The organism is Trinickia sp. (assembly GCF_035492435.1).
GTDB lineage: Bacteria > Pseudomonadota > Gammaproteobacteria > Burkholderiales > Burkholderiaceae > Trinickia.
Genome location: NZ_DATJJF010000011.1, coordinates 1 through 41,394, shown reverse-complemented (window position 1 = coordinate 41,394; position 41,394 = coordinate 1). Strand labels below are relative to the sequence as shown.

At 61.9% G+C, this 41,394-nt stretch carries 43 protein-coding genes, 1 tRNA gene and 1 riboswitch; of the genes, 41 read left to right on the top strand and 3 right to left on the bottom strand.

The features are described 5' to 3' along the window. Positions 1-119 precede the first annotated feature (119 nt). From VL598_RS00765 to thpR, 3 genes are all read left to right on the top strand, one after another. On the top strand, positions 120-4,820 hold the full coding sequence (locus tag VL598_RS00765; RefSeq protein WP_325324787.1) for a glutamate synthase-related protein: 4,701 nt from the start codon (positions 120-122) through the stop codon (positions 4,818-4,820). A 187-nt stretch (positions 4,821-5,007) separates the two neighbouring features. Beyond that, the gene (locus VL598_RS00760; RefSeq protein ID WP_325324786.1) at positions 5,008-6,474 is read left to right on the top strand and encodes a glutamate synthase subunit beta; all 1,467 of its coding nucleotides are present in this window, start codon (positions 5,008-5,010) and stop codon (positions 6,472-6,474) included. A gap of 8 nt (positions 6,475-6,482) precedes the next feature. Beyond that, a complete protein-coding gene (thpR, locus tag VL598_RS00755; protein ID WP_325324785.1) occupies positions 6,483-7,064 on the top strand; it encodes an RNA 2',3'-cyclic phosphodiesterase in 582 nt (193 codons plus the stop codon). On the opposite strand, the gene VL598_RS00750 is transcribed toward thpR, so the two are convergent. Further along, entirely contained in the window at positions 7,025-8,341 is a 1,317-nt protein-coding gene (locus tag VL598_RS00750; protein ID WP_325324784.1) for an ATP-binding protein, read from the bottom strand. The genes thpR and VL598_RS00750 overlap by 40 nt on opposite strands. A 72-nt stretch (positions 8,342-8,413) precedes the next feature. Next, positions 8,414-10,177: an ABC transporter ATP-binding protein/permease gene (locus VL598_RS00745; RefSeq protein ID WP_325324783.1), complete on the bottom strand. Its 1,764-nt coding sequence runs from the start codon at positions 10,175-10,177 to the stop codon at positions 8,414-8,416. 257 nt (positions 10,178-10,434) lie between these two features. After that, positions 10,435-10,557, top strand: a riboswitch (TPP riboswitch). A gap of 140 nt (positions 10,558-10,697) precedes the next feature. Between VL598_RS00745 and VL598_RS00740 the strand changes: the two genes are divergently transcribed. The 29 genes from VL598_RS00740 (at position 10,698) to tatC (ending at position 33,061) form a co-directional block, all read left to right on the top strand. Continuing rightward, positions 10,698-11,903: an FAD-dependent oxidoreductase gene (locus VL598_RS00740; protein WP_325324782.1), complete on the top strand. Its 1,206-nt coding sequence runs from the start codon at positions 10,698-10,700 to the stop codon at positions 11,901-11,903. 72 nt (positions 11,904-11,975) lie between these two features. Next, positions 11,976-12,173, top strand: coding sequence for a sulfur carrier protein ThiS (gene thiS / locus VL598_RS00735; RefSeq protein WP_325324781.1), 198 nt, complete (start codon positions 11,976-11,978; stop codon positions 12,171-12,173). 85 nt (positions 12,174-12,258) lie between these two features. After that, positions 12,259-13,068 (top strand): thiazole synthase, encoded by an 810-nt coding sequence (locus VL598_RS00730; RefSeq protein WP_325324780.1) that lies wholly within the window; start codon positions 12,259-12,261, stop codon positions 13,066-13,068. 11 nt (positions 13,069-13,079) lie between these two features. Next, the gene (gene thiE, locus VL598_RS00725) at positions 13,080-14,189 is read left to right on the top strand and encodes a thiamine phosphate synthase (protein ID WP_325324779.1); all 1,110 of its coding nucleotides are present in this window, start codon (positions 13,080-13,082) and stop codon (positions 14,187-14,189) included. A gap of 92 nt (positions 14,190-14,281) precedes the next feature. Next, positions 14,282-15,109, top strand: a complete 828-nt coding sequence (locus VL598_RS00720; RefSeq protein WP_325324778.1) for an ABC transporter ATP-binding protein — start codon at positions 14,282-14,284, stop codon at positions 15,107-15,109. After that, positions 15,106-15,882, top strand: a complete 777-nt coding sequence (gene mlaE, locus VL598_RS00715) for a lipid asymmetry maintenance ABC transporter permease subunit MlaE (RefSeq protein WP_325324777.1) — start codon at positions 15,106-15,108, stop codon at positions 15,880-15,882. The genes VL598_RS00720 and mlaE overlap by 4 nt, the downstream gene beginning before the upstream one ends. Positions 15,883-15,962: 80 nt before the next feature. After that, a complete protein-coding gene (mlaD, locus tag VL598_RS00710; protein ID WP_325324776.1) occupies positions 15,963-16,559 on the top strand; it encodes an outer membrane lipid asymmetry maintenance protein MlaD in 597 nt (198 codons plus the stop codon). Positions 16,560-16,720: 161 nt separating this feature from the next. Then, positions 16,721-17,530, top strand: a complete 810-nt coding sequence (locus VL598_RS00705) for a VacJ family lipoprotein (protein WP_325324775.1) — start codon at positions 16,721-16,723, stop codon at positions 17,528-17,530. Positions 17,531-17,712: 182 nt separating this feature from the next. Continuing rightward, positions 17,713-18,363 (top strand): ABC transporter substrate-binding protein, encoded by a 651-nt coding sequence (locus VL598_RS00700; protein ID WP_325324791.1) that lies wholly within the window; start codon positions 17,713-17,715, stop codon positions 18,361-18,363. Between the two features lie 8 nt (positions 18,364-18,371). Next, on the top strand, positions 18,372-18,674 hold the full coding sequence (locus VL598_RS00695; protein ID WP_325324774.1) for an STAS domain-containing protein: 303 nt from the start codon (positions 18,372-18,374) through the stop codon (positions 18,672-18,674). A 209-nt stretch (positions 18,675-18,883) separates the two neighbouring features. Further along, a complete protein-coding gene (locus tag VL598_RS00690; protein ID WP_325324773.1) occupies positions 18,884-19,810 on the top strand; it encodes an ABC transporter ATP-binding protein in 927 nt (308 codons plus the stop codon). Further along, positions 19,807-20,562: an ABC transporter permease gene (locus VL598_RS00685; protein WP_325324772.1), complete on the top strand. Its 756-nt coding sequence runs from the start codon at positions 19,807-19,809 to the stop codon at positions 20,560-20,562. Before VL598_RS00690 ends, VL598_RS00685 begins: the two co-directional genes overlap by 4 nt. Positions 20,563-20,593: 31 nt before the next feature. Continuing rightward, a complete protein-coding gene (locus VL598_RS00680) occupies positions 20,594-20,833 on the top strand; it encodes a BolA family protein (protein ID WP_325324771.1) in 240 nt (79 codons plus the stop codon). 103 nt (positions 20,834-20,936) lie between these two features. Continuing rightward, on the top strand, positions 20,937-22,223 hold the full coding sequence (gene murA / locus VL598_RS00675) for a UDP-N-acetylglucosamine 1-carboxyvinyltransferase (RefSeq protein ID WP_325324790.1): 1,287 nt from the start codon (positions 20,937-20,939) through the stop codon (positions 22,221-22,223). Beyond that, positions 22,220-22,885 carry an ATP phosphoribosyltransferase gene (gene hisG, locus VL598_RS00670; protein WP_325324770.1) on the top strand — a complete coding sequence of 222 codons (666 nt, stop codon included), beginning with the start codon at positions 22,220-22,222 and terminating at the stop codon, positions 22,883-22,885. Before murA ends, hisG begins: the two co-directional genes overlap by 4 nt. 55 nt (positions 22,886-22,940) lie before the next feature. After that, on the top strand, positions 22,941-24,263 hold the full coding sequence (gene hisD, locus VL598_RS00665) for a histidinol dehydrogenase (RefSeq protein ID WP_325324769.1): 1,323 nt from the start codon (positions 22,941-22,943) through the stop codon (positions 24,261-24,263). A 57-nt stretch (positions 24,264-24,320) separates the two neighbouring features. After that, positions 24,321-25,394 carry a histidinol-phosphate transaminase gene (gene hisC / locus VL598_RS00660; protein ID WP_325324768.1) on the top strand — a complete coding sequence of 358 codons (1,074 nt, stop codon included), beginning with the start codon at positions 24,321-24,323 and terminating at the stop codon, positions 25,392-25,394. A gap of 98 nt (positions 25,395-25,492) precedes the next feature. Then, positions 25,493-26,080: an imidazoleglycerol-phosphate dehydratase HisB gene (gene hisB, locus VL598_RS00655; RefSeq protein WP_325324767.1), complete on the top strand. Its 588-nt coding sequence runs from the start codon at positions 25,493-25,495 to the stop codon at positions 26,078-26,080. A 43-nt stretch (positions 26,081-26,123) separates the two neighbouring features. Beyond that, positions 26,124-26,744 carry a YchE family NAAT transporter gene (locus VL598_RS00650; protein WP_325324766.1) on the top strand — a complete coding sequence of 207 codons (621 nt, stop codon included), beginning with the start codon at positions 26,124-26,126 and terminating at the stop codon, positions 26,742-26,744. Beyond that, the gene (gene hisH / locus VL598_RS00645) at positions 26,741-27,379 is read left to right on the top strand and encodes an imidazole glycerol phosphate synthase subunit HisH (RefSeq protein ID WP_325324765.1); all 639 of its coding nucleotides are present in this window, start codon (positions 26,741-26,743) and stop codon (positions 27,377-27,379) included. Before VL598_RS00650 ends, hisH begins: the two co-directional genes overlap by 4 nt. A gap of 160 nt (positions 27,380-27,539) precedes the next feature. Further along, the gene (gene hisA / locus VL598_RS00640) at positions 27,540-28,292 is read left to right on the top strand and encodes a 1-(5-phosphoribosyl)-5-[(5-phosphoribosylamino)methylideneamino]imidazole-4-carboxamide isomerase (protein WP_325324764.1); all 753 of its coding nucleotides are present in this window, start codon (positions 27,540-27,542) and stop codon (positions 28,290-28,292) included. A gap of 184 nt (positions 28,293-28,476) precedes the next feature. Then, positions 28,477-29,250 carry an imidazole glycerol phosphate synthase subunit HisF gene (hisF, locus tag VL598_RS00635; protein WP_325324763.1) on the top strand — a complete coding sequence of 258 codons (774 nt, stop codon included), beginning with the start codon at positions 28,477-28,479 and terminating at the stop codon, positions 29,248-29,250. A gap of 70 nt (positions 29,251-29,320) precedes the next feature. Next, entirely contained in the window at positions 29,321-29,728 is a 408-nt protein-coding gene (gene hisI, locus VL598_RS00630; protein WP_325324762.1) for a phosphoribosyl-AMP cyclohydrolase, read from the top strand. An 89-nt stretch (positions 29,729-29,817) separates the two neighbouring features. Then, on the top strand, positions 29,818-30,183 hold the full coding sequence (locus VL598_RS00625; protein WP_325324789.1) for a phosphoribosyl-ATP diphosphatase: 366 nt from the start codon (positions 29,818-29,820) through the stop codon (positions 30,181-30,183). Between the two features lie 141 nt (positions 30,184-30,324). Continuing rightward, on the top strand, positions 30,325-30,717 hold the full coding sequence (locus VL598_RS00620) for a hypothetical protein (protein WP_325324761.1): 393 nt from the start codon (positions 30,325-30,327) through the stop codon (positions 30,715-30,717). 30 nt (positions 30,718-30,747) lie between these two features. Beyond that, positions 30,748-31,110, top strand: coding sequence for a histidine triad nucleotide-binding protein (locus tag VL598_RS00615; RefSeq protein ID WP_325324760.1), 363 nt, complete (start codon positions 30,748-30,750; stop codon positions 31,108-31,110). Positions 31,111-31,318: 208 nt separating this feature from the next. Next, positions 31,319-31,570, top strand: coding sequence for a Sec-independent protein translocase subunit TatA (gene tatA / locus VL598_RS00610; protein WP_325324759.1), 252 nt, complete (start codon positions 31,319-31,321; stop codon positions 31,568-31,570). Positions 31,571-31,605: 35 nt separating this feature from the next. Beyond that, positions 31,606-32,184, top strand: a complete 579-nt coding sequence (gene tatB / locus VL598_RS00605; protein ID WP_325324758.1) for a Sec-independent protein translocase protein TatB — start codon at positions 31,606-31,608, stop codon at positions 32,182-32,184. Between the two features lie 91 nt (positions 32,185-32,275). Then, the gene (tatC, locus tag VL598_RS00600; RefSeq protein ID WP_325324788.1) at positions 32,276-33,061 is read left to right on the top strand and encodes a twin-arginine translocase subunit TatC; all 786 of its coding nucleotides are present in this window, start codon (positions 32,276-32,278) and stop codon (positions 33,059-33,061) included. Between the two features lie 49 nt (positions 33,062-33,110). Here tatC and VL598_RS00595 read toward each other — a convergent pair whose 3' ends face one another. After that, entirely contained in the window at positions 33,111-34,316 is a 1,206-nt protein-coding gene (locus tag VL598_RS00595) for a S1C family serine protease (RefSeq protein WP_325324757.1), read from the bottom strand. 19 nt (positions 34,317-34,335) lie between these two features. On the opposite strand from VL598_RS00595, the gene VL598_RS00590 reads away from it, so the two are divergent. From VL598_RS00590 to VL598_RS00550, 9 genes are all read left to right on the top strand, one after another. Further along, a complete protein-coding gene (locus tag VL598_RS00590) occupies positions 34,336-35,082 on the top strand; it encodes a Nif3-like dinuclear metal center hexameric protein (protein ID WP_325324756.1) in 747 nt (248 codons plus the stop codon). Between the two features lie 225 nt (positions 35,083-35,307). Then, complete coding sequence (gene petA, locus VL598_RS00585; RefSeq protein WP_325324755.1) at positions 35,308-35,928, top strand: ubiquinol-cytochrome c reductase iron-sulfur subunit; 621 nt, start codon at positions 35,308-35,310, stop codon at positions 35,926-35,928. Further along, positions 35,928-37,331, top strand: coding sequence for a cytochrome bc complex cytochrome b subunit (locus tag VL598_RS00580; protein WP_325324754.1), 1,404 nt, complete (start codon positions 35,928-35,930; stop codon positions 37,329-37,331). The genes petA and VL598_RS00580 overlap by 1 nt, the downstream gene beginning before the upstream one ends. Before the next feature lie 22 nt (positions 37,332-37,353). Further along, complete coding sequence (locus VL598_RS00575) at positions 37,354-38,124, top strand: cytochrome c1 (protein ID WP_325324753.1); 771 nt, start codon at positions 37,354-37,356, stop codon at positions 38,122-38,124. Between the two features lie 72 nt (positions 38,125-38,196). After that, complete coding sequence (locus VL598_RS00570; protein WP_325324752.1) at positions 38,197-38,808, top strand: glutathione S-transferase N-terminal domain-containing protein; 612 nt, start codon at positions 38,197-38,199, stop codon at positions 38,806-38,808. Between the two features lie 101 nt (positions 38,809-38,909). Then, positions 38,910-39,380, top strand: coding sequence for a ClpXP protease specificity-enhancing factor (locus VL598_RS00565; protein ID WP_325324751.1), 471 nt, complete (start codon positions 38,910-38,912; stop codon positions 39,378-39,380). A gap of 19 nt (positions 39,381-39,399) precedes the next feature. Beyond that, positions 39,400-39,475: transfer RNA gene (locus VL598_RS00560), tRNA-Thr, on the top strand. Positions 39,476-39,777: 302 nt separating this feature from the next. Continuing rightward, positions 39,778-40,011 carry a Na+/H+ antiporter NhaA gene (locus VL598_RS16960; protein WP_414718635.1) on the top strand — a complete coding sequence of 78 codons (234 nt, stop codon included), beginning with the start codon at positions 39,778-39,780 and terminating at the stop codon, positions 40,009-40,011. 269 nt (positions 40,012-40,280) lie between these two features. Beyond that, positions 40,281-41,394: acyltransferase (locus VL598_RS00550; RefSeq protein WP_325324750.1), on the top strand; the 1,114-nt coding region annotated here is incomplete at its 3' end.

Genomic DNA, 41,394 nt, shown 5'->3' with positions numbered 1-41,394 from the left:
ACCCACGCGAGCGTCGGCCAGCCCTTCGATCCGATCGGAATCGGCCGACTTTTCCGGAAACCCCCGGCGTAGCCCCTATGCGAACGGCCCCTGAGGCCTCCCTACTGATGGTGTCCCCCATGAACGACCAGCAACCGATTTCCTCGGTCCCCGCCGCGCAAGGTCTTTACGACCCGCAAAACGAGCATGACGCCTGTGGCGTCGGCTTTGTGGCGCATATCAAAGGCCGTAAGAGCCACGACATCATTCAGCAGGGCCTCAAGATTCTGGAGAATATCGATCACCGGGGCGCAGTCGGTGCCGACCCGCTGATGGGGGACGGCGCGGGCATCCTGATTCAAATTCCGGACGCCTTCTATCGCGAAGAAATGGCTCGCCAGGGCGTGGCGTTGCCGCCTGCCGGGGAATACGGCGTCGGCATGATCTTCCTGCCGAAGGAGCACGCGTCGCGGCTCGCCTGCGAACAGGAACTCGAGCGGACTGTGAAGGCTGAAGGTCAGGTCGTGCTCGGCTGGCGCGATGTGCCCGTCGATCACGCCATGCCGATTTCGCCGACAGTCAAGGCCTCGGAGCCTGTCATTCGCCAGATCTTCATCGGTCGCGGCCGCGACATCATGGTGACCGATGCGCTCGAGCGTAAGCTCTACGTCATTCGCAAGACGGCGAGCCACCGCATCCAAGCACTCAAGCTCAAGCACGGCAAGGAATACTTCGTGCCGTCGATGTCGGCTCGCACGGTCGTCTACAAGGGTCTGCTGCTCGCGGGCCAAGTCGGTCTCTACTACCTCGACCTGCAGGACCAGCGTGCCGTCTCGGCGCTTGCGCTCGTGCACCAGCGCTTCTCGACGAACACGTTCCCGGCTTGGGAGCTCGCCCACCCATACCGGATGATTGCGCACAACGGCGAAATCAACACGGTGAAGGGCAACGTCAACTGGTTGAACGCACGTACCGGCGCGATCGCGAGCGCCGTGCTCGGCGACGATCTGCCGAAGCTGTGGCCGCTCATCTATCCGGGGCAGTCGGACACGGCGTCGTTCGACAACTGCCTCGAACTGCTCGTAATGGCGGGCTACCCGCTCGTGCACGCGATGATGATGATGATTCCGGAAGCGTGGGAGCAACACACGCTGATGGATGAAAACCGTCGCGCCTTCTACGAATACCACGCAGCCATGATGGAGCCGTGGGACGGCCCGGCCGCGATCGCCTTCACCGATGGCCGTCAGATCGGCGCGACGCTCGACCGTAACGGCTTGCGCCCGGCACGCTATGTCATCACCGACGACGATCTGGTGATCATGGCTTCGGAATCGGGCGTGCTGCCGATCCCCGAATCGAAGATCGTCAAGAAGTGGCGCCTGCAGCCGGGCAAGATGTTCCTGATCGATATGGAGCACGGCCGCATCATCGACGACAAAGAGCTCAAGGACAACCTCGCCAACGCGAAGCCCTACAAGAGCTGGATCGACGCCGTACGCATCAAGCTCGACGAGATCGAGCCGAAGGCCGAGGGTCCCTTCACGGCGGGGCGCGAAGACGCGGCGCTGCTCGACCTCCAGCAGGCGTTCGGCTATTCGCAGGAAGACCTCAAGTTCCTCATGGCGCCGATGGCGCAGCAGGGCGAGGAGGCGACCGGCTCGATGGGCAACGACTCGCCGCTCGCGGTGATGTCGAATAAAAACAAGACGCTTTATCACTACTTCAAGCAGCTGTTCGCCCAGGTGACGAACCCGCCGATCGATCCGATCCGCGAGAACATGGTGATGTCGCTCGTCTCGTTCATCGGCCCGAAGCCGAACCTGCTCGACACGAACAACATCAACCCGCCGATGCGTCTTGAAGTGTCGCAGCCAGTGCTCGACTTCAAGGACATCGCGAAGATCCGCGCGATCGATCAATACACGGGCGGCAAATTCCGCTCGTACGAGCTCAACGTCTGCTATCCGATCGCGTGGGGGAAGGCCGGCATCGAGGCGCGACTCGCGTCGCTGTGCGCCGAGGCCGCCGACGCAGTGAAGTCGGGCTACAACATTCTGGTCGTGTCGGATCGCAACACCGACTGCGACAACGTCGCGATCCCGGCGCTGCTTGCCACCGCCGCGATCCATATGCATCTCGTCTCGCAGGGGCTGCGCACGAGCACGGGCCTTGTCGTCGAGACGGGGTCGGCGCGCGAGGTCCATCACTTCGCGCTGCTCGCGGGCTATGGCGCGGAAGCCGTCCATCCGTACCTCGCGATGGAAACGCTCGCGCAGATGGCACAGGGTATGAAGGGGGACCTCTCGCCCGAAAAAGCCATCTATAACTTTACGAAGGCGATCGGCAAGGGCCTGCAAAAGGTCATGTCGAAGATGGGCATCTCGACGTACATGTCCTATACGGGCGCGCAGATCTTCGAGGCGATCGGCCTCGCGAGCGATCTCGTCGAGAAGTATTTCCAGGGCACGACATCGAAGGTTGGCGGCATCGGCCTCTTCGAAGTGGCGGAGGAAACGATTCGCCTGCACCGCGAGGCGTTCGGCGATAACCCCGTGCTCGCGAACATGCTCGATGCGGGCGGCGAATACGCCTATCGCGTGCGCGGCGAAGACCACATGTGGACGCCCGACGCAATCGCCAAGCTCCAACATTCGACGCGCAGCAACTCCTACCAGACGTACAAGGAGTACGCACACCTCATCAACGACCAGACGCGCCGTCACATGACGTTCCGCGGCCTCTTCGAGTTCAAGGTCGATCCGGCGAAAGCCATCGCGATCGATGAAGTCGAGCCGGTCAAGGAAATCGTCAAGCGCTTTGCAACGGGCGCTATGTCGCTCGGCTCGATCAGCACGGAAGCGCATGCCACGCTCGCCATCGCGATGAACCGCATCGGCGGCAAGTCCAACACGGGCGAAGGCGGGGAAGACGAGAACCGCTATCGCAACGAATTGCGCGGCATTCCGATCAAGAGCGGTGAGACGCTTGCCTCGGTGATTGGCCCTGAAGTGGTGCGCGACATTCCGCTCAAGGACGGTGACTCGCTGCGCTCGAAGATCAAGCAGGTGGCGTCGGGCCGTTTTGGCGTCACGGCCGAGTATCTCGCGTCCGCCGACCAGATCCAGATCAAGATGGCGCAAGGCGCAAAGCCTGGCGAGGGCGGTCAGCTGCCGGGCCACAAGGTGTCCGAGTACATCGGGAAGCTGCGCTACTCGGTGCCGGGCGTGGGTCTCATCTCGCCGCCGCCGCACCATGACATCTATTCGATCGAAGACCTCGCGCAACTGATCCACGATCTGAAGAACGTGAATCCGTCGTCGAGCATCTCGGTCAAGCTCGTCTCCGAAGTGGGCGTGGGCACCGTGGCCACGGGCGTCGCGAAGGCGAAGGCCGACCACGTCGTGATTGCCGGCCATGATGGCGGCACGGGTGCGTCGCCGCTGTCGTCGGTCAAGCACGCAGGCACGCCGTGGGAGCTGGGTCTTGCTGAAACGCAGCAGACGCTCGTGCTCAACCGGCTGCGCGGACGCATCCGCGTGCAAGCCGACGGCCAGATGAAGACGGGTCGCGATGTCGTGATCGGCGCGTTGCTCGGCGCCGATGAGTTCGGCTTCGCGACGGCGCCGCTCGTCGTGGAAGGCTGCATCATGATGCGCAAGTGTCACCTGAACACGTGCCCGGTCGGCGTCGCCACGCAAGATCCGGTGCTGCGCGCGAAGTTCCAGGGCCAGCCTGAGCATGTCGTCAACTACTTCTTCTTCGTCGCCGAGGAAGTGCGCGAGATCATGGCGCAGCTTGGCGTGCGCAAGTTCGACGACCTGATCGGCCGTGCGGACCTGCTCGACACGAAGAAGGGCATCGAGCACTGGAAGGCCAAGGGGCTCGACTTCTCGAACGTCTTCTATCTGCCCGCGATGCCGGCTGACGTCGGGCGCCGGCATGTCGACGAGCAGGACCACGGTCTGTCGCGCGGGCTCGATCACACGCTCATCGAGAAGTCACGCGCGGCGATCGAAAAGGGGGAGCACGTCTCGTTCATTCAGCCGGTGCGCAACGTCAACCGTACGGTCGGCGCGATGCTCTCTGGCGTGATCGCCAAGAAATATGGCCATGACGGTCTGCCCGACGACACGATCCACATCCAGTTGAAGGGCACGGCGGGTCAGAGCTTCGGTGCATTCCTTGCACGCGGCGTCACGCTTGACCTCGTCGGCGACGGCAACGATTACGTCGGCAAAGGCTTGTCGGGGGGGCGCATCATCATCCGCCCGACGAACGATTTCCGCGGCAAGTCCGAGGAAAACATCATCTGCGGTAACACGGTGATGTACGGTGCGATCGAAGGCGAATCGTACTTCCGCGGTGTCGCGGGCGAGCGCTTTTGCGTACGTAACTCGGGCGCGAGCGCTGTCGTCGAGGGCACGGGAGACCACGGTTGCGAGTACATGACGGGCGGCACTGTCGTCGTGCTCGGCGAAACGGGTCGCAACTTCGCGGCGGGGATGTCGGGCGGCATTGCCTACGTCTATGACCCGGAGGGCCTCTTCTCGGCGAAGTGCAACAAGGCGATGGTCGCACTCGATCCGGTGTTGCAGCAGGCCGAACAGGAGCGCACGGTCGAGCGCGCGCTCTGGCATACGGGCGTCACCGATGAGGCGTTGCTCAAGGGGCTCATCGAACGGCATTTCCAGTTCACGGGCTCGCCGCGCGCTAAAGCGTTGCTCGAGAATTGGGACACGTCGCGCCGACACTTCGTCAAGGTCTTCCCGACCGAGTACAAGCGCGCACTCGGCGAGCTTGGCGCGAAAAAGGCCGCCAAGGAGGCGCTTGCCGCATAAGCCGCCGGACGCACGCCGATCGATGAAATGAATGGATCGGCTTCCAGCGCGCGAGGAGAGCAGCCCGTCGCGCGCTGAAAAGCCGGACAAGACACGACGCCATCGAGGCCTGCCGCTCATGATTGAAGCATGAGCGCGGCGCTTCGCGGGCTCCCCGCTACCGAAGATTTGGATCACAGAGAACCCCATGGGCAAGGCAACCGGTTTTCTCGAATATGAACGTCGCCACGAGGCGTACGAAGCGCCGCTCGCGCGCGTGAAGCATTACAAGGAGTTCGTGCTCGCGCTGACGGACGAGGACGCGAAGATTCAGGGCGCGCGCTGTATGGACTGCGGCATTCCGTTTTGCAACAACGGCTGCCCGGTCAACAACATCATCCCGGACTTCAACGATCTCGTTTATCGCCAGGACTGGCAAAACGCGATCGAGGTGCTCCACTCGACGAACAACTTCCCGGAATTCACGGGGCGTATCTGCCCCGCGCCGTGCGAGGCCGCATGTACGCTCGGGATCAACGCCGAGCCTGTCGGCATCAAGTCGATCGAGCACGCGATCATCGACAAGGCCTGGGCATCCGGCTGGGTCGTACCGCAGCCGCCGAAACAGAAGACGGGCAAGAAGGTGGCCGTCGTCGGTTCGGGCCCCGCTGGGCTCGCTGCCGCACAGCAGCTTGCACGCGCGGGCCACGACGTGACGGTCTTCGAAAAGAACGACCGCGTTGGTGGGCTTCTGCGCTACGGCATCCCCGACTTCAAGCTCGAAAAATGGCTCATCGATCGGCGCATGCGCCAGATGGAGGCCGAGGGCGTCACGTTCCTCACTAACGTCTTCGTCGGCAAGGAGCCCTTGCCGGCGTACATCGGCAACACCGCCAAGGAGACGGTCACGCCCGATGAGCTCAAGGAGAAGTTCGACGCGGTCGTGATCGCGGGCGGCTCCGAGACGCCGCGTGATCTCCCGGTGCCGGGGCGCGAGCTCGCGGGCGTCCATTACGCCATGGATTTCTTGCCCCAGCAGAACAAGGTCAATGCCGGAGACAAGCTGTCCGAGCAGATCCTGGCGAAGGGCAAGCATGTCGTCGTGATCGGTGGCGGCGATACGGGTTCCGACTGCGTTGGTACGTCGAACCGGCACGGGGCGAAGAGCGTTACGCAGTTCGAGTTGCTGCCGCAGCCGCCCGAAGAGGAGATGAAGCCGCTCGTCTGGCCTTATTGGCCGGTGAAGCTGCGCACGTCGTCGTCGCACGAAGAAGGGTGCAGCCGCGACTGGTCGGTGGCGACGAAGCGCTTCGAAGGCAAGAACGGCAAGGTCGAGAAGCTGATTGCGGCGCGCGTTGAATGGAAGGACGGCAAGATGCAGGAAGTGCCGGACTCCGAATTCGAGATGAAGGCCGATCTTGTATTCCTCGCAATGGGCTTCACGCAACCGGCTTCGCCCGTGCTCGAGGCCTTCGGCGTCGACAAGGATGCGCGCGGCAACGTGCGCGCGGCGACCGAGGGTGAGCGCGCCTACTACACGTCTGTCGACAAGGTGTTCGCAGCGGGCGATATGCGCCGCGGGCAATCGCTTGTCGTCTGGGCGATCCGCGAAGGCCGTCAATGTGCGCGCGCCGTCGATGCCTACCTGATGGGCAGCTCGGAGCTGCCGCGCTAACGGCGTCAATGGCGGCGGCCGAGTGGCATCGCACGTTTGTCGCGTTGGTGCCCGACGCGGCGACGCGCGATGCGTTCGCCGCGTTGCCGCTAGGCGTTGGGGGGCGGCGCGTGCCCCTCGATCAATTGCATCTGACGCTCGCTTTCCTCGGCTCGGTCAGCGAGGAGAAGGGCGCGATGCTCGTCGCAGCCCTGCCATCCCTAGTCGTGCCGTTGCCGCCGCTTCGCGTCGCGCGGCTCGAGTACTGGCCGAGCCGCGTGCACCCGCGGCTCGCGGTTGTCGCGTTTGAGGCATCCGCCGAGCTGGCCGAGCTCGAGATGCGCGTGCGCACGATGGTCCGCCAGCTGGAGCTGCCGATCGATGATCATCGCCCGTTTCGCCCCCACGTCACGCTCGCGCGTTTGCCGCGCGATGGGAAATCGGACGCGCCCGACCTGCGCTGCGGCACACCCTTGAACCCGGGCGGTGATGCGGCCCGCGAGGCAACCGATTTATCGCGCTTCGATACGCTGACGCTTTACTCCAGTACCTTGGCGCGGCATGGCGCGCGTTATCGCGCGTTGGCCTCGGCGTACGTGCCGGCCGGTTGATGCTCACGCGTTGCCGGTAGCGCAATGCGCACGCGCAGCCCGCCACGCGGATCGTTGCCGATCTCGCAGCGGCCGCCGAAATCCCGCGAGAGCCGGGCCACGATCGCGAGCCCGAGACCGCAATGCCCTGCGCTGCCACGTGAAAGATCAAGCCTGACGAACGGCTTCATGGCCGCGGCCATCCGATCCTCGGGAATGCCTGGACCATGATCGCGAACCTCGATCACCCAATGACGCTCATCGCGAAATGTCCCGATTTCGATGGGCGGCTCGCCATGTTCGAAGGCGTTGTCGACGATATTGGTGAGGAGCCGGTCGAGCAGTGTGCGCGGGACATCGAAGTGCGGGCCGGCACGCAAATCGAGCACGAAAAGCGCAGCATCGGGCGACGTCTCTTGCGGATTGCAGAACTGCTTGCGAATGAACGCGTCGACTTCGACGGGCGAGCCCATATCGGGTGTCTGGCCTGCGAACTCGAGAAACTGCTCGACGATGCTCGTGAGCGAATCGATGTCCGCGAGTAGGCCTTCCTGATGTTCAACGGCTACGAGCACGCTCGCGCGCAGTTTCGTCCGCGTGAGCGGTGCCTTGAGGTCATGGGCCACGCCCGCGAGCATCATGGCTTGGTCGTCGCCGGCTTCGTTGAGCCGGCGCATCATGTCGTTGAACGACGCAATCAGCTCGCGGAACTCGCGCGGGCCACTTTCGGCTACGGCATCGGGCCGCTGGCCCGCACCGAATGCCCCGGCTGCTCGCGCGACGCGCGCAAGCGGGCGCTGCATCTGCCAAGCGGCAGCGAGCGATAGAAACAGCGCGGCCGCCAGCATGAAAAGGCTTTCGACGAAGAACCTCGACCGCGGCGGGACGTCGACGGGTACGGTGATCCACATCGCCTCGCCCGGAAACCGAACCCACAGGCGGGGTGCTTGCGTGTCGTCAGTGGCGAACGTGGTGCCCGGCGGCAGACTGGGACGCAGGCGCTCGGTCAACTCGGCGAGCGGCCAGCTAAACGGTGGGTGCAGGTGGGTTGTGGCCGGCACGTCGTTCGTTGGCACAACGTGCACGCGCGGGCGCCCGCTCAGCTCGGTGTTGTCGTCCTTACCGGCGTTGACGGTGGTGACCGCTTGGAGCGAAACCAGCACGCCGCGCGCAAAGCCGTCAATCTCATGATGCGGTTGCCTCTCCATCAGCATGAACCAGCCCGCCTGAACCGCGAACAAGACCGTCGTCGACAGAAGCGCCATCCGGCCGAAGAGGGTATTGAGCGGATTCTTCATCGGTGCTTACCTGCCCGGTGGCAGTTCGTCGGCGAAGCGGTCGTTTCTCCCGCCAGACCGCGACGGCGACGATTACACTACCACGCTCTCATCGGCGCGTTCGATGTCGAGCGTATGCGGGTGGAACGCCGCGAGCGACTCGCGGTGCGCGACGCTGACGATCGCCGTGTTCGGCAGCCGTTCATCGAGCAGCCGATAAGCATGCGCTTCGTTAGCCGGATCGAGTGCGCTCGTGGCCTCGTCGAGGAAGACGAAGTCGGGCTTATGCAGCAAGACCCGCGCGACGGCTAGCCGCTGCTGTTCGCCGGGCGAGAGGATGCGCGTCCAGTGCGCCGATTCTGCGAGCCGTTGGGCATAGCTTTGAAGTCGGCAGGCGGCAAGCACCTCTTTGCAGTCTTCGTCGCTGAATGTGTCTGCCGAGGCCGGATACGCGAGCGCGGCCTTGAGCGTGCCGATTGGCAAATAGCTTTGCTGCGGCACGAACATCGTGTGAGCGCCGACGGGGGCGTCGATAGCGCCCTCACCGAACGGCCACAGGCCTGCAAAAGCGCGCAAGAGCGTGCTCTTGCCGCAGCCGGATGGGCCGCGCACGAGCCAGCGTGAGCGCGGTTCGATGACGATATCGCCAATCGTTGCGAGCGGGGTGCCGTTCGGCAGTGCGAGCTTGAGGCCTCGCGTCGAGAGCCTGGGCGAATCGACGTAGTGCAGGTTGATCCCGCCATGCTCGGTGGCAGGCAGCACTGACTCTTTCAAATGCGTTGAGCGCATGACACGCTTGAACTCGCGCAGACGGTTGACGGTGGCGCGCCATTCGACGAGCGAGCTGTAACTGTTGATGAACCAGGAGAAGCAGTCGCTCACGGTGCCGAACGCCTGGGAAATCTGCATCAGCACGCCAATCGTATAAGCCCCCGCGAAGTAGCGCGGTGCGGCAACGGCAAGCGGAAAAATATTGGCGATCTGACCGTAGAAGACGAGCACGAAGTTCATTCGCTTCGTGTACTTCATGATGAGCCACCAGTTGTCGCGGATGCGGGTGAAGACGCTTCTCGCGGCTTTGTTTTCGGTGTCGGTGCCGTCGTAGAGCGCGATCTGCTCAGCGTTCTCGCGCACGCGGATGAGGCCGAAGCGGAAATCGGCCTCGACACGCTGCTGCTGATAGTTCACTGAAACGAGCGGGTGCCCGACCTTCTTGATGAGAAGTGAGCCGCCAAGGGCATAGAGCGCGGCGGCCCAGACCATGTAGCCGGGGACGACCATCGGGGTGCCGCCGAGCGTGATCGTCAGTGCGCCCGCGATAGTCCAAAGGATCGTGACGAATGAGATCAGCGTGACAACCGTCGAGAGAAAATCGAGCGAAAGCTCCAGCGTGGTGTTGGCGAAAGACTGGAGGTCGTCGCTGATCCGTTGGTCGGGGTTGTCGGCAAGCCGGTCGCGCTCGATGCGGTAAAACGCCAGATCGCCGAACCAGTCATTGAGGAATCGCGTGGTGATCCATTGGCGCCAGCGGAACGAAAGCATCTGCCGCAAATAAGAGCGGTAGACCGCGATGATGATGTAGATGAACGCGAGCACCGAGAACACAAGGATGAGGTGCGGAAAATGCGCCACATCCTTTTGCTGTAACGCATTGTAGAACTGCGCGTTCCAGCTGTTGAGCCGCACGTTGATATAGACCATCGACAGATTCATTGCGATGATCGCGACGAGCAGCCCCCAGGCGAATTTCCATTCCTCGGAAACCCAGTAAGGCTTGATGAGGCTCCAGGCCGAAACGGAATCGGTGTCTTGCGGCGCATTGCCGCGCGCTGAGAGCGCAACCTTGGGTGACGTCATAAGTTTCTCGATGGAATACCGGCTCGTAAAGCGGACCCTAACCTATACAAATGCCGCGGCATTGTTTCCTGAGCCTCTTAAGCGGGGCTTAAGTTCACTGACACCCGCACCGTCGGCCCCGGCCCTAAAACGACAACGGGCGCCAGAAAACCGCGGCGGGAACATTGTGCCAGACGACCACGTACGGTACGCCAATGCGCGGCACCCGAGGCGTTCTATCGTTTGCGGCGGTTTCACGTTTTGTGGTCTAATGGCCGTCGACGAAACAGGGGTGCTTCGTGCAGTCGAGTGCGGCGTGGGCCGCGCCGAGGCGAGGCTGAGAGAGACCCTTTGCACCCGATCCGGGTAATACCGGCGCGGGAAGTTTCTTCCGGAAAGCTTGTGTGGGACCTTCCGAGTTCGGATTGCCCCTTTTCCCCGGGCCACCGCGTTCGCTTGGCGACGCTTTCCCGCCCGGTCGGCCTTACCACCGGTTTCGTCCTTTGTACGCGTAGTGAGCCGTACGGAAAGGATCGATCCGATGACCGTTCAATCTTCAGTTGTTTCCTCCGAGTGCCCGGATTTCGCCATCCTGGGCGGTGGGCTTTGCGGCCGGCTTGTGGCTTGGCAGCTTGCGGGCGCAGGGCATCGTGTCGCGCTATACGAGCGCGGCGACGCTGCCGGCTCCAATGCGGCAGCGTGGATCGCGGCCGCAATGCTTGCGCCTGTCGCCGAAGCCGCGAGCGCCGAGCCGCTGCTCGTCGAGCTCGGGGCCGCCTCGCTCGAGGTCTGGCCGGGCCTCGTCGCACAGTTGCCGGAGCCGGTCTTCTATCAGCGTAATGGCACACTTGTCGTCTGGCACAGCGCCGATCGCTCCGAGGCGTCGCTTTTCGAGCGGCGGGTCCGCGCGAATGCGCCGGCTTTGGTCGCCGATGGAGGCCTGACGACGCTCGACGGTGTTCAACTTGCCGCCGCGGAGCCAGCGCTTGCCGGGCGCTTTAACAGGGGCCTCCTGCTGCCGCGGGAGGGTCAGCTCGATAATCGCCAAGTGCTCACCGCGCTCGCGGCCGGTCTCGCGCAACGTGGCGTCGCCACGCATTGGAATACCCCCGTCTCGGACGGGGCGCTGCCGGCGGCGCGCGTCACGATCGATTGCCGAGGTCTTGGCGCAAAACCGGTGCTGCCGGCGCTGCGCGGCATTCGCGGTGAAGTGGCGCGCGTGCACGCACCGGGAATCGCACTGACTCGGCCAGTCCGCCTGCTGCATCCGCGCTATCCGATTTACATTGCGCCGAAGGAAAACGGCCTGTTCGTCATCGGCGCAACTGAGATCGAGGGCGAAGACATGTCGCCCGTCAGCGTGCGCTCGGCGCTCGAGCTGTTGAGCGCGGCTTTCGCCGTACATCCGGCGTTCGGCGAGGCCCGCATCCTCGAGCTCAATTCGCAATGTCGGCCGACGCTGCCCGATCATCGCCCGGCCATCTTCTGGGACGGCGGTGCGACACTGACTGTCAACGGTCTGTACCGTCACGGCTACATGATTTCGCCCGAGGTCGCCAGGACGGCCGCCCAGTTGGCCGCTGCCGTACTCGCGCGCGAGATCGCCGACGCGGACGGCTTTCGTCAATGGCGATCCGAGTCGCGCTGGGCGCAGATGCTGCACCTCGCGGGCGAGCAGGCCGAGCATGAACCGAGGGCAACCCAAGGCGCGGGCGTTGCAGTCCACCCCGTCTCAGTCCAATCTTAAGCTCCGCGTCAAGCGCTGTAGCCCGCACATTTGCCAAGAACCGCAATCGAAATCGTCGAACCGGACCCGATCATGGAAATACAGGTCAATCAGAAGCCGCTTACGCTGCCCGACGGGGCGAGCGTTGCCGATGCGCTCGCCGCCTTTGGCGCTCGGCCGCCTTTCGCCGTTGCGGTGAACGGTCAGTTTGTCGCGCGAACACAGCATCCGGCGAAAACGCTGAACCCCGGGGACAGGCTCGATGTCGTTCATCCGGTTGCAGGCGGCTGAGCGGCCGCGCTGTTTTTTGCCTGCGCACCTGCCCCCTGCCTAACGCTGGTCAAGCCCGTTTGCCCAATCGCCTGAGGATTTTTCGATGACTTCCGCCCTCGCTGCCGATGCCCTGACACTCTACGGCGTCACCTTTGCAAGCCGCGTGCTGCTCGGCACGTCGCGCTACCCCTCGTTGCAGTCGCTGTCCGATTCGATCGAAGCGGCGCGGCCTGGCATGGTTACTGTCGCCTTGCGTCGCCAGATGCAGGCCGAGAAGGCCGAAGCCGGCTTTTTCGATCTGCTCAAGCGCCACGATGTGCCGCTCTTGCCGAATACAGCGGGCTGTCAGACCGTCGATGAGGCCGTGACAACGGCGCACATGGCGCGCGAAGTCTTTGATACCGAATGGATCAAGCTCGAGCTGATCGGCGACGATTACACGTTGCAGCCGGACACGATCGGGCTCGTCGAAGCGGCGGCGCGCCTCGTCAAGGACGGTTTCAAGGTGCTGCCGTACTGCACGGAAGACTTGGTTGTGGGCCGCCGTCTCATCGACGCCGGCTGCGAGGCACTGATGCCGTGGGGCGCCCCGATCGGCACGGGTAAGGGCGTGGTGAACCCGTATGGCTTGCGCATGTTGCGCGAGCGTCTGCCGAACGTGCCGCTCATCGTCGATGCGGGTCTCGGCGTGCCGTCGCATGCTTGTCAGGTAATGGAGTGGGGGTTCGACGGCGTGTTGCTCAACACCGCCGTCTCGCAGGCCACCGAGCCCGCTGTCATGGCGCGTGCGTTCGCCCAGGGGGTCGAAGCCGGGCGGGCCGCCTACCTCGCGGGGCCGATGGACGAGCGCGACAGCGCGCACGCGAGCACACCCGTCGTTGGCATGCCGTTCTGGCACCAGGATCAAGGCTGAAAGGGTATCTCATGAGCCGCGCACTTGCCTTTGCCGAACGTGAAATCTTCTGGCCGCCGGCCGACGAGTTGATTGAGGCTGCCGAGCGCATCCGTGCACGCCTCGGCGACTGGCCGCCCTGCGCTGTCGCGTGGCGCATCTGCCTCACGCCGCCCGATGTCCCGCGTGCGGGCGACCTCATCGTTGTTGCCGACGAACAGGACCATCATGCCGACCTGGCCAAGTGGCTGGCCGCGGGCGCAGGCGTGATCGAGGCGAATGCGAGCGGCGCATGCCTGACTCTGGACGGTATGCGCTATGCGCTCGTCGGAGCGCTTGCCGAGGACTGGCTTGCGGCGTTCGCGGGCTTCCTCGATTGCGGCTTCGATGCCCATGACGCGCTCGTCCTCGCGCTCGCCTGGCGCGATGGTGACGAAGCCGATTCGGCGCGCGAGGACGCGTGGCCTGTCGATCTGGCGCGCTTTCCGCGCATCGCGGGCTTGCCTGCGGCCCCGGCCAAGCCGTTCGCTCCTTGCCCGGAGCGCCTCGGGCTTTATGCGGTGATGCCGAGCGCGCAGTGGGTTGAACGTGTCCTCGAACTCGGCGTCTCAACGGTTCAGTTGCGCGTGAAGGATGCTGCGCCCGATGCGCTTGCTGCCGAGATTGACCGAAGCGTGGCCTCGGGCCGCCGCCATGGCGCGCAGGTTTTCATCAATGATCACTGGCGTGCGGCGATCGCAGCAGGTGCATACGGCGTGCACTTGGGTCAGGAAGACTTGGAGACGGCCGATCTGTCGGCCATTGCGGAGGCGGGCCTGACGCTCGGCCTTTCGACGCACGGCTACTATGAAATGTTGCGTGCACTGCATTTCAGGCCGAGCTACCTCGCATTCGGTGCGGTTTTTGCGACGGCCACGAAGACGGTCGCAACGGCGCCGCAGGGTCTCGCACGGCTCTCGCGCTACGTGCGCCTGCTCGAGGGCGTGGTACCGCTCGTGGCGATCGGCGGCATCGATCTCGTCCGGCTGCCGTCTGTGGTCGCGACGGGCGTCGGCAGCGCGGCCGTCGTCAGCGCAATTACCGGGGCTCAGGACACGCCAGCCGCCGTTGCGGCGCTCGAGGGGGCCGTTGCGAGCCGGTAGCGGAGTTTTTGCGACCGCGAAACGCGTCGTCACGGCACCGCCACGGCTGAGGCCCTATAATTCCGCTTCCGCATCAATGGAGCGCCTGCTGCGTGCCGCCTACTGCATCCGAGCCCATTCTCGAGCTGCGCAACGTCGATTTCGGCTACGACGCGAATCGTCTCGTTCTTTCTAATCTGAATATGCGCTTTGCGCGCGGCCAAGTCGTGGCCGTGATGGGGGCGTCCGGCGGCGGCAAAACGACCGTACTGCGCTTGATCGGCGGGCTCGAGCGGGCGCGCCGCGGAGAAGTGCTGTTTCATGGCCGCGACGTCGGCAATGAGACTCGCGAGGGTTTGTACGCGCTGCGACGCAAGATGGGCATGCTGTTTCAGTTCGGTGCGCTCTTCACCGACATGACCGTCTTTGAGAATGTCGCTTTTGCGTTGCGCGAGCACACCGACTTGCCCGAGCCCCTGATTCGCGATCTTGTGCTGATGAAGCTCAACGCTGTCGGCCTGCGCGGCGCGCGCGATCTCGCGCCATCGCAGATCTCGGGCGGCATGGCGCGCCGCGTCGCGCTCGCGCGCGCCATCGCGCTCGATCCCGAACTGATGATGTACGACGAGCCGTTCGCGGGCCTCGACCCGATTTCGCTAAGCATTACGGCCAACCTCATCCGAACGCTGAACCAAGCGCTCGGCGCCACTTCGATTCTCGTGACGCACGACGTCCCCGAATCGTTTGCGATTGCCGATTACGTCTACTTCCTCGCCAACGGCACGGTGCTTGCCGAGGGCACGCCCGCCGAGCTGCGCGAATCAACGGAGCCGACGGTGCGGCAGTTCATCGACGGCGCACCCGATGGTCCGTTTCGCTTTCACTATCCGGCGAAAGCGTCGCTTGCCGCCGATTTCGGCATGACCGGAGCGCGCCCATGATCGGTCTCGTCAGCCTGCTCGGGCGCCGCGTGCTGGACGGCATTGCTCGCACGGGCTACGCCGCGCGCATATTTGCGCGGCTCGTGCTCGAAGCGTTCGCGTTGTTGCGGCGCCCGCAACTCGTCATCAAGCAAATTTTTTTCCTCGGCAATTATTCGCTCGTCATCATCGCGGTGTCGGGGCTCTTCGTCGGCTTCGTCCTCGGCCTCCAGGGCTACTACACGCTCAATCGCTATGGCTCGGCGGATGCACTTGGCTTGCTGGTTGCGCTTTCGCTGGTGCGCGAGCTCGGCCCCGTCGTCACCGCGCTGCTCTTCGCGGGGCGCGCGGGCACGTCGCTGACGGCTGAGATCGGCCTCATGAAGGCGGGCGAACAACTGACCGCGCTCGAAATGATGGCGGTCGACCCGCTCACCACCGTCCTCGCGCCGCGCATGTGGGCGGGCATCATCGCGATGCCAATGCTCGCTGCCATCTTCAGCGCGGTAGGCATACTTGGCGGCTACGTCGTCGGCGTGATCCTGATTGGCGTCGATTCGGGCGCATTTTGGTCGCAGATGCAAGGCGGCGTCGAGCTTTGGGCCGATGTCGGCAATGGGGTCGTGAAAAGCGTGGTGTTCGGCTTTGCGGTCACTTTCGTTGCGCTGTTTCAGGGGTATGAGGCGAAGGCAACGCCCGAAGGCGTCTCGCGGGCGACAACGCGCACGGTGGTTTATGCATCCCTTGCCGTGCTTGGCCTCGATTTCCTGTTGACGGCATTGATGTACAGCTAGTGAACGCGTGGTGCGCGCTTCGCTCGGGCGTCCACGAGACGCACAAGGCGTCGCGCATCCGGCCGCGATTCTCTCTTGGAATGACCATGAAAAAAACTGCTCTCGACTTCTGGGTGGGCCTGTTTGTGTTGCTGGGCTTTCTTGCACTGCTCTTTCTAGCGCTGAAAGTCGGCAACATGAGCTCGCTCTCCTTCGAGGCGAGCTACCCGGTAAAACTCAAGTTCGACAACATCGGGGGGCTCAAGGTGCGCGCGCCGGTGAAGAGCGCGGGTGTCGTCGTCGGCCGCGTCGCCTCGATCGGTTTCGACAGCAACACCTATCAGGCGCTCGTGACGATCGATATCGATAAGCAATACGCATTTCCCAAGGACTCATCGGCGAAGATCCAGACGTCGGGCCTGCTTGGCGACCAGTACATCGGCCTTGAGCCCGGTGGCGACACCGAGATGCTGAAGGCTGGCGACACGATCGTCATGACGCAATCGGCGATCGTGCTCGAGAACCTCATCGGCCAGTTGCTCTACGGCAAGGCGGCCGATGCGGGCGCGTCCAAGGCCAGCGAGACAACGCCCACGTCGCCGGCGGGTTCTTCGGCACCTGCATCCGCCTCCAGCGTGACACCCGCCCCCGCACCGGCTCCTGCTTCGGCTACGGCGCCAGCGGGTGCCGGCGGTTGAGGCAACGCTCGCTTGCACGGATGGGCTGGGCTGGTAAGGCTGAATTACGCTGATGAGCCGAGTGGGCTGACCATCGCAAACGCCGACGAGGCAGCGGCAATTCGCCAAGCACGGTAAGGTACGACAAGTCACTCAAGGCACGGATTTAACGGAGAACAAGAATGCAGACCCCGCTCGCTAAGAACGTGGCGTTGGCCATCGCAGCGGCAACACTTGCCGGTTGTGCGTCGGTGCCGACACCCACGCCGGGCGACCCGCTTGAACGCTTTAATCGAGGCGTGTTCAAGTTCAATGACACGGTCGATACTTATGCGTTGAAACCGGTCGCGAAGGGCTATCAGCGCGTTTTGCCCCAGCCGGTGCGAAATAGCGTCACCAACTTCTTTTCCAACATCGGCGATGTCTACATCGCGGCCAACGAGCTGGTGCAGTTGAAGATTGCCGATGGTGTCGGTGACATCATGCGCGTCGCCATCAATACGGTCTTCGGTGTAGGCGGACTTTTCGACGTGGCAACATTGGCCCGGCTGCCGAAGCACACGTCCGATTTCGGCATCACGCTGGGGCATTACGGCGTTCCGCCCGGCCCTTACCTGGTGCTTCCGATATGGGGGCCAAGCAACGTGCGTGACGGGGTGGCGCTCGTCGCCGACTACTACGGCAACCCGTTGACCTGGGTGCAGCCGTCCTCCGTGAGCTGGGGGCTCTACGGCCTCAAGCTCATCGATACGCGCGCGAACCTCCTGGCGACGACGGACATGCTCGATGCTGCGGCGATCGACAAATATTCGTTCGTCCGCAACGCCTACCAGCAGCGGCGGCAGTTCCTGATCACGGGGGACAGCGGTGCTGCGCCGACCTACGATGTGCCGCCGCCGAACTATGATGATGGGACGTCGGGGGGCGCCGCTCAAGCACCGGCCGCGCCATTGCCCGCCGACGGCGCCGGTCAGCACGGTGGCGACAAATAGCACGGGGCCAGGCTTGCAATACGTGCTGCCGCGTGCGGGCGTGTCCTGTGATTCATTGCATGAGCGGCTAGGGCGGTAACAGTTCGACACGAATCTTGCTCGGTGATGGTGGACCGAGTCACAAGTTGCGCGGTAATGTAGGTTTGAGAATTCGGGCCGGTTTACGACATTCAGAGTTGATGATGAAAAGATTTTTCTTGATTTCCTGCTTTCTGACGTTTTTTTCCATTTCCGGCGCGGGCTTTGCGCAGCAGACGGTGGTGAACAACATTGACACGAACAGCAAGCCCGATGTCATGATTCAAACGGTGACGAACCAGGTGCTCGACACCTTGCGCACCGACACTTCGTTGCGCAGCGGCGATATCAATCGCATTACGCAGGTCGTCAATCAGCGGATCCTGCCGTACACCGATTTCCGTCGCACGACGCAGTTGGCGATGGGCCGGGCGTGGCGCAGTGCGACGCCCGAGCAGCAGGTCCAGATGGTCGCTCAGTTCGAGATGTTGCTGATTCGCACGTACGCGGGGGCGCTCTCGTCGTTCCGCGACCAGCAGGTGCAGTTCAAGCCGTTCCGCGCCGATCCGTCCGATACGGACGTCGTCGTGCGCAGTTCGGTCATCAGCAACGGCCAGCCGGTCGAACTCGACTACCGCCTTTACAAGACGCCGCAAGGCTGGCGCGTGTATGACCTGAACGTGGCCGGCGCGTGGCTCATTCAAGCCTATCAGCAACAGTTCAAGGAGAAGATCGATCAAGGCGGCGTGCAGGGCCTGATTAACTTCCTGACGCAACGCAACGAACAGCTTGCCGCGGGCAAGCAGCCGTCCTGATTGTGGTGATGAACCGCTTCACGACCAGCACGACGCTCACGCACGCGAGCGCTAAAGCGGTGCTCGCGGCCGGGCTGGCGAGCATCGAGGCCGGCGCACGTGGCGTAGATTGCACCGCGCTCGCCGAATTCGATTCTTCGGCGCTTGCGGTGCTCCTCGCTTGGCGGCGCGCTGCTGACGCGCGCGGCGCCGACTTCGAGATCGCAAACCTTCCCCCGGGCCTTGCCAGTCTCGCCGAAGTCTACGGCGTCGACGTGCTGCTCTCAGCGCAACATCGACACACGCCCGAAGGCGCCGCGACGCCGCTTTGACGGCGGGTGACAGCTGTCCGGCTCGCGCGCCCGGTCGCACATTTAGCCTATAATCAAACGTTTTTCCGGGCTCGCGTTCAGCCCCGATCTTTCAAGGTCTTTCGTGCTGTCCGGAATCGAGGTGGGGGAGCTTGCCGCCCAGGCGGGCGCGCTCAATCACCGCTCACGTCCAACAAAAGGTGCGGCATCGAAAAAAGCCGCCCACATTCATGTCAGCCATAGAGATCCGCAACGTCAAAAAGCGCTACAAGGCATTGCAAGCGCTCAAGGGCGTCAGCTTCACGGTCGAGCAAGGCGAGTTCTTCGGCCTGCTTGGTCCTAACGGTGCAGGCAAGACGACGCTCATTAGCATCCTGGCCGGCCTCGCCCGTGCCGACGAAGGCAGCGTTTCCGTGCTTGGGCACGATGTTGTGCACGATTTTCGTCAAGCACGCCGCTCCCTCGGGGTGGTGCCGCAAGAACTCGTCTTCGACCCGTTTTTCAGCGTGCGCGAGACGCTTCGCATCCAGTCGGGCTACTACGGCCTGCGACACAACGACGACTGGATCGACGAGGTGATGTCGAACCTCGATCTCACCGAGAAAGCCGACGCCAACATGCGGGCGCTTTCGGGTGGCATGAAGCGCCGCGTGCTCGTTGCGCAGGCGCTCGTGCATCGTCCGCCCGTCATCGTGCTCGACGAACCTACGGCCGGTGTCGACGTCGAACTGCGGCAAACGCTGTGGAAATTCATTTCGCGCTTGAACCGGGAAGGTCATACGATTGTGCTGACCACGCATTACCTCGAAGAGGCCGAGCAACTGTGCGATCGCATCGCGATGCTGCGCCGCGGCGAAGTGGTGGCGCTCGATCGCAAGGCCGCGCTGCTCGAGCGGTTCGCGGGAATGCAGCTTTTTGTACGTCTTGCCGATGGCATGCTACCCGCGGAGCTGAGCGCACTCGAAGTCGAGCCGGCGGCACCGGGTGCACGCCAGCACTTGCTGCGGCTTTCGAGCTATGACGAAGTCGAGTCGATTTTGGCCCGCTGCCGGGCGGCCGGCTGCCGGTTCGAGGAGATCGACGTGCGCAAGGCGGATCTCGAAGATGTCTTTGTGCAACTGATTAACGGAGCGGAAGTCGTGGAGGGCGTCGCATGATGGGTTTTCGTACGCTCTTTTATAAAGAGATCCTGCGTTTCTGGAAGGTGTCGTTCCAGACCGTGCTCGCGCCGATCGTCACCGCGCTGCTGTATTTGACGATTTTCGGGCACGCGTTGCGCGGTCGAGTCGAGGTGTTTCCGGGTGTCGAGTACACGAGCTTCCTGATTCCGGGCCTCGTCATGATGAGTGTGTTGCAAAACGCATTTGCGAACAGCTCATCCTCCCTGATCCAATCGAAGATCACGGGCAATCTCGTCTTTGTGCTGCTGCCGCCGCTCACGCATTGGGAAATGTTCGGCGCCTACGTGCTCGCCTCTGTTGTGCGAGGCCTCGTGGTCGGGTTCGGCGTTTTCGTGGTGACGATCTGGTTCGTGCCGCTGTCGATGACTGCGCCGATTTACATCATTGCGTTTGCCGTGCTCGGCTCAGCGATTCTCGGTACGCTCGGGCTCATTGCTGGCATTTGGGCTGACAAGTTCGACCAGCTCGCGGCATTCCAAAACTTTCTGATCATGCCGCTCACGTTCCTCTCGGGCGTGTTCTACTCGACGCACACACTGCCGGAGATTTGGCGCCACGCTTCGCGGCTCAATCCGTTTTTCTACATGATCGACGGTTTCCGCTACGGCTTTTTCGGCGTGTCCGACGTCGCCCCGCTCACGAGCCTCGCCGTGGTCGTCGCGTTCTTCGCGGCTATCGCCGCGCTCGCGATGCGCATGCTCGCGTCGGGCTACAAGCTGCGTCACTGAATGAATCGGAATACCCAAGGAGCTTAGAGTCATGTTGCCGACTCCGGAAGACGTCAAACAATACATCACGGCAGGACTTGCCTGCATCCATGTCGAAGTCGAAGGCGATGGCCAGCATTTCTTTGCGACCATCGTCTCCCCGGCGTTCGAGGGCAAACGGCCGATTCAACGGCATCAGCTCGTCTACGCGGCGCTCGGCGAGCGCATGCGTGCGGAAATTCACGCGCTCAGCATGAAGACGCTCACGCCAGCGGAATGGCAAAACGCATAATTCAGGAAACGTAGTGCGCATTACACAAGACGATCCGAATGGCGCGGGTAGCGCCGCCACGGCTCACGGGGCCGAGGGCGAAGCTCATCAGGGGCAGCTCAGCATGGACAAGCTTGCAATCGAAGGCGGCCGGACCCTCTCCGGCGAAATTCGCGTCTCCGGCGCGAAGAATGCCGCATTGCCGATTCTTTGCGCGAGCCTGCTCGCCGCTGAGCCGATCGAGCTTGAGAACGTTCCGGATTTGAAGGACGTTCGCACGATGCTCAAGCTGCTCAAGCAGATGGGTGTGCGCGTCGAGATGTCGGGCAACGCCGTGTCACTCAACGCTGCGCACGTCGACAATCCTGTCGCACCTTACGATCTCGTCAAGACGATGCGCGCGTCGATCCTCGTGCTTGGGCCGCTCGTTGCGCGATTCGGGGCGGCGAAGGTGTCGTTGCCGGGAGGGTGTGCGATCGGCGCGCGGCCCGTCGATCAGCACATCAAGGGGCTGGCGGCGATGGGCGCGGACATCCGCATCGAGCACGGCTACATCGAAGCGCGTGCGAAGCGCCTGACGGGCGCGCGCATTGTGACGGACATGATTACGGTCACGGGCACCGAAAACCTGCTGATGGCCGCCGTACTCGCCGACGGCGAAACGGTTCTCGAGAATTCGGCGCGTGAGCCCGAAGTCGGCGACCTCGCGCGATTGTTGGTCAGCATGGGCGCCAAAATCGAGGGAATCGGCACCGATCGCCTTGTCATCCAGGGCGTCGACAGGCTGCACGGCGCGCGTCATGCGGTGATCCCCGATCGCATCGAGGCGGGCACGTTTCTTTGCGCTGTGGCGGCTGCCGGCGGTGACGTCACGTTGCGCGACGTGCGTCCCGACACACTCGATGCCGTCATGGCCAAGTTGCGCGAGGCCGGCGTGACGATCGATTCGGGGAGCGACTGGATTCGCGTGCAGATGCACCGCCGGCCGAAGGCCGTCTCGTTGCGCACGTCCGAGTACCCGGCGTTTCCGACCGACATGCAAGCGCAATTCATGGCGCTTAATGTGATTGCCGAGGGCACCGCGCACATCGTCGAGACGATTTTCGAAAATCGCTTCATGCACGTGCAGGAATTGAACCGGCTCGGCGCGAAGATCAGCGTCGATGGCAACACCGCGCTCGTCGCGGGCGTGCCTGCCCTGTCGGGCGCGAGCGTCATGGCGACCGATCTGCGCGCCTCGGCAAGCCTCGTCATTGCAGGGCTCGTCGCCGAGGGTGACACCGTCGTCGATCGTATTTATCACCTCGACCGCGGCTATGACCGAATGGAAGAGAAGTTGACGCGCATTGGCGCGAACGTGCGCCGCCTGACGGGATCGTCCGGTGCGGCAAGCGTGGGGAGCCGCGCATGAGTCTTGCACCGCTCACGCTCGCGCTCTCGAAAGGGCGCATTTTCGAAGAAACGATGCCGTTGCTCGCGGCGGCGGGCGTGCAGGTTTCGGAAGACCCCGAAACCTCGCGCAAGCTGATCCTGCCGACGAGCGCACCGAACTTGCGCGTCATCATCGTACGGGCGACCGATGTGCCCACCTATGTCGAGTACGGCGCCGCGGATTTTGGCGTGGCCGGCAAGGATGTGCTGATCGAGCATGGCGGTGGCGGTTTGTATCAGCCGATCGACCTCAACATCGCGTGCTGCCGGATGTCCGTCGCCGTGAAAGCCGGTTTCGATTACGCGAACGCGGTACGGCAGGGTGCACGTTTGCGCGTTGCAACGAAGTACGTGCAGACGGCCCGTGAGCATTTCGCGGCAAAGGGCGTGCATGTCGACCTCATCAAGCTGTACGGCTCGATGGAGTTGGCGCCGCTGGTCGGGTTGGCCGACGCGATCGTCGACCTCGTCAGCACCGGTGGAACGTTGCGGGCAAACAATCTTGTCGAGGTTGAAGAGATCATGCCGATCTCGTCTCGCCTCGTGGTGAACCAGGCTGCGCTCAAACTCAAGCGCACGGCGCTCAAGCCGTTCCTCGACGCGTTCGAATCCGCATCCCAGCGCGGCGGGCGTGAGCCTTAACCGGCAGCGGACGGAATTGAGCGAGCTCGGGCCTTTACCGAAACGGAATACCAGCATGGCACTGAACATTCGCAAACTCGATTCGAGCGCCGTCGATTTCGACGCAGCGCTTGCGGCGGTGCTCGCCTTCGAGGCGAGCGAGGACGAGGCGATCGAACGCTCCGTCGCGCAAATTCTCGCCGACGTGAAAGAGCGTGGCGACGCGGCCGTGCTCGAGTACACAAACCGCTTCGATCGCCTCCAGGCAAAGAGCATGACCGCGCTCGAGTTGCCGCAATCGGAGCTCGAGGCTGCACTCGAAGGGCTTGAGCCGAAGCCGCGGGCGGCGCTCGAAGCGGCGGCCGCGCGTGTGCGCGGCTACCACGAAAAGCAGAAGATCGAATGCGGCAGCCATAGCTGGCAGTACACCGAGGCGGACGGCACAGTGCTCGGCCAGAAAGTGACGCCGCTCGATCGCGTGGGGATTTACGTGCCTGGCGGCAAGGCTGCCTATCCGTCGTCGGTACTGATGAATGCCGTGCCTGCCCGCGTGGCTGGTGTGCGCGAGATCATCATGGTCGTGCCCACACCCGACGGCGTGCGTAATCCGCTCGTGCTCGCAGCGGCACTCCTCGGCGGGGTCGATCGCGTGTTTGCCATCGGCGGCGCACAGGCAGTCGGAGCGCTCGCTTACGGCACGGGCACTGTGCCGGCCGTCGACAAGATCTGCGGCCCCGGCAATGCCTATGTCGCCTCGGCAAAGCGCCGGGTTTTCGGCACAGTCGGCATCGACATGATCGCCGGGCCGTCGGAAATTCTCGTGATTTGCGACGGTACGACCGATCCGCGCTGGGTCGCCATGGATCTGTTCTCGCAGGCCGAGCACGACGAGTTGGCGCAATCGATCTTGTTGTGCCCCGATGACGCGTTCATCGCACGCGTCGAGGACGCTATCGCGGAGCTTTTGCCGACGATGCCGCGCCGCGATGTGATCCAGCGCTCGCTCGAAGGGCGCGGCGCGCTCGTGAAGGTGCGAGACATGGCCGAGGCCTGTGCGATCGCGAACCGGATCGCACCCGAGCACCTCGAAATTTCGGCAATCGATGCCCAGCAGTGGGCCAAGGAGATCCGCCACGCGGGCGCCATCTTCATCGGCCGCTTTACGAGCGAAAGCCTCGGTGACTATTGCGCCGGACCCAACCACGTGCTGCCGACATCGCGCACGGCGCGTTTTTCGTCACCGCTGGGTGTGTATGACTTTTTCAAGCGTTCGAGCGTGATCGAAGTCAGCGCCGAGGGTGCGCAGACGCTCGGGGAGATCGCTGCCGAGCTGGCCTATGGCGAGGGATTGCAGGCGCATGCACGCAGCGCTGAATACCGGATGAAGCAGACCGGCTGAAACATCGCAACGGCAGTAACAACGGCAAGAACAACGGTTGAACCCGGCTGAACCATCATGACCACACCGAAAGACGTGATTCGCGGCGACGTGCTCGCCATGACGAGCTACCCTGTCCCCGATGCCACGGGGTTCGTGAAGCTCGATGCCATGGAGAACCCGTACACACTGCCTGAGGCGCTGACTGCAGAGCTCGGCGAGCGCCTTGCGGGCGTTGCGTTGAACCGCTATCCGGCGCCACGGCCTGCCGCGTTGATCGAGAAATTGAAGCGCGTGATGGGCGTGCCGGCAGATTGCGGCGTGTTGCTCGGCAATGGTTCGGACGAGATCATCAGCATGATTGCCGTCGCCTGCGCGAAGCCCGGCGCGAAACTTTTGGCGCCGGTGCCGGGCTTCGTCATGTATCAGATGTCGGCGAAGTTTGCGCAGCTCGAGTTCGTCGGGGTGCCGCACCGGTCCGATCTGACGCTCGACACGGAAGCCATGTTGGCTGCGATTGCCGAGCATCGTCCGGCGATCGTCTATCTCGCCTATCCGAACAACCCGACCGGAACGCTCTATCCCGACGAGGACATGGAGCGCATCATCCGTGCGGCGGGGGAGAGCCTGGTTGTCATCGACGAGGCTTATCAGCCATTCGCGCAGCGCAGCTGGCTGCCGCGCGTGCTGGAGTTCGACAACGTCGTCGTAATGCGCACGGTGTCGAAGCTGGGCCTTGCCGGCATTCGGCTCGGCTATCTGGCAGGATCGCCCGTGTGGCTCGACGAACTCGACAAGGTCCGCCCGCCGTATAACGTCAACGTACTGACCCAGGCGGCCGCCGAGTTCATGCTCGATCACGTCGATGACGTGCTCGAAGCGCAAGCCGCGGCATTGCGCGCCGAACGCACGCTGCTGGCCGATGCCGTTGCAGAACTGCCGGGCACGACCGTTTTCCCAAGCGCAGGCAATTTCCTGCTCGTGCGCGTGCCGGACGCGGATGCCGTGTTCGAAACGCTACTGGCCGCGCGGATTTTGGTCAAAAACGTGAGTAAAATTCACCCGTTACTGGCAAATTGCATACGTTTGACGGTAGGCACGCCCGACGAGAATGCGCAAATGCTGGCCGCATTGAAGCTGATTTTGAAGTAGTTACTGAAAAACGGGTCCGCGCTGCGTGCTGATCATTCATCGGTGCGAGTCTGGATTGCCATTTTTCCGCATTTTTCCCGCTTGATTCGAGGTTTTCCATGCGCTTGGCGGAAGTCGTTCGCAACACCAGCGAGACGCAAATCCGTGTGAAGATCAACTTGGACGGCACCGGCCAGCAAAAGCTGGCTACTGGCGTGCCGTTTCTCGACCACATGCTCGATCAGATCGCACGACACGGTTTGATCGATCTGGAGATCGAGGCGCATGGAGATCTCCATATCGACGACCATCACACCGTCGAGGACACGGGCATCACGCTGGGCCAAGCCGTCGCGAAGGCGATCGGCGACAAAAAGGGAATCCGTCGCTACGGCCATGCGTATGTGCCGCTCGACGAGGCGCTCTCTCGCGTCGTCATCGACTTTTCGGGCCGTCCAGGTCTCGAGTTCCACGTACCGTTTACGCGCGCGCGGATCGGCACGTTCGACGTCGACCTGTCCATTGAGTTTTTCCGTGGCTTCGTCAATCATGCTGGCGTCACGTTGCATATTGATAATCTGCGCGGCCTCAACGCCCATCACCAGATGGAAACGGTATTCAAGGCATTCGGTCGAGCGCTGCGGATGGCCACAGAGCTTGATGAGCGTGCGGCAGGACAAATTCCGTCAACCAAAGGCAGCCTTTGAGCGCTCATGACTCACCGATGCGCGCGAGGCGCATCGGCTCGCGATGGATTTTCTGAAGTCGTTCATTTCGCTGCTGGCGCTGATCAACCCGGTCGGCGCGGTGCCGTTCTTCCTGAGCCTGACCTCGGAGCAATCCCAGGCCGAGCGTCGGCGCACGATCCAACTTGCCTCGATTTCGGTGTTTTGCGTCATCGCGGTGACGACGGTGTTCGGTGAGCAGATCATTCGCTTTTTCGGCATCTCGGTGGGCTCGTTGAGGGTAGGTGGCGGCATCATCATGCTGCTGATGGCCATCAACATGCTGAACGCGCAGATCGGCAATACGCGTGCGACAGCCGAAGAGCGTGACGAAGCGGAATCGAAGAGCAGCATTGCGGTCGTGCCGCTCGCGATCCCGCTCCTCACGGGGCCCGGCGCGATCAGCACGGTGATCGTTTTTGCGGCGAGCACGAGCCACTGGTATGACCGGATCGGGCTCATTGTGATCGGTGCCGTGCTCGCGGCTGTCTGTTTCTTGTCGCTGCGGCTCGCCGAGCCGATCGCCCGCTGGATTGGCCAAACGGGCATCAATATTGGCACGCGGCTGATGGGTTTAATGTTGTCGGCGCTGGCGGTGGAGTTCATCGTCGACGGATTGAAGGCATTGCTGCCTAACTTGCGATGACAAAGATTGCGATTGTGGATTACGGGATGGGCAACCTGCGCTCCGTGCAGCAGGCGCTTAAAAAGGCGGCGCCCGAGGCCGATGTGGCCATCATTGATCATCCCGATGGCATACGTGCCGCCGACCGCGTCGTGCTACCGGGCCAGGGAGCGATGCCCGATTGCATGCGCAGCCTGCGCGAATCGGGATTGCAGGATTCGGTGATCGAGGCGTCGCGCAGCAAGCCGCTCATGGGCGTATGCGTCGGTGAGCAGATGCTGTTCGAGTGGAGCGCCGAAGGCGACACCGACGGCCTTGGCCTGATGCCCGGCAAGGTTGTGCGTTTTGCGCTCGAGGGCCGCCTGCAGGATGACGGCTCGCGCTTCAAAGTGCCGCAGATGGGTTGGAACCGCGTCCGGCAAACCCAGGCCCACGCGCTCTGGGACGGCGTACCCGACGGCAGCTTTTTTTACTTCGTTCACAGTTACTACGTTGTGCCCGACAATACGGCTCACGTCGCCGGGCAAACGGATTACGGTGCGGCATTTACGTCGGCAGTTGCGCGCGACAACCTGTTTGCCACGCAGTTCCACCCCGAAAAGAGTGCCGAGGTGGGCTTGCGTCTCTACCGGAACTTTGTGCACTGGAACCCATAAAACACCCCAGCATTTCTAACTGTGCGGCGGCCGGCGCATCGAGAGACTGTACTAAACTAGCGAGACGGTTCGCGGCAGGCGAGACGGTTCGCGGCAGACGCCGCCCGCTCGCCCCTCCGGCCATCGATTTTCAACCCATCCCAGACTTTACGCGATTGCTATGCTGCTGATTCCCGCTATCGACCTCAAGGACGGTCAGTGCGTTCGCCTCAAACAGGGCGATATGGACCAAGCGACGATATTTTCCGAGGATCCCGCCGCGATGGCCCGACACTGGGTCGATCGAGGTGCACGGCGGCTGCATCTGGTCGATTTGAACGGCGCGTTCGCCGGCAAGCCGAAAAACGAGGACGCGATCCGCGCGATCATCGACGAGGTGGGCCGCGAGATCCCCGTACAACTGGGCGGAGGCATTCGCGATCTCGAGACGATCGAGCGCTACCTCAACGATGGCCTTTCGTACGTCATCATCGGCACGGCCGCGGTCAAAAACCCGGGCTTTCTGCAGGACGCCTGCACGGCATTTGGCGGGCACATCATCGTGGGGCTCGACGCGAAGGATGGCAAAGTGGCCACGGACGGCTGGAGCAAGCTGACCGGTCACGAGGTGGTCGATCTTGCGCGCAAGTTCGAGGACTACGGATGCGAATCGATTATCTATACGGACATTGGTCGCGACGGCATGCTCCAGGGCATCAACATCGATGCGACGGTGCGCCTCGCTCGCTCGGTGAGGATTCCCGTCATTGCCAGCGGCGGCCTGTCGAACATCGCCGACATCGATGCCCTCTGTGAGGTTGAGGATGAGGGTGTCGAAGGCGTGATCTGCGGGCGCGCAATCTACTCGGGCGATCTCGATTTTGCGCAAGCGCAGACACGCGCGGACGCTTTGCGCGAGTCGGACGATGCCTGACGCGGCGCAAAGACCCGGAGCCCGGAGCGCTTGACGACGCGTTTCGCAGCGCTTTGCGGGTCGAAAGCGGGCCGAAACGGTCGAAAAACGGTCAAAAGAGGGCGGCCGAAAGCGGCCGGGCACGAATACCACGATGGCCGTACGCTCTGCGCGTGCGGCCATCAGAGCGGCAACTTGCACCCATATGGCTTTAGCTAAACGCATCATCCCCTGTTTGGACGTGACGGCCGGGCGTGTCGTCAAAGGCGTCAACTTTGTCGAGTTGCGCGACGCCGGCGATCCGGTCGAGATCGCGCGCCGCTACGACGAGCAAGGCGCGGACGAGTTGACGTTTCTCGACATCACCGCGACGTCGGACGGTCGAGACCTGATCCTGCCGATCATCGAGGCCGTCGCTTCGCAAGTCTTCATACCGCTCACGGTCGGCGGCGGCGTGCGCGCCGTTGAGGACGTGCGCCGGTTGCTCAACGCGGGGGCGGACAAGGTCAGCATGAACTCGTCCGCCATCGCGCAGCCGCAGCTGGTGCGCGATGCGGCCAAAAAGTACGGCTCACAGTGCATCGTCGTCGCCATCGACGCGAAGCGCGTCTCGGCCGACGGCGAGACGCCGCGCTGGGAAGTTTTTTCGCATGGCGGGCGCAAGTCGACGGGGCTCGACGCCGTGCAATGGGCGACGCAAATGGCCGAGTACGGTGCGGGCGAAATCTTGCTGACGAGCATGGACCGCGACGGCACGAAGAGCGGGTTCGACTTGGCGCTGACACGGGCCGTGTCGGATGCCGTGCCGGTGCCGGTCGTCGCCTCGGGCGGCGTTGGATCGTTGCAGGACTTGGCTGCCGGGATCGTCGATGGCCATGCGGACGCCGTGCTGGCCGCGAGTATTTTCCACTATGGCGAGTACACGGTCGGCGAGGCGAAGCGCTTCATGGCGCAGCAGGGCATTTCAGTGAGGTGGTGATGAACGAGCTTTTGCTCACTATCGTTTGCGGCGCCCCGAAGGAAGTCCCCTTGGCGGAAGGGAGCCTGAGATGACTGCCCCTGACAAATCATGGCTGGACAAGGTCCAGTGGGATGCGAACGGGCTTGTGCCCGTGATCGCGCAGGAAGCATCGACGAACGATGTGCTGATGTTCGCGTGGATGAACCGTGAGGCGCTCGTCAAGACGATCGAGACGGGCCGTGCTGTTTACTTCTCGCGCTCGCGCCAGCGCCTATGGTTCAAGGGCGAGGAGTCGGGCCACGTGCAGCATGTGCACGAGGTGCGGCTCGATTGCGATGAGGACGTGGTGCTGCTGAAAGTGGAACAGGTCTCAGGCATCGCTTGCCACACCGGCCGCCATTCATGCTTTTTTCAAAAGTTCGAAGGGACGGCTGACGAGGGTGACTGGGTGGCGGTCGACCCCGTGCTCAAGGATCCCGAGCACATCTATCGCTGACGCCGCTCGCGTTGTCGCGTCGATGGGGAAGCTTCATCGAGCGATACCGCAAGAACGCCTAAACACCAACGTTACAAAGACCGATCTTACTGATGCAAACCACCGAAGACACGCTGCTGCGGCTTGCCGCCATCATCGACAGCCGCAAGGGCGGGGATCCCGACAGTTCGTACGTCGCCCGTCTTTTTCACAAGGGCGACGATGCCGTGCTGAAGAAGATCGGGGAAGAGGCGACGGAAGTCGTCCTCGCGGCGAAGGACGTCCGCCAAGGCGGCGCGCCCGCTGCGCTTGTCGGCGAGGTGGCCGATCTCTGGTTTCACTGCCTCGTCATGCTGTCGCACTTCAATTTGAGCCCGGCCGATGTCGTTGCCGAACTCGAGCGGCGCGAGGGCATGTCGGGTATCGAGGAAAAGGCGCTCAGAAAGCGTAAGGAGCGCGAGCAAAACGGAGGCTGACGGCGTGTGACGCTCTTGCCCACCACGGGTGCGGGCTTGGGCGGTCCCCGCCGCTGCTGGGGCCGACAACCCACGAGAGCGGCCTGCAGGGTGTGCCTGCCGGCCGTGAGCGAGTGGATGGGATCAGTGAGGAGAGCGAAGATGGAAGACACGCACGGCGGACATTCATCGGCTTCCTACAGCGACGCGCTCGACGCGCATCGTGAGCGCGGTATTCGCACGCTGACACATGTGCTTTACGCCCTTTACGCGCTACATTGGTTCACGGGCGGCATCTCGGGGCTGGTGGCAATCATCGTCGATTATCTGAAACGGCCCGACGCGGCGGGGACGCCCTACGCAGTGCACTTCCAATGGCAGATCCGCACCTTTTGGCTGGGGCTGGCCGGTTATGTGATCGGCGGGATTCTCGCCGTTGTGGGAATCGGCTTTGTTATCCTTGCAGCCGTTTCGATCTGGATGCTGTACCGTATCGTCAAAGGCTGGCTGTATCTTTACGAAAATAAGCCGATCGAGCCGCGCGCATGGATTTGACACCGCGGCGCGTATGCAACCGGGAACACTATGAGCCACGAAAACTGCCTTTTCTGCAAAATTGCCTCGGGCGAAATTCCGAGCACCAAAGTGCACGAGGATGAGGAGTTCCTCGCCTTTTACGATATCCGCCCGGCGGCGCAGACGCACGTTCTAGTGATTCCGCGCCGGCATATCGCCACGCTGTCAGATTGCGTCGAAAGCGATGCGCCGCTGCTTGGTAGAATGATGGTTCTGGCCGCGCGTCTCGCCGAGAAGCTCGGATGTTCTTATACGGGCGGCGAGACGGGCTTTCGTACGGTGATCAATACGGGGCCGGGCGGCGGTCAAGAGGTATACCATCTGCACGCGCATCTGCTGGCAGGGCCGCGTCCGTGGCTGCGGATGGGATGATTCGCGATGCCGCGCCGTTCACGCATCATCGACTGGCGGCGAATTGATGAGGGCATTGCAATCCGGCGCAAATGGGGGCGAAAGCTTGCGCAGGAAGCGTCGGAAGGCGATGTTGGGGAATAGGGAGCACGTGCGCTCCGGTCATGGCTGAAAGGCCGATATTGCTAAGCCGTGGCGGGTTCGGCACGGTGAGGTTAGGGAGATTTTCATGGGTGGGTTCAGCATTTGGCACTGGCTGATTGTGCTTTTGATCGTGGCACTCGTCTTCGGCACGAAAAAGCTGCGCAATATCGGCGGTGATCTGGGTAGTGCCGTCAAGGGCTTCAAGGACGGCATGAAGGACAGCGAGGCGCCGGCAACGCCGGCTGCGCCCGCAGCGACGAACGAGCGACGCGAGCTGTCGAGCGACGCGGTCGACGTCGAGGCGAAGGAAAAGGCACGCTCGAGCGACGCTCGCTGATTCCCGCAGCGCCCACGTGACGGAAGAAGGAAGCGATGCTGGACCTCGGTCTTACCAAAATGGCGCTGATCGGCGTAGTTGCGCTGGTCGTGCTGGGCCCTGAGCGCTTGCCGCGCGTTGCACGCACGGCGGGGGCGCTATTCGGCCGCGCACAGCGCTACATCAATGACGTGAAGGCTGAGGTCTCGCGGGAAATCGAAGTCGAGGAGTTGCGCCGCATGAAGACCGATTTCGAATCGGCCGCGCGCAACGTCGAAAGTACGATTCACGAAAACGTGCGCCGCCACGAAAGTGATCTGACCGAAGCCTTGCAGGCCGGCATGCCCGGCTCGCCGAGCATTGCAGGTGGTGCGTCCGCTTCCACGGACGATGCGCTTGCGTCCGGCGGCGCGCCAGACGGCTCAGCGTATAGCGGTGGCGGCTTGCCCGGGTCGACAACCGGTGGTGCTGCTCTGCCCACTGCGGAGAAGCGGCGCAATTGGAAAGCCAAGCGACTTTCAACACCCGTGTGGTACAAGCGGGCGACGGGCCGCCGCACGCGTGTTCAGTCTGGGGCGGCGCGCGTCGCGCGACATACGCCAGTGAGTCTGCGCACGCCGCGGCGCTTCCTTTGATACGGTGCGCGCGGCGAAGCCGTACGACCTTTTTTTCAGTTTCGAAACCGCAAGTGACGATCTCCCAACGAGGGCCGGTGTGAGCGACCCCATGAAGCCGAACAGCCCCAACGATGGCAGCGACGAGGGCGCGCAAGAAACATTTATTTCGCATCTCGTCGAACTGCGTGACCGGATCATCCGAGCAGGGATCGCGGTCATCGTTGTTTTCGTTTCGTTGGTTTATTGGGCACCGGATATCTTCCGGCTCCTGGCTCGACCGCTGATGCAGAACCTGCCACGCGGCGGCAAGATGATCGTGACGGACGTGACGGGCTCGTTCTTCGTGCCGATGAAAGTCACGATGGTCGTCGCCCTCGTGATTGCGCTGCCGGTCGTCCTCTACCAAATTTGGGCCTTCGTGGCGCCGGGTCTTTATCAGCATGAGAAGCGGCTTGTCGTTCCGCTTGTCGGCAGCAGCTACATGCTATTTCTATGCGGGATGGCATTTGCCTATTTCTTCGTATTCCCGACGATCTTTCGCGTCATGGCGCACTACAACGCGCCGCTCGGCGCGGAAATGACCACGGACATCGACAATTACCTGAGCTTTGTGCTGACGATGTTCTTGGCCTTCGGCGTGACGTTCGAGGTTCCGATTGTCGTTGTCCTGCTCGTGCGCATGGGCGTGCTGACGGTCAAGAAACTCAGAGAAATCAGGCCGTACGTGGTTGTAGGCGCTTTCGTCGTTTCGGCGGTCGTTACGCCACCCGATGTCGTTTCGCAGCTCATCCTCGCCGTGCCGCTCGTTCTGCTCTACGAGGCAGGCATCATTGTCGCGCGGCTTATGGTTGGCAAGGAAAGCGCGGTGGCCGACGGCAAGCGTGCGGCAGGCTGATCCCGCCGATTCACCGGCTTTCGCTTAAACGTTTCTCGCAACCGCGCGGTTATTCGTCGGGCTGCGAATTGTCGTCCAACGCTTGCTTCGGCGGCGGCGGGCGCTTGCCGATGGTGACGCTGACGTCGATGTCTTTGTTCTTGCGCTTTAAGTGAACCCTGGCGTCGGTGCCGGGCTTGATCTGGGCGATGACGTTGAGCAGTCGCGTCGTATCGGTGATTTCCTGGCCGTTGACATCGAGCAGGACGTCGCCCGGTTTGATGCCGGCCTTGTCGGCCGGCCCGCCTTGTAGAACGCCGGCGACGATCGTACCCTTTTGCTCGAGCCCGAACGACTCGGCGATGGCGGGAGTCACGTCTTGCGGTTCGACGCCGATCCAGCCGCGCGTGACGGTGCCCGTTGTGATAATGCTTTCGAGGACGCTTTTCGCCGTCGACACGGGGACGGCGAAGCCGATCCCGAGCGAGCCGCCCGAGCGCGAATAGATGGCGGTATTGATGCCGAGCAGATTGCCGTGAGCGTCGATGAGTGCGCCGCCCGAGTTGCCGGGATTGATCGGCGCGTCCGTCTGGATAAAGTTTTCGAAGGTGTTGATGCCGAGGTGGTTGCGCCCGAGCGCGCTGATGATGCCCATCGTTACCGTCTGGCCGACCCCGAACGGATTGCCGATCGCAAGCACGACGTCGCCCACGCGAACCTCATCCATCCGGCCGAGCGTAATCGTCGGCAGGTTGCCCATGTTGACCTTGAGCACTGCGAGATCCGTTTCGGGATCGATGCCGACCACCTTGGCGTTCGTCCTTCGGCCGTCGGCGAGTGCGATCTCGATCTGGTCTGCGTTATCGACGACGTGCTGGTTCGTTAGAATATAGCCTTCCGAGCTGACGATGACGCCCGAGCCAAGGTTGGTCGCCTGCTCGTCGCGCGGATCGTGACCGTTTTTGGGGTTGCCGAAGAAATAGCGGAAGAGTGGATCGTTCGCTTGTGGGCCCGGCGGCAGCGATCCCCCCTTGCCGGAGAAGACGTTGACGACAGCCGGCATGGCCTTTTGAGCTGCGTCGGCGTAGGTATCGGTCGGCGCAGAGGAGCCCGTGCCCGGCGCGACCTCGCGCAGCGCAACGATAGGCGAGGCCAGTTGCTCGCCAAACTGCCCTTGCCGCTCGAGCCATTGCGGCTTGAGCGTCACCACGATGAACATGAGTGCAAGCAGCACCGTCACCGCCTGGGCAAAGAACAGCCAGAACCTTCTGAGCATTTGAACTATCGAGGCTTCCATGGATCGCATCGAACTTGAATTGTACTTGAACGGGTTGCTCGAAACCGGCCGGTTCAAGGACTACTGCCCGAACGGCCTGCAGGTGGAAGGGCGGCGGCGTATCGAAAAGATCGCAACCGGCGTCACTGCCTCGCTGGCTCTTCTCGAAGCCGCGCTGGAGTGGGGGGCCGATGCCGTGCTCGTCCATCACGGCTACTTCTGGCGTGGTGAAGCGCAGCCGGTGACTGGGCGCAAATACCGGCGGCTCAAGCTTTTGCTGGCCAATGACCTCAATCTCTTTGCCTACCACCTCCCGCTCGACGCGCACCCCGAGTATGGCAACAACGCCCAGTTGGGGGCGCGCATGGGCTTGATTGGCGAGGCGCATTTCGGCGCCGACGATCTCGGCTGGATGGCGACGTTGCCGATGCCGATCACACTTGCGCACTTCAGTGCGCAAGTCGAGCAGACGCTCGGCCGCACGCCACTTGTGTTCGGCGACCCTGACAGAGAACTGCGGCGTGTCGCCTGGTGTACGGGCGCTGCGCAGAGCTATTTCGAGGCGGCTATCGATGCGGGCGCGGACGTCTATCTGACGGGTGAAGTCTCCGAGCCTACGACGCATATCGCCGCTGAAAGTGGTGTCGCATTTCTGGCGGCGGGGCATCACGCGACCGAGCGTTATGGCGTGCAGTCCCTCGGTGCGCATCTGTCCGAGCGCTTCGACGTGGAGCACCTATTTATCGATATTGATAATCCCGTTTAATTGTTGCGTATTGCATACGTAACGATGCGCTGGATGAAACACTCAAAGAAAGAGACAGCGCATAGGCGACAAACGACAGGTTGAGAACGTGGGGGAAAACCCTGAATTATCAAAGACTTCGTCCGCTTTCGGGTGGGCGGGCCTTGTAAATGCCGACTCCATTCCCGCAAACTAGCGGCGGTGGCAAAGCGAAACGGTAAATCCAACTCAGAAGTGGGGCGTGTAATGCAAGACAACGAAGAGGAACGCGTCGACGGCAGCCGCCGGACGTGGCTGATCGCGACAGGCGTCGCGGGCGGTTTCGGGGGCGTGGCTGCTGTCATTCCGTTTGCGGGCTCTTTGGCACCATCCGAAAAGGCAAAGGCCGCGGGCGCGCCGGTCGAGGTCGATATCAGCGATTTGAAGCCGGGCGAGATGAAGACGGTTGCCTGGCGCGGCAAGCCGGTCTGGATTATCAATCGCACGGATGCCATGTTGGACGACGTCAAGAAGGCTGATGCCGAGGTGGCCGATCCGCAAAGCAAGAATCCGTTCTCGATTCCGTTGCCCAGCTACTGCAAGAACGAGTACCGCTCTCGCCCCGATCACAAGAACATCCTTGTCGTCGTTGCGGTCTGCACGCACCTCGGTTGCTCGCCCAGCGCACGTTTCACGCCCGGCCCGCAACCGAACCTGCCGAGCGACTGGCCCGGCGGTTTCTTATGTCCTTGCCACGGCTCGACTTACGATCTGGCCGGCCGAGTCTTCAAAGACAAGCCAGCGCCGCAAAACTTGGATGTGCCTCGCTTTATGTTCCGATCGGCGCAAACCATCGTCATCGGCCAGGACGAACAAGGAGAAGCGTAATGGCGACGGAAAAGGAAGTCGAAACCGCAACTGAGAAGCGGGTCGACACGTCGGGCCTCGTCGGCTGGATCGATCAGCGCTTTCCGATGACGGCCACTTGGCGGGCGCATGTTTCGGAGTACTACGCACCGAAGAACTTCAACTTCTGGTATTTCTTCGGCTCGCTTGCGTTGCTCGTGCTCGTCAACCAGATCGTCACGGGCATCTTTTTGACGATGAACTACAAGCCCGACGCGACGCTTGCCTTCGCATCCGTCGAGTACATCATGCGCGAGGTGCCGTGGGGTTGGCTCATCCGCTACATGCACTCCACGGGCGCGTCGATGTTCTTCGTCGTCGTGTACCTGCACATGTTCAGGGGGCTGCTCTACGGCTCTTATCGCAAGCCGCGCGAGCTCGTGTGGATTTTCGGCTGCACGATTTTCCTCTCGCTCATGGCCGAGGCGTTCTTCGGTTATCTGTTGCCGTGGGGCCAAATGTCGTTTTGGGGCGCGCAGGTCATCGTCAATCTTTTCTCGGCGATCCCCTTTATCGGCCCGGATTTGTCGTTATGGATCCGCGGCGATTACGTCGTCTCGGACGTGACGCTGAACCGTTTCTTCGCGTTCCATGTCATCGCGATCCCCCTCGTGTTGATTGCCCTCGTCTTCGTGCATATCGTGGCGCTCCACGAGACCGGATCGAACAACCCGGATGGCATCGAGATCAAGGCGAAGAAGGGGCCCGACGGCCGGCCGCTCGACGGCATCCCGTTTCATCCGTACTACACCGTGCATGACTTCTTCGGAACGTGCGTGTTTCTGATGGTGTTCGCCGCGATCATCTTTTTCGCGCCTGAAATGGGCGGGTATTTCCTCGAGCACAACAACTTCATCCCGGCGAATCCATTGCAGACGCCGCCCGAGATCGCGCCCGTCTGGTACTTCACGGCGTTCTACGCGATGCTGCGTGCGACGACGGATCCGTTCAAGTTCGCGCTGATGATCGTAGTGGCAGTGCTGGGTCTGGTCGCGCTCATGCGCGCGCGTGGCAAGTGGCGCATCGGCCTGCCGGTGCTCGCCGCGCTCGTCCTCGTCGCCATGTCTGTGACCGAGTCCAAACTCTGGGGTGTCGTGGTGATGGGGTCGGCCGTGGTGTCGCTCTTTTTCTTGCCGTGGCTTGACCAAAGCCCAGTGAAGTCGATCCGCTACCGGCCACTGTTCCATAAGGTGTTCTTCGCGATCTTCGTGCTGGTGTTTTTCACGCTCGCGTTCCTTGGGACACGTCCGCCGTCGCCGGGAGCAACCGTCATCGCGCAAATCTGCACGATGCTTTACTTCGCGTTCTTCCTTGGCATGCCGTTTTGGACAAAGCGCGGCACATTCAAGACGCCGCCCGAGCGAGTCCAGTACACGCCACATTGAAAACGGGAGCGAGAACAACGATATGAAAACATGGCTTTTGAAGCTTGCGCGAATCGGCGCCGCGGGAGTGGTGCTCGTGGCCGGTGCCGCGACGCTCCCCGCTTATGGACAGGAAGAAGGGTTTCGGCTCGATCATGCGCCTGACAACACGGCGAGCCTCGTGTCGTTGCAGCACGGCGCGCAATTGTTTGTAAATTACTGTTTGAATTGCCACAGTGCGAATCTGGTACGTTACAGTGCGCTGACCCAGCTCGGCATTTCGCAGAAAGAGATCGAGCAGAATTTGCTGTTTACGACGGACAAGGTCGGCAACACGATGGGCATTGCGATGAGGCCGGACGACGCGAAGACGTGGTTCGGCGTAACGCCGCCCGATTTGTCCGTCGAGGCGCGCGCACGCGGCAGCGATTGGCTTTATACCTATCTGCGCAGCTTCTACCGTGACGATTCGCGGCCGACGGGATGGAACAATATGGTGTTCCCGAACGTCGGGATGCCTAACGTTTTGTGGCAGCTACAGGGCGAGCAGACAACAAGGTTCGAGGACGTGACCGATCCTGAAACAGGGGAGAAGGCGCATCGCTTCGTTGGCTTCCAACAGGCCAAGCCCGGGACGCTCTCCCGGGTGGATTATGATGCTGCTGTGGCCGACCTTGTCGCCTACCTGACCTGGATGTCCGAGCCGACACAGCGCACACGCAAGCAGTTGGGCGTGTGGGTGCTGCTATTTTTAGGCGTGCTGACCTTTTTCGCCTGGCGGCTCAACGCGGCGTACTGGAAAGATGTTAAATAACCACGCCGTGACCGGTGTTAGGGCTGGCGATTTTCGGTGTTGGCCCTTCAGCTTCTTGAGGAAAAATTAGACATGATGGTTCTGTATTCCGGCACTACTTGCCCGTTCTCCCAGCGTTGCCGGCTGGTTCTGTTTGAAAAGGGGATGGATTTCGAGATTCGCGACGTCGACCTTTTCAACAAGCCGGAAGATATTGCGGTGATGAATCCGTACGGACAAGTCCCGATCTTGGTCGAACGCGATCTGATCTTGTACGAATCGAACATCATCAACGAGTACATTGACGAGCGGTTCCCGCATCCGCAGCTGATGCCGGCCGATCCGGTGCAGCGTGCGCGTGCGCGGCTCTTTCTGCTGAACTTTGAGAAGGAGCTGTTCGTCCATGTGAGCACGCTCGAGAACGAGAAGGGCAAAGTGGCCGAGAAGGGCCACGAGAAGGCACGTCTTGCGATCCGCGACCGCCTGACCCAGCTGGCGCCGATTTTCCTCAAGAACAAGTACATGCTGGGCGAAGAGTTTTCGATGCTCGACGTGGCGATTGCGCCGCTCTTGTGGCGCCTCGATCACTACGGCATTGAGCTTTCGAAGAACGCAGCGCCGTTGATGAAGTATGCGGAGCGGATCTTCAGCCGGCCGGCTTACATTGAGGCGCTGACACCGTCCGAGAAGGTGATGCGCCGCTAAGGGCGGCTCGAAAGACGCGGATTTGGGCGGCTCTGCTGTGGGGTGCGAGGCTCGATGGAGCTCGTGCCTCTCGCGGCGCCGTTCCAGTGCGAGGACTGTTGATGCAAGAGATTTCCACGAAGCCGTATCTGCTGCGCGCCCTGTATGAGTGGTGCACCGATAACGGGTATACGCCGCATATCGCGGTGAGGGTCGATGACCTGACGCGCGTGCCGCGCCAATTTGTGCATAACGACGAGATCGTGCTCAACATCAGCTTCGAGGCGACGAGCCAGTTGCAGATGGGCAATGAATGGATTGAGTTTAGCGCAAGGTTCTCGGGCAAGGCGCAGAAGATCGAGGTGCAGGTAGCGAACGTGCTTGCGATTTACGCGCGCGAGAATGGTCAGGGAATGGCGTTTCCTGTCGAGCCTGCTGTGAAGGCGGGGGCGGCTCCTGAGGGAGAGGCGCGCGAGGTGGCGAGTACTCGTGTGCAGTTGACCGAAACTGAGCAGCCGGAAGAGCAATTGCCGTCCTCCGATGACGAAAACGTCAAAAGCGGCGGTAAGAATCACCTCAAGGTCGTGAAATGAGGTAGAATTTCGTTCTTACGCCGGCTTAGCTCATCTGGTAGAGCAGTTGATTTGTAATCATCAGGTGGCGGGTTCGAGTCCTGCAGCCGGCACCATATTCTTCCGATGACCTCCGAGGTTGTCCGAAAACCCCGCTAGAGTCCTTGATTCTGCGGGGTTTTTTGTTGTCCGATGCCAGCGTGTACCCCGAGCGCCTTGCCCTTGCCCGCCAGCGACGAGCAGAGGCGCGAGAGCAAGTGGCAACGGGATCAAAATTGAGTACAACACAGAGCGGCCCGATAGTGCGCTCGGCTACCTGACGTGCCAGCAGTTCGCGCAGGCCCTCGAAGTGACGCAGCTATTAACCTCGGACTCTAAGGCCGTGTCGGACTAATGCTGGGGGCAAGTCAGCGCGATCTTGAATGGCTGGGTCGTCCCCACGGCCACTGAGATTGCGTTCGCGCTCGGCATTCTTTCCCTACTCGGCGACCGGGTGCCATCTTGGCGCAATCGTGATCATTGCGCTGGCCGCGGCATCCCTCCCTTCGGGGATGAAGCGCCACGTGGGCTCTCCAGGAACCGAACGATTTCGAGACGACCACTCGAGGTATGCAGGGGCCCAAATTCTATTTGTGTCTATTTGTGGCGATAAAGCGCGGGCGGGGGGAATCGGAACGTCGGGCACCCGCTGGCGGGGTTCGGCATCTCGAATGTGCGGGGCAACACGGACGCGTGCAGTTCGTGAAGGTACTGTTCAATGTGGACCTCGCGATCTTTACATAACGAGCACGGGGATAAAGCGTGAACCACGATAATCCGTCCGACTGTCGCAGTTATCCAGAAATAAAAAGCCACTCTGTCTCGGCTGGTACGGTAATGTTTCTTTAGGGGAAAATATACATTTCCGGGTCAGATGCGCCAATGATAAATTCGATAGCATCGCGTGGTTTAGATGGTGCGCTTTCTTGCGGAATTTTCGCTCTGGCCTGTCTATTAGCGCTGGCTCTTGGAAAATTGCAGGACGTTGATCCAGTCAATCAGTCCATCCACAGGCTCGGATATATAGAAGGTCTGAGAGCATGCGCAGCCCTACTCGTTCTTTGTAGTCACTCCGTGGCAATTCTCCGGTTTTATATTGATGGAACGTATGGCTCGCTTGGGGTGCTCAAGAACATGGGTGCGCTCGGAGTGCAAATATTTTTTTCCATCACCGCTTATTTGTTCATCGGTAAGATATTGCGAGGCGGGCCCGTCAATCCACTTTCGTTCATGCGGAGTCGGGTGCAAAGAATAGTTCCTATGTACACGTTCGCGGTATTGCTGGCGATTATTCTTTATGCGCTTAACACTGGCGCTTTCGCAACCGCCAAGGAATATCTAAACTTATACCTGCAAGGTTTTGTTGCTCGGCCCTCTTTCATGCTGGGTGGCATAAGTGCCGTGCAGGTCATAGGAACGATATGGACACTCCCGTTCGAATGGCAGTTCTATGTTGCCGTTCCGTTCATCGCTTACGCGCTCTCATCGAGAGCTATGACGTTGATGCTGATCGTCGGGTTTTTTGCCCTTGCCGTATTCTCTGTCAGGCGCGCACCCGATGTCTTCTGGATTTTCTTCATTCCTGGCGCCCTCGCTGCTTTTCTGCGAATGAAAGTGCCCCAAGTTAATAAGACGGCCAGGATGGTGCTATCCGGCATAGCTGTAGTCATCGTGTTACTGGCCATCTTCACCGGAGGCGTGCAATCCTACGACGTCAAACGGGTGATCATGTTGGCTATCTTCATTTCCTGTATCGCTCTGGCGGAGCCGAAAGTCTTATGTGCCAAGCCGCTAGCGTACCTTGGTAAGATTAGCTATAGCATCTACTTGCTGCAACTGCCATGCATCTTCATGAGTCGATGGATACTCGAGAGCTCGGCATTTTTCAACTCCCCGGGCCTACCGTATGCAACGGTTCTGTTCTTCGTCGCGTTGATATTCGTTTTATCGGCCATGACGTACCGCTTTCTAGAAGCGCCGTGCATGCGGTGGAGCC

Excerpts from the sequence above, each read along its gene's own strand:
- VL598_RS00765 (WP_325324787.1), top strand. The coding sequence starts at position 120 with ATGAACGACCAGCAACCGATTTCCTCGGTCCCCGCCGCGCAAGGTCTT.
- VL598_RS00760 (WP_325324786.1), top strand. The coding sequence starts at position 5,008 with ATGGGCAAGGCAACCGGTTTTCTCGAATATGAACGTCGCCACGAGGCG.
- thpR (WP_325324785.1), top strand. The coding sequence starts at position 6,483 with ATGGCGGCGGCCGAGTGGCATCGCACGTTTGTCGCGTTGGTGCCCGAC.
- VL598_RS00750 (WP_325324784.1), bottom strand. The coding sequence starts at position 8,341 with ATGAAGAATCCGCTCAATACCCTCTTCGGCCGGATGGCGCTTCTGTCG.
- VL598_RS00745 (WP_325324783.1), bottom strand. The coding sequence starts at position 10,177 with ATGACGTCACCCAAGGTTGCGCTCTCAGCGCGCGGCAATGCGCCGCAA.
- VL598_RS00740 (WP_325324782.1), top strand. The coding sequence starts at position 10,698 with ATGACCGTTCAATCTTCAGTTGTTTCCTCCGAGTGCCCGGATTTCGCC.
- thiS (WP_325324781.1), top strand. The coding sequence starts at position 11,976 with ATGGAAATACAGGTCAATCAGAAGCCGCTTACGCTGCCCGACGGGGCG.
- VL598_RS00730 (WP_325324780.1), top strand. The coding sequence starts at position 12,259 with ATGACTTCCGCCCTCGCTGCCGATGCCCTGACACTCTACGGCGTCACC.
- thiE (WP_325324779.1), top strand. The coding sequence starts at position 13,080 with ATGAGCCGCGCACTTGCCTTTGCCGAACGTGAAATCTTCTGGCCGCCG.
- mlaE (WP_325324777.1), top strand. The coding sequence starts at position 15,106 with ATGATCGGTCTCGTCAGCCTGCTCGGGCGCCGCGTGCTGGACGGCATT.
- mlaD (WP_325324776.1), top strand. The coding sequence starts at position 15,963 with ATGACCATGAAAAAAACTGCTCTCGACTTCTGGGTGGGCCTGTTTGTG.
- VL598_RS00705 (WP_325324775.1), top strand. The coding sequence starts at position 16,721 with ATGCAGACCCCGCTCGCTAAGAACGTGGCGTTGGCCATCGCAGCGGCA.
- VL598_RS00700 (WP_325324791.1), top strand. The coding sequence starts at position 17,713 with ATGAAAAGATTTTTCTTGATTTCCTGCTTTCTGACGTTTTTTTCCATT.
- VL598_RS00695 (WP_325324774.1), top strand. The coding sequence starts at position 18,372 with ATGAACCGCTTCACGACCAGCACGACGCTCACGCACGCGAGCGCTAAA.
- VL598_RS00690 (WP_325324773.1), top strand. The coding sequence starts at position 18,884 with ATGTCAGCCATAGAGATCCGCAACGTCAAAAAGCGCTACAAGGCATTG.
- VL598_RS00685 (WP_325324772.1), top strand. The coding sequence starts at position 19,807 with ATGATGGGTTTTCGTACGCTCTTTTATAAAGAGATCCTGCGTTTCTGG.
- VL598_RS00680 (WP_325324771.1), top strand. The coding sequence starts at position 20,594 with ATGTTGCCGACTCCGGAAGACGTCAAACAATACATCACGGCAGGACTT.
- murA (WP_325324790.1), top strand. The coding sequence starts at position 20,937 with ATGGACAAGCTTGCAATCGAAGGCGGCCGGACCCTCTCCGGCGAAATT.
- hisG (WP_325324770.1), top strand. The coding sequence starts at position 22,220 with ATGAGTCTTGCACCGCTCACGCTCGCGCTCTCGAAAGGGCGCATTTTC.
- hisD (WP_325324769.1), top strand. The coding sequence starts at position 22,941 with ATGGCACTGAACATTCGCAAACTCGATTCGAGCGCCGTCGATTTCGAC.
- hisC (WP_325324768.1), top strand. The coding sequence starts at position 24,321 with ATGACCACACCGAAAGACGTGATTCGCGGCGACGTGCTCGCCATGACG.
- hisB (WP_325324767.1), top strand. The coding sequence starts at position 25,493 with ATGCGCTTGGCGGAAGTCGTTCGCAACACCAGCGAGACGCAAATCCGT.
- VL598_RS00650 (WP_325324766.1), top strand. The coding sequence starts at position 26,124 with ATGGATTTTCTGAAGTCGTTCATTTCGCTGCTGGCGCTGATCAACCCG.
- hisH (WP_325324765.1), top strand. The coding sequence starts at position 26,741 with ATGACAAAGATTGCGATTGTGGATTACGGGATGGGCAACCTGCGCTCC.
- hisA (WP_325324764.1), top strand. The coding sequence starts at position 27,540 with ATGCTGCTGATTCCCGCTATCGACCTCAAGGACGGTCAGTGCGTTCGC.
- hisF (WP_325324763.1), top strand. The coding sequence starts at position 28,477 with ATGGCTTTAGCTAAACGCATCATCCCCTGTTTGGACGTGACGGCCGGG.
- hisI (WP_325324762.1), top strand. The coding sequence starts at position 29,321 with ATGACTGCCCCTGACAAATCATGGCTGGACAAGGTCCAGTGGGATGCG.
- VL598_RS00620 (WP_325324761.1), top strand. The coding sequence starts at position 30,325 with ATGGAAGACACGCACGGCGGACATTCATCGGCTTCCTACAGCGACGCG.
- VL598_RS00615 (WP_325324760.1), top strand. The coding sequence starts at position 30,748 with ATGAGCCACGAAAACTGCCTTTTCTGCAAAATTGCCTCGGGCGAAATT.
- tatA (WP_325324759.1), top strand. The coding sequence starts at position 31,319 with ATGGGTGGGTTCAGCATTTGGCACTGGCTGATTGTGCTTTTGATCGTG.
- tatB (WP_325324758.1), top strand. The coding sequence starts at position 31,606 with ATGCTGGACCTCGGTCTTACCAAAATGGCGCTGATCGGCGTAGTTGCG.
- tatC (WP_325324788.1), top strand. The coding sequence starts at position 32,276 with ATGAAGCCGAACAGCCCCAACGATGGCAGCGACGAGGGCGCGCAAGAA.
- VL598_RS00595 (WP_325324757.1), bottom strand. The coding sequence starts at position 34,316 with ATGCTCAGAAGGTTCTGGCTGTTCTTTGCCCAGGCGGTGACGGTGCTG.
- VL598_RS00590 (WP_325324756.1), top strand. The coding sequence starts at position 34,336 with ATGGATCGCATCGAACTTGAATTGTACTTGAACGGGTTGCTCGAAACC.
- petA (WP_325324755.1), top strand. The coding sequence starts at position 35,308 with ATGCAAGACAACGAAGAGGAACGCGTCGACGGCAGCCGCCGGACGTGG.
- VL598_RS00580 (WP_325324754.1), top strand. The coding sequence starts at position 35,928 with ATGGCGACGGAAAAGGAAGTCGAAACCGCAACTGAGAAGCGGGTCGAC.
- VL598_RS00575 (WP_325324753.1), top strand. The coding sequence starts at position 37,354 with ATGAAAACATGGCTTTTGAAGCTTGCGCGAATCGGCGCCGCGGGAGTG.
- VL598_RS00570 (WP_325324752.1), top strand. The coding sequence starts at position 38,197 with ATGATGGTTCTGTATTCCGGCACTACTTGCCCGTTCTCCCAGCGTTGC.
- VL598_RS00565 (WP_325324751.1), top strand. The coding sequence starts at position 38,910 with ATGCAAGAGATTTCCACGAAGCCGTATCTGCTGCGCGCCCTGTATGAG.